General features: G+C 61.4%; 53 protein-coding genes (1 of these 53 running past the window's edge). 27 read left to right on the forward strand and 26 right to left on the reverse strand.

All coding sequences use genetic code 11. From position 1 onward, the window contains the following. Nucleotides 1-338: 338 nt before the first annotated feature. Nucleotides 339-656 (reverse strand): YXWGXW repeat-containing protein, encoded by a 318-nt coding sequence (locus G3N97_RS04265; protein ID WP_205992060.1) that lies wholly within the window; start codon nt 654-656, stop codon nt 339-341. Between the two features lie 207 nt (nt 657-863). Then, nucleotides 864-1,805, reverse strand: a complete 942-nt coding sequence (locus tag G3N97_RS04270; RefSeq protein WP_205992062.1) for a LysR family transcriptional regulator — start codon at nt 1,803-1,805, stop codon at nt 864-866. Nucleotides 1,806-1,883: 78 nt separating this feature from the next. Here G3N97_RS04270 and G3N97_RS04275 point away from each other — a divergent pair, with 78 nt between their 5' ends. The 4 genes from G3N97_RS04275 (at nt 1,884) to G3N97_RS04290 (ending at nt 6,928) form a co-directional block, all read left to right on the forward strand. Further along, entirely contained in the window at nt 1,884-2,825 is a 942-nt protein-coding gene (locus G3N97_RS04275) for a carbon-nitrogen hydrolase family protein (RefSeq protein ID WP_205992063.1), read from the forward strand. A gap of 195 nt (nt 2,826-3,020) precedes the next feature. After that, nucleotides 3,021-4,574, forward strand: a complete 1,554-nt coding sequence (locus G3N97_RS04280; RefSeq protein WP_205992065.1) for a DHA2 family efflux MFS transporter permease subunit — start codon at nt 3,021-3,023, stop codon at nt 4,572-4,574. Between the two features lie 539 nt (nt 4,575-5,113). Continuing rightward, the gene (locus tag G3N97_RS04285; RefSeq protein WP_205992067.1) at nt 5,114-6,277 is read left to right on the forward strand and encodes a porin; all 1,164 of its coding nucleotides are present in this window, start codon (nt 5,114-5,116) and stop codon (nt 6,275-6,277) included. 255 nt (nt 6,278-6,532) lie between these two features. After that, a complete protein-coding gene (locus G3N97_RS04290) occupies nt 6,533-6,928 on the forward strand; it encodes a PPC domain-containing DNA-binding protein (protein ID WP_205992068.1) in 396 nt (131 codons plus the stop codon). Between the two features lie 114 nt (nt 6,929-7,042). Here the strand turns inward: G3N97_RS04290 and G3N97_RS04295 are convergent, their stop codons facing one another. The 3 genes from G3N97_RS04295 to G3N97_RS04305 all read right to left on the reverse strand — a co-directional run bounded on the left by G3N97_RS04295 (nt 7,043) and on the right by G3N97_RS04305 (nt 9,791). Continuing rightward, the gene (locus G3N97_RS04295; protein ID WP_205992069.1) at nt 7,043-8,215 is read right to left on the reverse strand and encodes a porin; all 1,173 of its coding nucleotides are present in this window, start codon (nt 8,213-8,215) and stop codon (nt 7,043-7,045) included. A gap of 362 nt (nt 8,216-8,577) precedes the next feature. Then, nucleotides 8,578-8,754: a DUF1328 domain-containing protein gene (locus G3N97_RS04300; protein WP_074982537.1), complete on the reverse strand. Its 177-nt coding sequence runs from the start codon at nt 8,752-8,754 to the stop codon at nt 8,578-8,580. Between the two features lie 125 nt (nt 8,755-8,879). Then, nucleotides 8,880-9,791, reverse strand: coding sequence for a LysR family transcriptional regulator (locus tag G3N97_RS04305; protein ID WP_205992071.1), 912 nt, complete (start codon nt 9,789-9,791; stop codon nt 8,880-8,882). A 140-nt stretch (nt 9,792-9,931) separates the two neighbouring features. On the opposite strand from G3N97_RS04305, the gene G3N97_RS04310 reads away from it, so the two are divergent. From G3N97_RS04310 to G3N97_RS04320, 3 genes are all read left to right on the forward strand, one after another. Next, nucleotides 9,932-11,191, forward strand: a complete 1,260-nt coding sequence (locus tag G3N97_RS04310; protein WP_205992073.1) for a CoA transferase — start codon at nt 9,932-9,934, stop codon at nt 11,189-11,191. Then, nucleotides 11,184-12,323 carry an acyl-CoA dehydrogenase family protein gene (locus tag G3N97_RS04315; protein ID WP_205992075.1) on the forward strand — a complete coding sequence of 380 codons (1,140 nt, stop codon included), beginning with the start codon at nt 11,184-11,186 and terminating at the stop codon, nt 12,321-12,323. Before G3N97_RS04310 ends, G3N97_RS04315 begins: the two co-directional genes overlap by 8 nt. Nucleotides 12,324-12,463: 140 nt before the next feature. Further along, complete coding sequence (locus G3N97_RS04320; RefSeq protein ID WP_205992077.1) at nt 12,464-13,900, forward strand: cytosine permease; 1,437 nt, start codon at nt 12,464-12,466, stop codon at nt 13,898-13,900. 101 nt (nt 13,901-14,001) lie between these two features. Here the strand turns inward: G3N97_RS04320 and G3N97_RS04325 are convergent, their stop codons facing one another. From G3N97_RS04325 to G3N97_RS04355, 7 genes are all read right to left on the reverse strand, one after another. Next, a complete protein-coding gene (locus G3N97_RS04325) occupies nt 14,002-14,298 on the reverse strand; it encodes a YciI family protein (protein ID WP_205992079.1) in 297 nt (98 codons plus the stop codon). 16 nt (nt 14,299-14,314) lie between these two features. After that, nucleotides 14,315-14,599, reverse strand: coding sequence for a muconolactone Delta-isomerase (gene catC / locus G3N97_RS04330; RefSeq protein WP_065057970.1), 285 nt, complete (start codon nt 14,597-14,599; stop codon nt 14,315-14,317). A gap of 55 nt (nt 14,600-14,654) precedes the next feature. Further along, nucleotides 14,655-15,983, reverse strand: a complete 1,329-nt coding sequence (locus G3N97_RS04335; RefSeq protein WP_205992081.1) for a TIGR00366 family protein — start codon at nt 15,981-15,983, stop codon at nt 14,655-14,657. 68 nt (nt 15,984-16,051) lie between these two features. After that, nucleotides 16,052-17,062: a 3-hydroxyacyl-CoA dehydrogenase gene (locus G3N97_RS04340; RefSeq protein ID WP_205992083.1), complete on the reverse strand. Its 1,011-nt coding sequence runs from the start codon at nt 17,060-17,062 to the stop codon at nt 16,052-16,054. Nucleotides 17,063-17,064: 2 nt separating this feature from the next. Continuing rightward, on the reverse strand, nt 17,065-17,766 hold the full coding sequence (locus tag G3N97_RS04345) for an SDR family oxidoreductase (RefSeq protein ID WP_205992085.1): 702 nt from the start codon (nt 17,764-17,766) through the stop codon (nt 17,065-17,067). 58 nt (nt 17,767-17,824) lie between these two features. Then, nucleotides 17,825-18,877: a cyclase family protein gene (locus G3N97_RS04350; protein ID WP_205992086.1), complete on the reverse strand. Its 1,053-nt coding sequence runs from the start codon at nt 18,875-18,877 to the stop codon at nt 17,825-17,827. A gap of 58 nt (nt 18,878-18,935) precedes the next feature. Then, the gene (locus G3N97_RS04355; RefSeq protein ID WP_065057973.1) at nt 18,936-19,679 is read right to left on the reverse strand and encodes a helix-turn-helix domain-containing protein; all 744 of its coding nucleotides are present in this window, start codon (nt 19,677-19,679) and stop codon (nt 18,936-18,938) included. Nucleotides 19,680-19,924: 245 nt separating this feature from the next. Here G3N97_RS04355 and G3N97_RS04360 point away from each other — a divergent pair, with 245 nt between their 5' ends. The 8 genes from G3N97_RS04360 to G3N97_RS04395 all read left to right on the forward strand — a co-directional run bounded on the left by G3N97_RS04360 (nt 19,925) and on the right by G3N97_RS04395 (nt 28,699). Further along, nucleotides 19,925-20,437, forward strand: coding sequence for a sigma-70 family RNA polymerase sigma factor (locus G3N97_RS04360; protein ID WP_346778015.1), 513 nt, complete (start codon nt 19,925-19,927; stop codon nt 20,435-20,437). A gap of 6 nt (nt 20,438-20,443) precedes the next feature. Beyond that, the gene (locus G3N97_RS04365) at nt 20,444-21,463 is read left to right on the forward strand and encodes a FecR domain-containing protein (RefSeq protein ID WP_205992088.1); all 1,020 of its coding nucleotides are present in this window, start codon (nt 20,444-20,446) and stop codon (nt 21,461-21,463) included. Nucleotides 21,464-21,597: 134 nt separating this feature from the next. Further along, complete coding sequence (locus G3N97_RS04370; RefSeq protein ID WP_205992090.1) at nt 21,598-24,255, forward strand: TonB-dependent siderophore receptor; 2,658 nt, start codon at nt 21,598-21,600, stop codon at nt 24,253-24,255. Between the two features lie 57 nt (nt 24,256-24,312). Beyond that, complete coding sequence (locus tag G3N97_RS04375) at nt 24,313-24,993, forward strand: Fe2+-dependent dioxygenase (RefSeq protein ID WP_205992092.1); 681 nt, start codon at nt 24,313-24,315, stop codon at nt 24,991-24,993. A gap of 137 nt (nt 24,994-25,130) precedes the next feature. Continuing rightward, entirely contained in the window at nt 25,131-25,406 is a 276-nt protein-coding gene (locus G3N97_RS04380) for a sulfurtransferase TusA family protein (protein ID WP_241030375.1), read from the forward strand. Between the two features lie 66 nt (nt 25,407-25,472). Continuing rightward, nucleotides 25,473-25,835, forward strand: coding sequence for a DsrE family protein (locus G3N97_RS04385; protein ID WP_205992094.1), 363 nt, complete (start codon nt 25,473-25,475; stop codon nt 25,833-25,835). A gap of 143 nt (nt 25,836-25,978) precedes the next feature. Beyond that, nucleotides 25,979-27,034: a transglutaminase domain-containing protein gene (locus tag G3N97_RS04390; protein WP_205992096.1), complete on the forward strand. Its 1,056-nt coding sequence runs from the start codon at nt 25,979-25,981 to the stop codon at nt 27,032-27,034. Nucleotides 27,035-27,049: 15 nt separating this feature from the next. Beyond that, nucleotides 27,050-28,699: a 5-methyltetrahydropteroyltriglutamate--homocysteine methyltransferase gene (locus tag G3N97_RS04395; RefSeq protein WP_241030376.1), complete on the forward strand. Its 1,650-nt coding sequence runs from the start codon at nt 27,050-27,052 to the stop codon at nt 28,697-28,699. A gap of 23 nt (nt 28,700-28,722) precedes the next feature. Here G3N97_RS04395 and G3N97_RS04400 read toward each other — a convergent pair whose 3' ends face one another. The 3 genes from G3N97_RS04400 to hutW form a co-directional block, all read right to left on the reverse strand. Further along, complete coding sequence (locus G3N97_RS04400; RefSeq protein ID WP_205992097.1) at nt 28,723-28,908, reverse strand: hypothetical protein; 186 nt, start codon at nt 28,906-28,908, stop codon at nt 28,723-28,725. Nucleotides 28,909-29,041: 133 nt separating this feature from the next. Continuing rightward, a complete protein-coding gene (gene hutX / locus G3N97_RS04405; protein WP_205992098.1) occupies nt 29,042-29,545 on the reverse strand; it encodes a heme utilization cystosolic carrier protein HutX in 504 nt (167 codons plus the stop codon). Next, nucleotides 29,538-30,860, reverse strand: coding sequence for a heme anaerobic degradation radical SAM methyltransferase ChuW/HutW (gene hutW, locus G3N97_RS04410; RefSeq protein ID WP_205992099.1), 1,323 nt, complete (start codon nt 30,858-30,860; stop codon nt 29,538-29,540). Before hutW ends, hutX begins: the two co-directional genes overlap by 8 nt. A gap of 278 nt (nt 30,861-31,138) precedes the next feature. Here hutW and G3N97_RS04415 point away from each other — a divergent pair, with 278 nt between their 5' ends. Then, complete coding sequence (locus G3N97_RS04415; protein ID WP_241030377.1) at nt 31,139-32,137, forward strand: hypothetical protein; 999 nt, start codon at nt 31,139-31,141, stop codon at nt 32,135-32,137. A gap of 146 nt (nt 32,138-32,283) precedes the next feature. Here the strand turns inward: G3N97_RS04415 and G3N97_RS04420 are convergent, their stop codons facing one another. Next, entirely contained in the window at nt 32,284-33,213 is a 930-nt protein-coding gene (locus tag G3N97_RS04420; protein WP_241030378.1) for a LysR substrate-binding domain-containing protein, read from the reverse strand. 95 nt (nt 33,214-33,308) lie between these two features. On the opposite strand from G3N97_RS04420, the gene G3N97_RS04425 reads away from it, so the two are divergent. Then, a complete protein-coding gene (locus G3N97_RS04425; RefSeq protein ID WP_205992101.1) occupies nt 33,309-33,944 on the forward strand; it encodes a LysE family translocator in 636 nt (211 codons plus the stop codon). Nucleotides 33,945-34,109: 165 nt separating this feature from the next. Here the strand turns inward: G3N97_RS04425 and G3N97_RS04430 are convergent, their stop codons facing one another. From G3N97_RS04430 to G3N97_RS04465, 8 genes are all read right to left on the reverse strand, one after another. Beyond that, nucleotides 34,110-34,679: a GNAT family protein gene (locus tag G3N97_RS04430; RefSeq protein ID WP_205992102.1), complete on the reverse strand. Its 570-nt coding sequence runs from the start codon at nt 34,677-34,679 to the stop codon at nt 34,110-34,112. A 376-nt stretch (nt 34,680-35,055) separates the two neighbouring features. Then, nucleotides 35,056-36,894: a type II CAAX endopeptidase family protein gene (locus G3N97_RS04435; RefSeq protein ID WP_205992103.1), complete on the reverse strand. Its 1,839-nt coding sequence runs from the start codon at nt 36,892-36,894 to the stop codon at nt 35,056-35,058. Between the two features lie 95 nt (nt 36,895-36,989). Then, nucleotides 36,990-37,895 (reverse strand): hypothetical protein, encoded by a 906-nt coding sequence (locus tag G3N97_RS04440; protein ID WP_205992105.1) that lies wholly within the window; start codon nt 37,893-37,895, stop codon nt 36,990-36,992. Nucleotides 37,896-38,386: 491 nt separating this feature from the next. Next, nucleotides 38,387-38,770: a nuclear transport factor 2 family protein gene (locus G3N97_RS04445; RefSeq protein WP_205992107.1), complete on the reverse strand. Its 384-nt coding sequence runs from the start codon at nt 38,768-38,770 to the stop codon at nt 38,387-38,389. Nucleotides 38,771-39,022: 252 nt separating this feature from the next. After that, on the reverse strand, nt 39,023-41,512 hold the full coding sequence (locus G3N97_RS04450) for a TonB-dependent receptor (protein ID WP_241030379.1): 2,490 nt from the start codon (nt 41,510-41,512) through the stop codon (nt 39,023-39,025). A gap of 182 nt (nt 41,513-41,694) precedes the next feature. Continuing rightward, nucleotides 41,695-42,720, reverse strand: coding sequence for a FecR domain-containing protein (locus G3N97_RS04455; protein WP_205992109.1), 1,026 nt, complete (start codon nt 42,718-42,720; stop codon nt 41,695-41,697). 31 nt (nt 42,721-42,751) lie between these two features. Next, entirely contained in the window at nt 42,752-43,261 is a 510-nt protein-coding gene (locus tag G3N97_RS04460) for a sigma-70 family RNA polymerase sigma factor (protein WP_205992111.1), read from the reverse strand. 293 nt (nt 43,262-43,554) lie between these two features. Continuing rightward, nucleotides 43,555-45,522 (reverse strand): TonB-dependent siderophore receptor, encoded by a 1,968-nt coding sequence (locus G3N97_RS04465; protein ID WP_346778016.1) that lies wholly within the window; start codon nt 45,520-45,522, stop codon nt 43,555-43,557. 7 nt (nt 45,523-45,529) lie between these two features. Between G3N97_RS04465 and G3N97_RS40105 the strand changes: the two genes are divergently transcribed. Then, on the forward strand, nt 45,530-45,865 hold the full coding sequence (locus tag G3N97_RS40105; RefSeq protein ID WP_346778017.1) for a hypothetical protein: 336 nt from the start codon (nt 45,530-45,532) through the stop codon (nt 45,863-45,865). Between the two features lie 321 nt (nt 45,866-46,186). Here G3N97_RS40105 and G3N97_RS04470 read toward each other — a convergent pair whose 3' ends face one another. Further along, nucleotides 46,187-47,152 carry a LysR family transcriptional regulator gene (locus G3N97_RS04470; RefSeq protein WP_205992114.1) on the reverse strand — a complete coding sequence of 322 codons (966 nt, stop codon included), beginning with the start codon at nt 47,150-47,152 and terminating at the stop codon, nt 46,187-46,189. Nucleotides 47,153-47,323: 171 nt separating this feature from the next. On the opposite strand from G3N97_RS04470, the gene G3N97_RS04475 reads away from it, so the two are divergent. The 6 genes from G3N97_RS04475 (at nt 47,324) to G3N97_RS04500 (ending at nt 54,994) form a co-directional block, all read left to right on the forward strand. Beyond that, nucleotides 47,324-49,609 carry an NADP-dependent malic enzyme gene (locus G3N97_RS04475; RefSeq protein WP_205992115.1) on the forward strand — a complete coding sequence of 762 codons (2,286 nt, stop codon included), beginning with the start codon at nt 47,324-47,326 and terminating at the stop codon, nt 49,607-49,609. A gap of 255 nt (nt 49,610-49,864) precedes the next feature. Continuing rightward, nucleotides 49,865-50,737: a fumarylacetoacetate hydrolase family protein gene (locus G3N97_RS04480; protein WP_205992117.1), complete on the forward strand. Its 873-nt coding sequence runs from the start codon at nt 49,865-49,867 to the stop codon at nt 50,735-50,737. A 12-nt stretch (nt 50,738-50,749) separates the two neighbouring features. After that, nucleotides 50,750-51,502 (forward strand): SDR family NAD(P)-dependent oxidoreductase, encoded by a 753-nt coding sequence (locus tag G3N97_RS04485; RefSeq protein ID WP_065065453.1) that lies wholly within the window; start codon nt 50,750-50,752, stop codon nt 51,500-51,502. Between the two features lie 71 nt (nt 51,503-51,573). Next, nucleotides 51,574-52,929, forward strand: a complete 1,356-nt coding sequence (locus tag G3N97_RS04490) for an MFS transporter (RefSeq protein WP_205992119.1) — start codon at nt 51,574-51,576, stop codon at nt 52,927-52,929. Nucleotides 52,930-52,963: 34 nt separating this feature from the next. Continuing rightward, the gene (gene rhmD, locus G3N97_RS04495) at nt 52,964-54,142 is read left to right on the forward strand and encodes an L-rhamnonate dehydratase (RefSeq protein ID WP_065065452.1); all 1,179 of its coding nucleotides are present in this window, start codon (nt 52,964-52,966) and stop codon (nt 54,140-54,142) included. Between the two features lie 69 nt (nt 54,143-54,211). After that, entirely contained in the window at nt 54,212-54,994 is a 783-nt protein-coding gene (locus G3N97_RS04500; protein ID WP_065065451.1) for an SDR family NAD(P)-dependent oxidoreductase, read from the forward strand. 10 nt (nt 54,995-55,004) lie between these two features. Here G3N97_RS04500 and G3N97_RS04505 read toward each other — a convergent pair whose 3' ends face one another. Next, nucleotides 55,005-56,024, reverse strand: a complete 1,020-nt coding sequence (locus tag G3N97_RS04505) for a LysR family transcriptional regulator (protein WP_205992121.1) — start codon at nt 56,022-56,024, stop codon at nt 55,005-55,007. 188 nt (nt 56,025-56,212) lie between these two features. Between G3N97_RS04505 and rhaM the strand changes: the two genes are divergently transcribed. The 3 genes from rhaM to G3N97_RS04520 form a co-directional block, all read left to right on the forward strand. Further along, nucleotides 56,213-56,527, forward strand: coding sequence for an L-rhamnose mutarotase (gene rhaM, locus G3N97_RS04510; RefSeq protein WP_205992123.1), 315 nt, complete (start codon nt 56,213-56,215; stop codon nt 56,525-56,527). A 90-nt stretch (nt 56,528-56,617) separates the two neighbouring features. Beyond that, nucleotides 56,618-57,517, forward strand: a complete 900-nt coding sequence (locus tag G3N97_RS04515) for an amidohydrolase family protein (protein ID WP_205992124.1) — start codon at nt 56,618-56,620, stop codon at nt 57,515-57,517. A gap of 69 nt (nt 57,518-57,586) precedes the next feature. After that, on the forward strand, nt 57,587-57,671 hold the 5' end (the start) of the coding sequence (locus tag G3N97_RS04520; protein ID WP_205992146.1) for a sugar ABC transporter ATP-binding protein. The gene runs 1,445 nt beyond the window's last position; the window shows 85 of its 1,530 coding nt (coding positions 1-85); its start codon is at nt 57,587-57,589; its stop codon lies beyond the right edge, outside the window.

Consider the following 57,671-nt stretch of genomic DNA (forward strand, 5'->3'; position numbering starts at 1 on the left):
CAAGGCACGGATCCGAGGCGCGGCGGATGCGGGGGGCGCGGATGTGGCCGCTGCCGGTGCCGCAACCGCCGCTGCAGCATCGGGCGCAGTGCCGCCTGCCTGCGCCGCACGAGTCTCATCGTTGTCCCCTCCCAGGGCGTGGGCCGGTGCGCGGTGCGCCGCCGTAGCGGCGTCGGCCGGTTCGCGAACGTTCAATATACGACGACCGCGGGCCGGTAGTAGGCCGGACGGGCCGGTACCACGACGCAGCCGGTCAGGATGGCCGCCGCGAGCGTGAGCAGGATGAGGATTTTCATGATCGTGCGCCGGTTCGGTCGGAGTCATTCACCTGGACGGGCTCAGGCCCAGTGGCCCGGCACCCAGCGCCAGTTCGGACCGTGCGCGATCCAGTGGCCCGGCACCCAGTGGTAGCCCGCGCGCACCGGCTGCCAGTGGCCGGGACGCCAGACGTAATCGCCGTGCGCCCAGTGCCAGTGGCCCGGATCCCAGACGAAGCCGGGCCGCGGCGGCGGCACGGTTTCGACGCGCACCGGCGGCGGCGCGTGCGGCGCGATGATGACGGTCTGCGCGAACGCGGCGACCGGCACGGCAAACGAAGCGCTGGCGAGCGCCAGAACGGCGGCGCTGACGAGCGTGCGAAGCGATGGGTTCGACATGGAAACTCTCCCTCTTTCGTGACGGGCGCGGTGCTGGCTTGGCCCTTGTGCGAATTGAACGTAGCGAGGCGGGGAAATCCGTCGCGGGAGAGGTGAAAATTTTTTCGATGCGGCGCGCGGGCCGGTTTTCGGTGCGTCCTGGCGGCTTCCTTACTGCTTGCTCGTTGCTTCGAGCGCGATCCTTGCGTTCGGTTTACGGTGCAAGAATTACGGCGCGAGCAACGCCGGGGCACACGCCGCTACGGCGTCGCGCACGCGCACGATGGCTGCGTCGCGCATCGCGCTGGCGCGCCAGCCCAGTTCGATCGGATAGCCCGGCAGCGTGAGCGGGCACGCCACCATGCGCAGGCCAGTGAGCGCCGCGATGGCGCGCGCGGCGTGGCGCGGAATCGTGGCCACGGCCTGGGTGCCCGCGAGCAGATGCGGCAGCGCCGCGAAATGCGTGGTCGATGCGATCACGTTGCGCTTCAGGCCGTGCGCCGCGAGCGCTTCGTCGACGATGCCGACCACGCCGCCCGACGACACGAGAATATGGCCGCGCGCGACGAAGGCATCGAGCGTCAGGCCGTCGCTCTCACGCGTGTTCCTGTCACCGGGCGGGCACGACGCGGCGTCCAGCAGGCACGCGTAATCGCCCTGACCGAGCGCCTGATGACTGAGCCCGCGCGCGGAAAAACCGCCCGCCGCGATCGCCAGATCGATCTCCTGATTGGCGAGGCTGTCGCTCACGATCTGGCTGTAGGTCTGGCGAAAGATCACACGCAGGCCCGGCGCGTGCCGCGCGAGGTGCATCATGATCGGCTGGCCGAGCGCGAGTTCGAAGTCGTCGGAGAGGCCGATGGCGACGGCGCGGCCGTGAAAGTGCGTCGCGTGCGGCGAGGCGATCGCGAGCGACTGGCGGCATTTGTCGAGCGCTTCGCTGATCAGCGGCTTCAGTTCGCGGGCGCGCGCGGTCGGCGCGAGGCCGCGTCCGGTCGGCGTGAAGAGGCGGTCGGCGTAGAGTTCCCGCAGACGCTTGAGCGCCGCGCTGACCGCGGGCTGCGTCATGTCGAGGCGGATCGCCGCACGGCTCGCGCCGCCTTCCTCGAAGAGCGCTTCGAAGATCTTCAGCAGATTCAGGTCGACGTCGGAGATATCACTCGCAGGCATAGCTGAAATGGAGTGCGCCCGTGGGCGCGCGGTGGCGATCCCGCCATGATACGGACACGCACACATACGGAGAACATCATGTCGAAATCGAAGGTGGCCGCATTGCAGATCGGCTCGTCGGCGCAAGGCAAGGCCGCGACGCTCGAGCACATCCTGTCGTTCGAGGCGGCGATCCGCGACTCGGGCGCGCAGCTCGTGGTCATGCCCGAGGCGCTGCTCGGCGGCTATCCGAAGGGCGAGATCTTCGGCACGCGGCTGGGCTACCGTCTGCCCGAGGGGCGCGAGGCGTTCGCGGCGTACTACGAAAATGCCATCGACGTGCCGGGCGCCGAAACGGCCGCGCTAGCCGAACTGTCCGCGCGCTGCGGGGCGTCGATCGTGATCGGCGTGATCGAACGCGCGGGCAGCACGCTGTATTGCACGGCGCTCTTTTTCGATCCGCAGGCGGGACTGGTCGCGAAGCACCGCAAGCTCATGCCGACCGGCACCGAACGGCTGATCTGGGGGCAGGGCGACGGATCGACGCTGCCCGTGGTGAATACGGCGGCGGGCGTGGCGGGCGCGGCGATCTGCTGGGAGAATCACATGCCGCTGCTGCGCATGGCGATGTACGCGAAGGGCGTGCAGATCTGGTGCGCGCCGACCGTCGATGAACGCGAGATCTGGCAATGCTCGATGCGGCATATCGCCCACGAAGGGCGTTGCTTCGTGATCAGCGCGTGCCAGCTGCAGCCGTCGCCGTCGGCGCTCGGTATCGAGGTGCCGGGCTGGGATCCGGCGCGTCCGCTGATCAACGGCGGGAGCGTGATCGTCGGGCCGCTCGGCGAGATTCTCGCGGGACCGCTGCACGGCGAGACCGGCCTCGTGGTCGCGCAGATCGACACCGACGAGCTGATCCGCGCGCGCTACGACTTCGACGTGGTGGGCCATTACGCCCGTCCGGACGTGTTCGCGCTGAACGTGGACGAGCGCGCGAAGCGCAGCGTGCAGTTCACGGGCGGCGAGTCGGGCGGGCTGTGAATCGCCTGCGTCAATTTGATTCGTATCGCTAAGTAATCGATTGATGTAATGTGCGCCGCGCGAAGCGATTCGCGCGGCGCATTGTTGCCGCCCGCGTCATGCATTGATGCGCGCGGCGACATTGATCGGCGTGAGAGGGGCCGTTAGGCTCCCGGGTGGCCCGCGAGGCGCGGCCCCTCACTACACGCACGCTCCATGTCTGCACCGCAATCCACCGCGCCGCTCAGCGGCGGCAAGCTCGCGCTCGGCACCGTCGCCGTGTCGCTGGCGATGTTCATGAACGTGCTCGATTCGTCGATCGCGAACGTCGCCATTCCGACCATTTCCGGCGACCTCGGCGTGTCCGTCGACGAAGGCACGTGGGTCATCACGATCTTCGCGGCCGCCAACGCCGTTTCCATTCCGCTTACCGGCTGGCTCACGCAGCGCTTCGGCCAGGTGAAGCTGTTCATCACCTCGATCCTCTTGTTCGTGCTGGCCTCGTGGCTGTGCGGCATGGCGCCGAACCTGCCCACGCTGCTCGCCGCGCGTATTCTGCAGGGCGTGGTGGCCGGACCGCTCGCGCCGCTTTCGCAGGCGCTGCTGCTCGGCTCGTGGCCCAAACAGAAGTCGTCGACGGCGCTCGCGCTCTGGTCGATGACGGCGCTGATCGGGCCGATCGCGGGGCCGTCGCTCGGCGGCTGGATCACCTACGACTACAACTGGTCGTGGATCTTCTATATCAACGTGCCGGTGGGCCTGTTCGCCGCCGCCGTCACGTGGTTCATCTATCGCGACCGCGAGTCGGCCACGCGGCGCATGCCGATCGACGGCGTGGGGCTGATGCTGCTCGTCGTGTGGGTGGCCTCGCTGCAGATCATGCTCGACAAGGGCAAGGATCTCGCGTGGTTCGATTCGCCGCTGATCGTGACGCTCGCGATCGCGGCGCTGGTGGGCTTCGCGTTCTTCGTGGTGTGGGAGTTGACCGAACAGAATCCGGTGGTCGACATCCGCCTGTTTTCGCAGCGCAATTTCGCGGGCGGCACGATCTCGATCTCGGTGGCCTACGGCATGTTCTTCGGCACGCTCGTGCTGCTGCCGCAATGGATGCAGGGCTATCTCGGCTACCGCGCCGTGGATTCGGGCCTCACCACCGCGCCGCTCGGCATCTTCGCCGTGGTGCTCACGCCGATCATCGGGCGCATTCTGCCGCGTAGCGACCCGCGCTACATCGCCACGCTCGCGTTCATCGGCTTCGCCGCGGTGTTCTTCATGCGCACGCAGTTCTACACCGACGTCTCGCACTGGGACCTCGTGCTGCCCACGCTGCTACAGGGCATTCCGATGGCGATGTTCTTCGTGCCGCTCACCTCGATCATTCTTTCGGGGCTGCCGCCCGAGAAGATTCCGGCCGCGGCCGGGCTCTCGAACTTCGCGCGCACATTCTGCGGCGCGGTGGGCACCTCGCTGATCGGCAACGCCTGGAACGACCGCACGATCCTGCATCACGTGCGGCTCACGGAGCAGGCCAGCGCGACCAATCCGGCCTTCATGCAGAGCGTGGAGTCGGCGCGCCAGTCGCTGCACGTGGGCACCGACGCGGCCTATGGGTTGTTCAACTTTTCGGTGGATGCGCAGGCGGCGGTAATGGGGCTGAACGACATTTTCTATATCTCGGCGTTCATATTTATTGCCATCATTCCACTCATCTGGATTACGCGTCCTTCAAAAAGTTCCGCAGATTCTTCAAATACTGCCGGCGCACACTGATTAGGGGAACTTTTCGCGTTTAATTGAATACGGCCCGATATTCGGGCCGTTATCTTTTAATCGGGGATTGAAACGCGCGCGAAAGGCGGGCGTAATTAATAGTGCGCGACGGCGGTGAAATCGCGACGATTCGCCGCATGGTCCGCCAATAAAAATGGGGCGGCCCGCAGCAACGGACCACCCCACCTGTCCGTTGCAACTGTTCCGGAGTTTCTTCAGACCCGGAAATATTAGCACGGTCGCAAGCCTTGAATTAACACACTTTTGACAATAATCAAGTTCGCGATCTTGACAGTGGCGTCGCGTGATTGCCACAGCTCTGTGACAGACAGATGACGCACGCGATGCGATTTTTCCCTTTGCGTACAAGGTTTTAAGCGCCGATTTTTGGATATTTCCATATTTCGCAAATATCTGTTCCAGCACTTGCGTACTGCGATTTGCGCACTTTGGCACTTAAACTTCGCTGCGAGATTGCCGGGATGGCTCCAATACCCGGATCCATTCAGGTCAGTCTGAATGTCAATTTAAGGAAAGTCATGAAGAACACTCTGATTATCGCGGGCGTCCTGAGCGCCTTCGCAGTTTCGGCTCACGCACAAAGCAGCGTCACGCTGTACGGTTCGCTGGATGCGGGTATCGTCTACGCGAACAACGTCGGTGGCCACCAGCAGTGGAACCAGGGCAGCGGCTCGCTGTCGGACACGTACTTCGGCCTGAAGGGCAGCGAAGACCTCGGTGGCGGTCTGCATGCGATCTTCACGTTGGAAAACGGCTTCAACCTGGGCAACGGCAAGAACACGGAAAGCAACACCATGTTCAACCGTCAGGCTTACGTGGGTCTGCAAAGCGACCGCTTCGGTACGCTGACGCTGGGCCGCCAGTACGACTCGATGGTTGACTACCTGTCGCCGCTGTCGGAAGCAGGCGCTGGCTACGGCAACAACATGGCCGGCCACCCGTTCGACAACGACAACCTCGACCACTCGTTCTCGATCAAGAACGCAGTGAAGTACACGAGCGCGAACTACGCTGGCTTCAAGTTCGGCGGCCTGTATGGCTTCAGCAACGACGCTGGCCAATTCTCGAACAACCGCGCATGGAGCGTTGGTGCTTCGTACAGCAACGGCCCGTTGAACGCTGCAGCTTCGTACCTGCAGATGAACAACTCGCTGACCAGCACGAACACGAGCGGTGCAAACTCGGCTGGTGCAGGCAACAACTACAACCTGTCGGCTGAAACGCAACGCACGTTCGGTGCAGGCGCGAACTACACGTACGGCCCGGCAACGGTCGGCTTCGTGTGGACGCACACGCAGTACCAGAACCTGATCGCTGGCGCGCAGAACGGCACGACCTCGACGTTCACGATCCCGACGGGCACGGACCTGCGTCTCGACAACTTCGAACTGAACGGCCGCTACGCGCTGACCCCGGCTCTGAGCCTGGACGCTGCATACACGTTCACGGACGGCCGCATCAAGAACGCAACGGGTTCGGGCGATCCGAAGTGGCAGACGGTTTCGCTGCAAGCTGACTACTCGCTCTCGAAGCGCACCGACGTGTACGTCGAAGGCGTGTACCAGCACGCATCGGGTTCGCTGGGCAACGGCGTCTCGAACTTCGCAATGATCAACACGCTGTCGGCATCGAGCACGTCGAACCAGGTCGCTGCTACGGTTGGTCTGCGTCACCGCTTCTAATCGAAGCTTGATGTAAGCCTTCATCGTCAGACGAAGGGCGCGAGGAGCGGATCGGCCGGTCCGGTCCCGCGCTGCTCGATTGACGATCGAACTGGCCCGTCATGCGGATCGCGCTCACAAGGCGCGTTTCGCTGGCGGGCCAGTTTGTTTTTGTGCGGCGTGTTTTGGACCGCCGCGATAGCGTGCCGCGAGATATTGCGGCATGCGCGGAACCGTTTTACCCTGTGAGTCGCCATCTCACACGGGAGTCCGCCGATGCAAGCGTTGCCCTTACGTTTGTCCCCCGGAGACGATCTGCGCGAAACACTCGCCGCCGCGCTCGCGAGGCACGGCGTGCAGGCAGCGTTTGTCGTGCAGGGCATCGGCAGCCTGAGCGCGGTGGAGCTGCGCTACGCGGGCGTCGATACACCGGCGTCGCTGCGAGGCGATTTCGAAATTCTCACGCTGGCCGGTTCGCTGTCGCGCGATGGCGCGCATCTGCATGCGAGCGTGTCCGACGCACAAGGCCGCGTATTGGGCGGCCACGTCGCGCACGGCTGCATCGTACGCACGACCGCCGAAGTGCTGCTCATGCTCTTGCCCGATTACGTGTTCACGCGCGAGCACGATGCACAAACCGGCTTCATGGAGCTCGTCGCGCGAAAGTCGTAGCGTGTAACGCGTCATGCGAAAAACGCGGACGTGAAAAAACGGCGGCCGGTCGATGACCGTGCCGCCGTTTTCTTTTCCACCAGGTCGCTATGTTGCGATACCGCTGTGCGCGACTTAGAACTTCAGACGCATACCTGCGGCCACCACGGCTTGCGTGTTGCTCGACGAAGCCGCGAGGTTGTAGATCGACGCATTGCCCAGCACGGCGATGCCGTTCGCGCCCGAAACGCGCTGATACGTGCCTTCAAGATACAGATCGGTGCGCTTCGAAAGCGCGTAGTCGGCCTGCAGCATGAACTGGTTCCAGTGCGGCGACGCGTTGCCCGCCGCGCGGCTCAGCGAACCGTCGGTGTAGGTGTACGAACCGCCGAGGCTGAATTGCGGCGTGAGCTGGTAGCGGCCGTTCACTTCGTAGTTGTTGAACGTGAGGTAGTCGGCGTCGAAGGTGTTGAGCGAGCCGCCCTGCGCGATTTCCGTCGGCGAGGCGATCATCGTGCGCGTGAACACCACGCCAACCTTGGCCGCGCCGATCGTGTAGCTGCCGCCCGCGCCGAGCGTGCGCGTACGTGCGCTGACGAACATCGGATCGTTGTCGGTGCTGGTGCCCGCGGAGAGCGCGCCGCCCGTGGTCGAGCCCGGGTTGTTGCCCTGGAAGTACGCGACCGCGAGGTTGATCGGACCGCCGTTCCACGACGCGCCGAAGGTGTACGCGTTGTTCATCGAGAAGCCGCCGCCCTGGTTGCTGAACGCGTAGGCGCCTTCGACCTGGAAGCCCGAGTAGATCGGGCTGCGGTACTTGACGGCGTTGTTCATGCGCACGTCGTTATTCAGGTTGTCGTTGTCGAACGGGTGATCGGCGATATTGCCGCCGAAGCCCGAGCCCGTTGCCGACATCGGCGCGATCATGTCGACGAGCGCGTCGTACTGGCGGCCCAGCGTGAGCGAGCCGTATTGATCGCTGGAGAGGCCAACCCAGGCTTGCCGGCCGAACAGATAGCCGCCGTTCGAGCCCTTGCCGTTGACGACCGAGAAGCCGTTTTCGAGCTGGAAGATCGCCTTGAGGCCACCACCGAGATCCTCGGAGCCGCGCAGACCCCAGCGGCTCGTGCTCACGTTGCCCGACTGCACGGCCCAGGCCGAGCCGTGACCCGCCGACGACTTCTGGTTGCTGATGTAGTCGATCCCTGCGTCGACGGTACCGTACAGCGTGACGCTGCTTTGTGCGTGCGCCATCGACGACGCTGCCACGGTGGCGAGAGCGAGAGTATTCAACAACGCTTTTTTCATGTCGATTCCGTAGAAGAAAAGAATTTCGCCGCGCGGACAGGTGAGCGTGTGATTAGTAGTCCGATGGGGATCTATGAGCCCGTGCGGCGGGAACCGAGAATTTAAGGAAATGCAATTACAGGTCCGTGTCGAAAACGGCCTGCTAAATGAAACTTGGTTTAAGTTTTTGATGCGAAAAATTTAGAATCGCGCGCGGCGGGCCGGAATACCGCGCGGAACAGGGGCTGGGAGGCGAGCAGGGAATCCCGCCGAAAGGTCTTGAAAGCGGATGAACAGGGCGGCGAACCGCGCCACGTTGCAGCATGTGTGGCGCGGGAACGACGCTAATTGACGCGCCGATTGACGCGCTAATTGAAGAACGGCTAATCGACGATCTTTTTAGCCACGAACACGCCGAGCACCAGGAACGCGATGCACAGCACGAGGAAAATGAAAAACAGAATCTTGGCGATCGCGGCGGCGCCGGCGGCGACGCCCGTAAAGCCAAACAAGGCCGCAACAACGGCCACAATAGCAAAGAACAATGCCATCTTGAGCATTCGTTTTCTCCTGACGAGCGTGGGCGAGCCGGAAATCGCCTGAATGTTTCAGGCGCCCGGCCAAGGCCAGTTTGACCTTGCGGACAAAGAGCAAACGGTGTTCCCGGGGCGGCTTCGCCGGCCCTTCAACGCCCGGTGCGCTCGCGCATGGCTTGCGCCACAGCCTCGCGCACGCAGGCTGAAAGCAGATCGGACGCATGCGTGTGCGCCGCGCGAGCAGGGCGCGCGATAACGAGCGGCTGCACGATGGTCGATTCGCGGATCGGGCGTTCGGCGATGAGCGGCGTCTGCGCCACGCCGGGGCTTTGCGTGATGAGCAGCGAGACGCCCAGCCCGCTCGCCACCATCGAGCGGACGAGTTCGATCGAGGTCGCGCGATAACGCACGTTGGGCGACAGCCCGCATTGCCAGAACGGCGCCATCAGGAAGTCGCGGCTTTGCGGCAGGTCGATCTGGATAAATGGCTCTTTCGCGAGATCGTGCAGCGATACGGCGCGCTTGCGCTTCGCGAGCGCGGACGCAGCGGGCACCAGCGCATACGGCTTCAGTTCGGCGAGACACTCGCGTTCGATGTCGTCGGGCAGGCCCACGTCGTACATCAGCGCGAAGTCGATCTGGCGCTTGTGCAGCCAGGTGTCGAGCTGGGCGAGATCGCCTTCCACGAACCGGATCGACAGGCGCGGGAAGCGCGCCTGCGCGATCTTGAGCACGCGCGGCAGATAGACCGGCGCAATTGTGCGGAACACGCCCACCTGTACATGGCCGCCGTCTTCGTCGCCGGTGTCGTCGGTTTCGAATGCCGAGGCCGAGGCGAGCAGCCCACGCGCTTCCGCGAGTTTGCGCTCGCCGAACTGCGTGAGCGTCATGCCCGTGCCCGCGCCGCGCGAAAACAGCGGCGCGCTGAAATGCGCTTCGAGTTCGCGGATGGCCACCGAGATCGACGGCTGCGAAACGTTCAGATGTTTGGCGGCGGCGGTCGTGCTGCCGGTTTCGGCGGCGGTGACGAAGTAACGCAGCAGTCGCAGTGAAAGGCTCATTCGGCTTGCTCGGATAGGCGCGCGCGGGGCTATATAAAAAACGTATAGGCGTTAATTTATTCCAGTATTTTATCTTATGCCCGACGCGGCGCAGAATCGGCTCACCGGTCGACTCGACCGGATGTTCAGGAGACTCCGCCGTGACTGATTCCGTGTTGCCGCTGCAAGGTGTTCGTGTGATCGATTTTTCCCGCGTGCTGGCAGGGCCGCTGTGCTCGGCGCTGCTCGGCGATCTGGGCGCGGAGGTCATCAAGATCGAGCCGCCGGGCGGCGACGACTATCGCGCGATCGGCCCCTTCGCGGCAGGCGAAAGCGGTCTGTTCAGCGCGATGAACCGCAACAAGCAGAGCGTCGTGATCGACCTGAAGACGGACGCGGGACGCGCGCTCGCGCAGTCGCTTTGCGCGCAGGCCGATGTGGTGGTCGAGAACTTTCGCCCCGGCGTGGCGACGCGGCTCGGCATTGGCTACGAGACGCTGGCGGTGCGCAATCCGGCGCTCGTTTATGCGAGTGTGTCGGGCTTCGGGCAGAGCGGGCCGGAGTCGCATCGACCGGCTTACGACATCATTCTGCAAGCGATGTGCGGGCTCATGGATGCGACCGGCGCACCCGATGGCGAGCCGACGGTCATCGGCGAGTCGGTGTCCGATGTGGTGAGCGGGATCTTCGCTTCGTGGGGCGTGCTCGCCGCGCTGCTGGCCCGCGAGCGCACAGGAAAAGGCACGCACGTCGACGTTGCGATGTTCGACGCCACGCTGAGCCTGACCGCCACGCTCGTGTCGCGCTACGCCACGACCGGGGCGTCGCAGCGGCGCGTGGGCAACCGTCATCCGTCCTCGGCGCCGTTCGGCGCATTCCACGCACGCGATGGCCACTTTGTGGTGGCCGTGCTGAACAACCGGCTGTTCACGCGGCTGGCGCAGGCGATCGGCGCGCCGGATCTGCCTGACGACCCGCGATTCGCGAGCGATAGTTTGCGTTGCGAACACGAAGCGGCGCTGCGCGAGCGTATCGAAGCATGGTCGAGCGAGTTGACCGTGGCGCAGGTGAATGCGGCATTGAGCGATGCCGGTATTCCTGTGGCGCCGATTCAAAGCGTGCGCGCGGCGCTCGAAAGCGACCAGGCGCGCGAACGTGGCTTGTTGACCGACGCTCCTTCGGGCGACGGCAAGACCGTTCGTCTGCCGCGCCAGCCCGTGAAATTTTCCGCGTATCCGAACACGCGTTCGACGCGCGCGCCGCGCCTCGGCGAGCATACGCTGGCCGTGCTGTCGCAAAAGCTTGGACTCGACGACGAACAGATCGCCGCATTGTGCGACGCCGGTGCAATCACCGCGCTACATCATCACGCGAACAAAGATTCGTATAACGAAATAAACGAGGAGAAGACGCATGCTTAAGCGACTGGGCGTGAGCGACGCCGATCTGGAAATTGCCGATGCGATTCGCCGTTACGCGCAAACCGAACTCGCGCCGCGCGCGGCGCAGGTCGATCACGAGGAAATCGCGACGACGCGCTACGTGAGCGCACTCGCCGAACTCGGCGTGATGGGCATGAATCTGCCGGAGCGATGGGGCGGCATTGGCGCGACGCCTGCCGCGATCATCCTCGCGCTTTCGGAGATCGCGGCCGCGTGTGCGGCCACGTCGTCGATGATCGGCGCGCATTATCTCGCCACCGACTCGCTGCTGATCGGCGCCGACGACGCGTTGCGCGAGCGCTATCTGCCCGACGCAGCGGCGGGCGTCAAACTCGGCGCCTTCGCGTTGACGGAGCCGCAGGCCGGCTCGAATCCCGCGGGCATGAAAACCGTCGCGCAGCGCGAAAGTAACGGCTACCGGCTGCGTGGCACCAAGCATTTCATTTCGAATGCGGGCGCAGCGCAATTTATCGTGGTGTATGCGAAGACGTCGCCCGATCAGGGCACGCGCGGCATCAGCGCATTCGTGGTCGATACGGATACGCCGGGCGTGACCATTTCCGGCGCGGAAAAGTTGATGGGCATACGCGGCGCACCGGCGCACGAAATCGCGCTCGATTGTTTCGTGCCGGAAGTGAATCGTCTGGGCGAAGAGGGTACGGGCTTTCGCACGGCGATGAAAGTGCTCGACAACAGCCGCCTCGATGTGGCGGCGACGAGTCTCGGTATCGCGGAAGCGGCGCTCTCCGACGCGGTCGAATGGGCGAAGCAACGCGAAGTGGGCGGCGAAGCGCTCGCGCGCAAGCAAGGTTTGCAGTGGGTATTCGCCGATATGAAGACGCGGCTCGAAGCCGCCTGGCTGCTCACCTTGCAGGCGGCCGCGCGGCGAGGCGCGGGCGAGCCGTTCACGGACGCCGCGTCGATGGCGAAACTCTACGCCTCGGAAATGGTGGGATTCGTAACCGACGCCGCCCTGCAAATGCATGGCGGATACGGCTTCACGCGCGAGCTGCGTGTGGAGCGACTCGTGCGCGACGCGCGGATTCTGCGCATCTACGAAGGATCTTCGGAGATTCAACGCACGGTGATCGCGCGCGCCGTGCTCGCCTGAGTTTGCGGACGCCAGACGCACACCGGGTTTATCACGTCTGGTACACGCGTTTTTTGTTCATATAAATTAATCGAGCAGCCTTTTAAGCCGTTTTATTCGCACCCTCATCCTCCAGCAGTTCTGCTCACAAGGAGCGAAGCATGGCTCGCACCGCAACACGTACTGCAAAACCTTCGTTGGTCGAGCGGCGCTCGATCGACTATATTCCCGACGCCGAACGCCACGGCAGCCTGCGCAGTCAGTTCACGCTGTGGTTCGGCGCGAACCTGCAGATCACCGCCGTGGTGGTCGGCGCGCTCGCGGTGGTATTGGGCGGCGACGTTTTCTGGTCGGTGATCGGTTTGCTCATCGGGCAATTGCTGGGCGGCGTCGTGATGGCGCTGCACGGCGCGCAGGGTCCGCAACTCGGCTTGCCGCAGATGATTTCAAGCCGCGTGCAATTCGGCGTGTACGGCGCGATTATTCCGCTCGTGCTCGTTTGCGTGATGTATGTGGGATTTTCGGCGGGCGGCACCGTGCTGGCCGGGCAGGCGATTTCCGAATTGCTCAACGTGGGCAATACCTCGGCCATCCTGATCTTCGCGGCCATCGTGATCCTGCTGGCGGGTCTCGGTTATCGCACGATACATGCGATGGGGCGCGTGGCGAGCGTGGTCGGCACGCTGGCGTTTCTATATCTGTTTGCGAGTTTGTTGCACGGTCACGCGTGGGCGACGCTGGCGGCCAACCGGCATTTCACGCCCGCTTCGTTTCTGCTGGCGGTGTCGCTTTCCGCGTCGTGGCAAATCGCTTATGGTCCTTACGTGGCCGATTATTCGCGCTATCTGCCGAAATCGACTTCGCCGCTGAAGACTTTCTTCGCCGTGTTCAGCGGCACGGTGGTCGGCGCGCAAGTGGCGATGACCTTCGGCGTGTTTGCTGCCGCGCTGGCGGGCGACCGCTTCGCGGGCCACGAGGTGGCCTTCGTGGTCGGGCTCGGCGCAACGGGTGCGATCGCGGGCATTCTCTATCTGACGATCGCGCTGGGCAAGCTCACGATCACCACGCTCAATGCCTACGGCAGCGTGATGTCGGTGGCGGCGATCATTACCGGAATCGGCCAGCGTCGCGAGATTTCAGGCCGTACGCGGATTGCATTCGTGATTCTCACGGTGAGCGTGTCGAGCGCGATCGCGCTCGCGGGTCAGCATGCGTTTCTGAAAGCGTTCTCGTCGTTTCTGCTGTTTCTGCTGATCTTCTTCACGCCGTGGAGCGCGATCAATCTGGTCGACTACTACTGCGTGACGCGCGAACGCTACGACGTCCCGGCGCTGTTCGACGCGAATGGCCGATATGGACGCTGGAACAGCGTGGGTATCACGATCTACGTGCTGGGCGTGCTGGTGCAGATGCCGTTTGTCGCCACGGGCTTTTATACGGGGCCGTGGGTCGATCGGCTGGGCGGCGTGGATATTTCGTGGATCGTCGGCATCGTGGTGCCGGGCGCGCTGTATTACTTCGCGACGCGCTTTGCCCGTTCGAACGCGCCCGAGCAGATGATCCTGCCGGAAGCGGCGGGCGGTATCGAAGCGCGTTAAAAAACGGCCCAGACGTGCAGGAGGGGCGCACGCCGGGCCAAACAGCGGCGCCGTACAGGCACGGCGCCGTCCGAGGGCTGATGCTTGATCGAGCGTCGTGCTCAGAGGTAGCCGATGCCGTCCACGTAGGCCTTGCGCCAGCGCACGATGCTCACGCGCTCGAACAGGTCCACTTTCCAGAACGGATCTTGCGCGATGAACTGCTCGGCCGCTTCGCGCGTTTCAACGTCGACGATATAAATGCCGCCGCCTGCGCTGCTGCCGTCGTCGTTGAGCTTCGCGCCGCAGGCGAGCAGCAGCGTCTTGTTGGCTTCGAGAAACGCGAGATGCACATCGCGCTCGCTGGCGCGTACATGTGCGTGACCGGGCTTGTCGAAAGTTTCGATCAGAAAGGGCATGGCAATCGCACTCCGCTTAATTGGGCGCGATGGCCGAAGGATGCTGCGCGAGCGGCGTGACGCTGATCTTCATGAACGGGAACAGCGGCAGCGCGGAAAGCATCGTGTGCAGCTCGTCGTTCGATTCCACGTCGAATACGCTGTAATTCGCGTACTCGCCCACCACGCGCCACAGATGACGCCATTTGCCTTCCTGCTGGAGCTTCTGCGAAAACGCCTTTTCCTCGGCCTTCAGCGCGTCGGCGAAAGCCTTGTCGGTGTCGGCCGGAATCTGGACTTGCATATGAACGAGAAACAGCATCGTGAACTCCTGTTGATTCGAATGAGGCGAGCGAAGAAAAATCCTGGTTTGAGCGTTAGCCCCAGATGAGAATCGCCGCCGAATACACGATGCCGATCCAGATCATCATGATGACCGTGTAGCCCATGATGTCCTTGAGCTTGAGTTTCGACAGCGCGAGCGCCGGCAGAATCCAGAACGGCTGCACCAGATCGTTCCACGCGTTGCCGAGCATCACCGCCGTGGACGTATGACCGACCGACGCGCCGAGCGTCTTGGCCGCCTCGATCATAAACGGTCCTTGAATGACCCAGTGGCCGCCGCCCGACGGCGCGAAGAAGTTAATCACGAACGAGCTGATCAAGCCCCAGAACGGCAGCGTGGCCGGCGTGGCGACTTTCACGAACGCTTCGGAAAACGTGTTGACGAGCCCCGACGACGCCATGATCGCCATAATGCCCGCATAAAACGGATATTGCAGAATGATGCCGCTGATCGTGCGAATGCCTTCGTTCAGTTTCTCCACATAGCGGATCGGCGTGCCGAGCAGCAGGATGCCGAGGAACAGAATGAAGAAGTTGATGAGATTCAGGTCGATGCTGCCGCCCTGCACGAAATGCAGCGCCACATAACCCATGCCGATCAGGCCGATCACATAGCTCAGCACGCGGCTGTTGTTCAGGCGGTTGGCGAGCGTATTGCCATCGTCCACGTCGATCGCGGGTGCTTCCGCCTTCGCCTGCGCTTCGCGCGCACGGTCGATTTCCTTCACGGGCTGGCCGGCCTTCGGATGCAGCCACGCATTCAGCAGCGGCAGCGTGATGATGGTCACGAGGCTCGTGATCAGCATCGTCGGTGAGAAAATGGTTTCGGATAACGGAATAACGCCCATCTGCGCTTCGAGCGGATGACCCTTCGTCGAGATCAGCACGGGAATGCTGGCCGACAGCCCGAGGCCGTAGAGCGTAAAGCCGCTATACGCGGAAGCGATGATGAGCGGGTAATGGACGCCGTTCACGCGCATCGCGAGCTTGCGCGCGACGATGCCGCCCACGACGAGACCGAAGCCCCAGTTCAGATAACTGCCGATGCCGCCCACCAGCGTCGCGACGATGATCGCCATACGCGGCGAATTCACGTGTGAGACGAGACGATCGAGAAAGCGGTCCGTGAGCGGCGCGGTTGCGAGCACGTAACCCATGGCGAGAATCACGGCCATTTGCGTGGTGAACGCGAGCAGCGCCCAGAAGCCCTTGCCCCAGCTCGTGGTGAGCGCGGTGACGGCCTGGCCCTGGACGATCACGGCGAGCGCCATCGTGAGCAAGGTCAGTCCGATGGCGAAGACAAAAGGATCGGGCAGATACCGGCGCATCAGCTCGGTGAAGAAGGCGGTGACTCTTTGCATGGCTGTGTCTCTTTCAATTCGTAGTAGTTCTTGGGTCTCTCTCGCGGTCCATGCCGCGAGCGTGTGGTTCAATCGTCGCGGCTGTTGGGCGTGTCGGCGTCCTTGTTCGAAGCGGTTTTGCGCTGACGCGCGAGTTGCATCAGTTGACGATCGCGCCAGGCCACACGCGCGTCCCATTGATCGAGCGGCAGAGCGGCGCGGCGCGCGGCTTCCACCTGAGCGACCAGCTCGGGCGTCCACGGATCGTGCTGGCCGCGCTCGGCGCCCATGCGTTCGTACGACGGCCCCATCTTTTGCGCGTGCGAAGCAATGCCGCCGCGCGTATTCAGATCGACCGTTTCGAACGGACCGATCACCGACCAGCGCGGCGCGAGTCCTTCGCGCATCACGGTGTCGATGTCGTCCACGGAAGCCACGCCGTCGCGCACGAGGCAATACGCTTCGCGCAGCACCGCGCCTTGCAGGCGGTTGAAGATGAAGCCGGCGACTTCCTGCTTCACGCGCACAGGCATGAGGCCCGCTTCGCCATAGAGCGCGATCGCGCGCGTGGTGGCCGCCGCCGACGTGAAGGGCGCGGGCACGATCTCGACCACCGGCACGAGATAAGGCGGATTGCCCGGATGCGCGACGAGGCAGCGCGCGTGGCCCGGCAAGCTTTCGTCGACGAATTTCGACGCCGCGAGAAACGACGAAGCGCTCGCGATGATCGTCTGCGCGGGCGCGGCGCGATCGAGCTGTGCGAACAGCTCGCGCTTGAGTTCCGCGCGCTCGGGCGCGCATTCCTGCACGAGATCGGCGTCGGCGGCCGCGGCTTCGAGCGTATCGACGATCTCCACGCGCGCGGCGATCTGCGCAGCGCTTTCGTCGATCAGCGCGAAACGCGTGAGGTCGTCGAGACGCAGCGCGATTTCGGCGGGCGCGGCGGCGCGGCGTTGCGCGTCGGGATCGAACAGACGCACGCGCCAGCCCGCCCGCGCGAACACGACGGCGAAGGCCACGCCGATGCTGCCTGCGCCGATGATGCCCGCGCGGCGCGAATCTTCCGGGGAAGCGATAGCGTTCGACGAAGTCGGTGACATCGTCAGACTCCCGCGACGCCGACGGTCATCCCGCCGCACACGTAGAGCACCTGGCCGGTCACGAAACCGCTGCGCGCGTCGAGCAGATACGAGACCGCGTGCGCGACGTCGTCGGGCGTGCCCACGCGCTTGACGGGCACGGCGTCGATGATCGCCTGCGTGCGCGGCGCGCCGGGCGGATTGGCGCGGTCGAAGAGTTCGGTGCGGATCGGGCCGGGACCGATGGCGTTCGCGGTCACGCCGAACGCGCCCAGTTCGAGCGCCCACACACGCGTCATGCCGATCAGCGCGGCCTTGGTCGCCGAGTACGCGGTGCGCAATTCCTTGCCGAGCGCCGCGCGCGACGACATATTGACAATGCGCCCGAAGCCCGCCGCCTTCATGCCCGGCAGCAGCGCCTGCATGCACTGCTGCGCGCAGCGCACGTTGAGCGCCCACGCGCGTTCGAGTTCGTCGAGCGTCTGATGTTCGGCGTCGGCGGGCAGCACCACGCCGACGTTGTTGACGAGGCGCGTGATGGGGCCGCCTTGCAGCGCGCGCTCGAGTGCGGCCGCTGTCGCCTGCGTATCCGAAAGATCGGCGATGATGCCGTCGCCCATGCGATCGATCACGACCGCTTCGTAGCCGTCGGCTTCGCAGCGCGCGGCGCATGCCGCGCCGATGCCGGCAGCGCCGCCGGTGATCAGAACTCGTTCTTTAGCCATGTCGGTCAATCGAAAATAGCAGGAATGCTAACTAAAAGGAATCGAATCGGAATTCGGATCACACCGTGGCGACCGGCGTGACGGGCGAGCCCATCGCGCCCGGCAGACGCAGCGGCGGCGCGGTGAGCATGAAGCGCGTGCGCCCATGTTTGCGCAGCCACAGCGCGAGATCGCGCAAGTACCAAAGCTCGCCGAGCGGCAAGCCCAGCTTGAACAGGCAGTGATGATGCAGCGGCATCAACGGATGTTCGCCCGGCGTGGCCGGTGCGCGCGCGGGATAACGCTCGACCGCGTAGTTGTCGGCGGCCAGCGCGGCGATGCCCGAATCGGTGATCCATTGCAGCAGTTTTTCGTCGCGGCCATCGAGCGCGCTGCAATGGCTCGCGAGCACGGCCTCGTCGGGCTGACGATTCATTTCGAGCACCATTTCGGCGAAGCCCGTGCGCAGCACCAGCATGTCGCCGCGTTCGACTTCGACGTGGTCTGCTTCGATCACGCGCATCAGGTCGTCATAGCCGACCGTGCGGAATTCGCGCCCGAAATGCGCGGCGAAATCGATCAGAACGCCGCGGCCCTGCATGCCTTTGACGGCGAGATTCTCGATGCCGAGCACGTCCGCGTGGCTGTGCTCGCCGCCGCAGGCGTGCGGCGCGAAGTTGTTTTCCGCGCGATAGTCCATCGGGCCGACGATGTGATCGTTCGCGCGATAGCCGTTGTAATAGACGCTTTCGGCCACGTCGTCGCCATTGGCGTCGAAGCGTGCGCCCACGTGGGCGAGCGCGTCCCATTGCGTCGAATATTGCAGCGAGAGCAGCACCTGGTCGTCGCTGACGACGTCGGTCGCGCCCGCTTCGTTGCGCGCGAACGGGAAGTTCACATACGGCAGGCCGTCGCGGAACGTGGGGCGCAGCACCGGCGGATGGCGGCGCACGTTGAGCTTGCTCTCGCCCGGAAAGTCGAGCGGCAGCGAGAGCGTGAAGCTCAGGCCCGCACGCACCTCGCGCGCGCCCTTGAGCACCTGTTCCGTGCCGATGAGGTTGGGGCGTCCCAATTGATCGTCGGGACCGAAGTCGCCCCAGTTCGAGCCGTCCGGCCGATTCTTCCAACGCATGCTGTCTTCCTCCATTCCCGCCTTCGCGAGCGGCGCACGATACGACGCGGCGGCGCGCTCAGATCGCGAGCAGCGACGGCGGGATTTGTGCGTACACCTCGAGCAGCGCCTGCACGGCATGCTGCTCGTTCTTCAAAAGCCGCGCCTTGGGCGCGCCGATGACGAGCGCGAACGCTTCGCCATGAATCAGGAAACCGCGCGCGAGGCCGGCCACGTCTTCCACGCTTTCGCCGGTCGAGCGATGCCAGCCGTCGATCACGCCCTGATCGACTTCGCGCTCGAACACCGCACGGTCGATCTCGCGGCCATCGGTCGTGAGCAGCGGCGGCGAGCAACTGTCGAGCAGTTTGCGGCGAGCGGCGGGCGCGAGCGCGCCGAGCAGCGCCTTGCCCGCGGCGCTCGCGATCGACATGAAGCCGCCGGGCTCGTCGCTGTAGCGGATCTTCTGGCGCGACTCCATCACGTCGAGATAGACGACGCGATTGCCCGCGAGCGTGGCGAGCGCGGCGGTTTCGCCGGTCGCATCGCGCAGCGCCGAAAGCAGCGGCTGGAACATCAGCGTCAACGGGTCCTCGCTGCAGATGTCGCGCGCGACGTGCAGCAGGCGTTGCGTGGGGTAATAGCCCGCCTTCACGCCCGGCGCGTAGAGGTAGCCCTTGGCCACCATCGTCTGCAGGAGGGCGTGACAGCTCGAAAGCGGGATCTCGGTTCGACGCGCAATTTCGCTGTAGATCATCGGTTGCCGGACTTCGGCAAAGAGGTTGATCACGTCGAAGACGCGGACTGCAGTTTTCACATCCATGAGAGCATTATCGGCATATCGATAGCGGTCTGACAATATGCTTTCGGGTAAACACCTAAGTTGTGTATTGGCGGTGGATTGAAACACCTGCGCCTGAGTGGATGTCGTTGATCAGAACCCAATAAATAGATTCTGTTAGTCGGTCGAAGGGCAATTGCAATGTTTCTGAACGATACTTACAATGCGAACAGTTCTCATTACGGAAAATGACCTGACTTCGATCACTCGCGGTCGGGACGATCATTGTGCTAACAACCGACTACGCAGCTGAGACGGGCATAGCGCGCCTTTACGCCGACCATCACGGCTGGCTGCTGGGATGGCTGCGCCGTCGGCTGGGCGACACGTTTCTCGCGGCGGATCTGACGCAGGACACGTTTGTGAGCGTGATGACGTCCGATCCCAAGGACGACATCCGCGAGCCGCGCGCGTTTCTCGCGACCATCGCGCGGCGCGTCATGGCTCACTACCATCGCCGGCGCGCGCTCGAGGAAAGCTATCTGCAGGCGCTGGCCGAAATGCCCGAGGCATTCGCGCCCGCGCCCGAAACGCGCCTGATCGTGCTGGAAGCGTTGCTGCTGATCGAGCAGGCGCTCGACGGATTGCCGCCCAAGGTCAAAGAGGCGTTCCTGCTCGCGCATCTCGCCGAGATGACCTACGCGGAAATTGCCGAGCGTTTGCAGGTGACGACGCATTCGGTCAAAAAATATCTGACGCGGGCGAGCAGTCAGTGCCTGTTCGCGCTCGCGGTGAATTGAGCGCACATGACGGCCCTGAAGTTATTGCCCGGCAAACAGCCGCTTGCGAAAGGCGAGCCGATTAGCGCCGCGACCGCGGAAGCCGCCGCCGCCTGGTTGACCGTTTTCATGAGCGGCGAGGCGACCGACGCCGATCGCGCGCAGTGGAGCGCGTGGCGCGCCGCGAATCGCCAGAACAATCTCGCCTGGGAACATATCGAGTCGATTGTCGGGCAACTGGATGTCGTCAAATCGAAGGCCGCGTATCAGGCGGTGACGTCGTATCGGCGCGGCAAGGCGGTCGATGCGTCGACGCGCAGAAAGGTCATGCAGGCGCTGGCGCTTAGCGGGTTTGTCGTCGGCGGCGCATGGTTGATGGCGCGACGCGACGACGGCCAGGACGCCGCGACGCGCTATGCGAGCGGCACCGGCCAGCGCACGATCCGGCTCGACGATGGTTCGGTGGTGACGCTCGACGCCGATACGGCGATCGCTGTCGATTTCGACGCAAACCGGCGCATCGTGCGGCTGCAAAAAGGCGCGATCTATGTGGTCACCTCGCACGGTTCGCCACAACACGCGGACGTGCGCCCCTTCGCGGTCGTGAGCGAATCCGGCCGGGTTCGCGCGCTGGGCACGCGTTTCGCCGTACGCGTGAATGCGCATCGAACCCTGGTCGCGGTCGAGCAGAGCGCGGTTGCGATCACGCCGCTGCGCAATCCGCAGCACGAGCAGGTGATTCACGCTGGCGAGGAAGTCGATTTCACCGATCGCGATATCGGCGTGGTGAAACCGGCGGACTTTAAAACCTTTTCGTGGACGCGCGGCCAGATCGCCGCCGACGATATGCGGCTCGACGCCTTTGTCGGTGAATTGAATCGCTATCGTCCGGGTTTCGTGCGTTGCATGCCGAACGTTGCGTCGCTGCTGATATCGGGGGACTTTCCTGTGTCGGATACCGACCGGATTCTGGATTCCCTGCCGCATGTATTGCCGGTGAAGATCCTGCGATTGACGCGTTACTGGACTGTCGTCGCCTCGCGTTGAGCGCGTTTGCGTCGCGTCGGCTCGCCGGAATATCGATGTGACGAAATTTTTTTCGTATTTGCAGTACCCGACTTGTGTTCTCGCGGCACCTAACAAGTGTAGTCGAAATTGCAAACATCACTTGTGAGGAAAGCATGTCGCGCAGCAGTGAGCCGTATCGTCATTCCAGCAATCCTTTGAGCGCCGCCTGGGCGTTCGATTATGTTCAGTCGCCGCGTCGCGCACCGATGGTTTGGGCCGCCGCGCTGTGCTTTGCCGCTGCGTCGTCGGTCGCGGCTTCGTCTGCGTTCGCCGGGCAGGAGAGCGTGTCGAATGCGCAGGCCGGGACACAGACCGGCACGCAGACCTACCATATTCCCGCAGGCGATCTCGGTCCCGCGCTGCACCGGTGGGCGAGTACGTCGAATGCATTGTTGAGCTTCACGTCGCAGCAAACCGCAGGTAAGAGCACAGCGGGCATCGACGGGACATTCGCGCCGGAACGCGCGCTGAAGAAATTGCTCGAAGGCACCGGACTCGAACCGGTCAAATGGGACAGCGGCGGATTCGGCCTGAAAGAAGCGACTGAACAGATGGCCGGCGCAGCAACGGTTGCGTCCGCAACGGAACCGATTCTGCCCAGCGTGCCCGTGACTTCGACGCGCTCGGGCAACGTATTGCAGTCGAACCTGCATCTCGCGCGCATGGCGTCGACGGTTCAGGATATTCCGCAAGTCGTCAACGTCGTGCCGCGTGACGTGCTCGAACAGCAGCAGGTCACCACGCTCGAACAGGCGCTGCGCAATGTGCCGGGCATTACCGTCGCAATCGGCGAAGCGAATGGCGGTGCGAACGGCGACCAGTTCCGCATTCGTGGATCGACGGCGAAAAACGATTCGTATCTCGACGGCCTGCGCGACTTTGGCGTGTATGCGCGCGATACCTTCAACACCGAAAAAGTCGATGTCATCAAGGGACCGTCGTCGGAAAATTTCGGCATGGGTTCGAATGGCGGCGCGATCAATAGCGAAAGCAAACTCGCGCATCTGGGTAATGCCGCGAGTATCGAAGGCATGATCGGAAATGGTCCGATGAATCGCGAAACGGCCGACGTCAATCGTCAGTTTGGCGACAGCACGGCATTTCGTGTGAATCTGATGCGCCAGGATCAGGACGAAGTAGATCGCAACGGTGTGAAGTCGAATCGCTGGGGCGCTGCGCTTTCTTTCGCCGCCGGGCTGGGAACGCCGACGACGTGGTACATGAATTACATGCACCAGAGCAACGACCGCACGCCGGACTATGGCCAGCCGCTGATCGGACGCACTTCCACGTCCGTGCGGCAACCGGTGGCTTCCGCTTTTGGCGTCGATCGCGCGAACTATTACGGTAAGGACACCGACCGCGACGTATCGAGCGCGGATATCTTCACGTCGCTTTTCAAGCACAAGATCGACGAGAAAACGTCGATCAGCAACGACACGCGCTTCGGCTATTACGAGCGCATGTTCAGTTCGACCTCGCCGTCGTGCGATCAGACTTGCGCGAATTCCTATTTCAACACCGGTGACGGGACCATCGTGCTCGGCTCGGGCGGCGGCCCGCGTTACAGTCAGCGCGATTTCGGCGTCGAGAATATGACGACGCTCGCCACGGCGTTCGATACCGGGCGGCTCAAGCACGATGTGCGTCTCGGTCTCGACATCACCTACGAAACGGATCATCGGCAGCAATACGCGTATTTGAAGCCGGATATGTCCGGCACGACGACCAAGATTCCCGGCACGCTGCTGCATCCGAATACGAGTTCGAGCAATTACATCGTCGGCATCGATCCGAAAGGCACGAACGACGTGCGTGATTCGTCGCTGACCAATGTGGGGATCTTTGCCAGCGATCGCGTGTATTTCACGCCGCATTGGTCCGTGCTCGGTTCGGTGCGTTGGGACTATTACGAGCAGTCGGCGCAACTCTCGACGCTGTCGACCGGTGTGACGTCGACGAATGTCAGCACCACGTCGAACTTCTTTAGCCCGAAGTTTAGTCTGATCTGGGAGCCGACCGAGTATCAAACCTATTACCTGTCGTATGGCTGGGCTTCGACGACGCCGTGGGCCGGGTCTATTTCCGCCGACGCGAATCCGTTGGGCGTGAACAGTACGACTGCCGCGAGCAATGCGCTGCGCAATCTCGATCCGGAGAAAACGAAAACGCTCGAACTCGGTGGCAAGATCGGTTTGCTCGGCGATCGACTCGGTCTGACCGGTGCGCTGGTTCGTACCGAAAAGAACAACACCTATTATGACGACGGGAGTGGCAATTTCGCCGCGACTGGCAACAAGGAACGCTATTACGGCGCCGAACTCGGTTTGACCGGCCAGATTACCCAGGACTGGACGACGTATCTCGGCTATATGTACCTGCACAGCGAGATTACCGATGCGACCACGAAAACCAATATCGGCAATCCGGTTCAGGGCGTGCCGACCAATTCGGCGACACTCTGGACCACGTACGATTTCACGCGACTGTTGCACGGCAGCGTGCCGGGTCATTTCATGATTGGCGGCGGCGTGACGTATCGCGACAGCATGTATATTCGCGACGATATGATGGCCAAGGTGCCGTACAGTTTCTCGCTCGACGCCATGATTGCGTACCAGTACAAGAACGTGCGTGTGGCGCTGAACGGGTACAACCTGACCAACCGCATCAATTACGACGAGTATTTCGCGGGCGAAAACGCGAACACGGCACGCGCGACGCCGTCCGCCGGACGCGCCGTTATTCTGAGCGTGAAGCTTTCCATGTAACCGACCGTGCGGGCGTGATCGTGTTTCAGGGCGATCACGCCGTACAGCGAGAATCGAATGATCGTGAAAATACCGAAACTGCTGAGTCAGGAGGAAGTCCGGTACTGCAGAAACGTGCTTGAGGCTTCTGAATGGATCGACGGCAAGGCGAGCGCGGGCGAACAGGCGCGCGATGTGAAGGACAATCTCCAGCTTGAAATCGGCTCCGAGCCGTTCGTGGAGTTGGGGGAGCGCGTGCTGCGCGCGCTCGGCCGCAATCCGTTGTTCAATTCGCTGACGATTCCGCTGCGTGTGCGCTCGCCCATGTTCAATCGCTACGACGTTGGCATGCATTATGGTCCGCACGTGGACGGCGCGATTCACAGCGTGCCAGGTGCGCCGCGTATGCGCGCGGATTTATCGTCGACGTTGTTTCTTTCCGATCCGGACGAATACGACGGCGGTGAACTGGTGATGCATCGTTTGCACAGCACCGAAGTCTACAAACTGAATGCGGGCGATCTGCTGGTCTATCCGACCGATGTCATTCACAGCGTCAGTCCCGTGACGCGCGGCACGCGCTGGGCGGCATTTTTCTGGACGCAATCGCTCGTGAAGTCGCAGGAGCAGCGCACTATTCTGCACGAACTGGATATGGCGATCGTGGAGATCAGAAAGCTGTTGCCGGACGCGCACCCCGCCGTCCTCGCGCTGACGAGCAGCTACCACAATCAATTGCGGCTGGCCTCGGAGTTGTGACGCGAGCTGGCCGATTTCCGGAATCGGTTGACAGCGCCAGGCGCCGACCGTTGCCTTTCATTTCCATTGGAGCGGACGTCTGAGCGCGTGCGCGGCGCGATGTGCCGTATTATGTCGCTGGGAAACGTTCTCAGTCCTTGCCGCTCACCGCCATGACAGAAACCGTGCATTTGCCGACCGGAGATTCCAGCGCGCCATTCGATGTGGAGTGGGACGCGGGCGATCTCGGTTGCGGCGAACTGCTGCTTAAGCTCCGTGTGAGACTGAGAACCATGCCGGGCAAAATCATCAGACTGATCGCACGGGATCGCGGCGCGATCGAGGATATCCCTTCATACTGCCGGATTACCGGGCATCAACTGCTGCTTGCTGAACCAGATAAAGGAATTTTTTTCATCAAGGCGAAAGGTTGATACTGTCTGTCATGGAAAAGCATTAGCCTTCGTTTATCCACTGTGCAAGAGAACCGGGAGAATATCGTGTCTGGAAAATTCGTGGTCAGTCTGACTCGAGCCAAAGACGACACCGACAGGGCGACGGTTGCCTTTGTCGTGGCGAACGCGGCCGTTGCCAGCGAGAAAGACGTTGTCGTTTTTCTGAATATCGAAGGCACGCGTCTCTCGCAATCCGGTTATGCGGACGATATTCACGAGTCCGGCTTTGCGCCGCTCAAGGAATTGATGACGAGCTTCGTCGACGCAGGCGGCAAGATCTACGTCTGTTCGCCGTGCTTCAAGAAGCGCTCGCTCGACGAAGACAAGCTGATTCCGGGCGCGAAGATCGTGGGTGGCGCCATGCTTGTCGAATTCATGAGCGAAGGTTGCCCCAGTCTCAGCTACTGAGGGCGGCCATGACATCTCTCCACACGTTCGCCGGGGCCGCCGGCGCTGGATTGTCACGTCCATTCTATTCGGATTCCATATTATCTTTCGAGACACGAGGCCGTCGCTCACGCCGAACCTGGTTACAGGTCTGTGCATCGCTGGTGCTGCTCGCACCCCTCGCCGCGCGCGCGGCGGATTCCGCACCTGCCCAGCAGGCTTCGTTTCGCACGGAGAACCAGTTGGTCGTCAAGGTGCCGCCTGGTGCGAAGCAGGTCCGCATCTGGTTTCCCGTCCCTCAGCAGACGCCGTGGAACGAGGTGAAATCGTTTAGCGTGGACTCGGCTTACCCCGTCGAGTATCGGCAGGATTCGTGGGGCAATCGGGTCGGTTATATCGACGTTGCGCAACCGAACACAGCGACGATCGACATCACGGAGCATTTCGACCAGACGCTCACCGAGCGCAAGACACATCTCGATCCGTCGAAGACACGTCCACTCACCGATGCGGAGCGCACTGCGCTACAGCGTTATTTGTTGCCGACGAGTTATGTCATCGTCAACGATGAGATCAAGGGCCTCGCGAAACAGATTGTCGGCGACGAGCAGAATCCAATACTCGCTGCACGTAAGCTCTACGATTGGACGCTCGATCACGTGACTTACTGGGTGGAATATCCGGATCGAATGAAGCCTTCGGATTTCGGCAGCACGGACTTCTGCCTGCAGACGAAGAGTGGAAATTGCACGGACTTTCACTCGCTGTTTTCGTCGCTCGCGATGGCGGACGGCATTCCGACGCGGATGGTGTATGGCTCGCTGCTCAAACCGACACTCGACGGCGTGAAAGTCGATGCGAGCTATCACTGCTGGATCGAGTTTTACGCGCCGAATTACGGCTGGATTCCACTCGACGTGTCGCTCGCGAATGTCTACGGCAAGGAATTTCCGCTCACGGATCAGAACCGAACGCTGGTCGAGCGGACCACGGCGACCGGCTATCACGGGCTCGACAAGAGCAAGATCGACTACTACTTCGGCAATCTCGACGACCGCCGCTTTTCGTGGTCGACCGGACGCGACCTGATGATGCAGCCGCCGCAGCAGGATGGGCCGGTCAATTCGCTGGCCACGCTTTATGTCGAAGTGGACGGCAAGCGTTACACCGGCTGGACGCGCAAACTGACTTATACGCAGACGTCCGGCAAGAGCGAATGACGCTGGCCGGTGCGCATGCGCGCCGCGCGAGTACCGGTCGATAACGGCGGGACACGCTCGCCTGCGCCGAAATTGGTGCAGGTGAGCGACTTCGAAGAAAAGCGGGGCATCAGCATGATGGAATCGTCTTCACAACACGCGTATGAACCGGCCGTCAGTTTCGATGGCGGCGATCTCGATTGCGGAACCGGCCTGCTGCTGTTGATTCGCAAACATATCGACCCGCTTGAGCGCGGCCAGTTGCTGGAAATCCAGTCGACGGAGACTTCGGTCGAATCGGATCTGCCGGCCTGGTGCCGTATGACGGGCAACGAACTCGTGTCGTGGACGAAAGACGGCAAGCGCCGGAGTTTTCTGGTGAGCAAGGGCGCGTTCGCGAGCGGTGCGATGCAGGCAGGGCGAATCGACGAGGCGCAACAGCGCGAAACGCGTCAGCATGCGTCGATTCAGGTCGTGCCCGTTGCGATTCCGGATTCCTTGCCCGCGCCGTCACCGGCGCCGTCGATCCGTCCTTTGTCGGTGATGGGAATCGGGAGCTGGCCGCGACCGCGATGGATGCTTCAGGCGCTGCACGATCATATCGAGGGCCGACTCGACGACGCGGCTTTTCAGGCCAGCGCCGACGACGCCGTGCAGCTCGCGATCGCCGCGCAGTTGCGTGCGGGCGTCGATGTGGTCACCGACGGCGAACAGCGGCGCGACAGTTACGCGAGTTTTGTCGGCGGACTGCTCGACAACTGCCAGCTGATTCCGCTGACCGATCTGTTGCCCTATGTGGATGATCCACAGGCGTTTGAGCAGGAGTTGCGAGCGCTCGATGTACCGGCGTCCGATGTGCGGCATCCGGCTGTGTTCGGGCCGCTTGGGCGCAGCAAGCCGCTCGCGGTGCACGAGATGACCTACGCGCGCAGTTTGACCGCGTTGCCGGTGAAAGTCGCGCTGCCCGGTCCGTATCTGCTGACGCGGACGATGTGGATGGAGTGCGTTTCCGACCGCGCCTACGCAAGCCGCGAAGCGCTCGCCGCGGACGTCGTGCGGATACTGCGGGAAGAACTCGCCGCGCTGCTCGCGCAAGGTGCCGCGCTCGTGCAATTCGACGAGCCGGTTTTGTCGGAGGTGGTGTTTTCCGGCACGACGAGTCAGCGCAGTTTCATGTGTGGCGCGCTTTCGGAAAAGAGCGATCCGCAATCCGAGCTGGCGTTTGCACGAAGCCTGCTGAATGCCGTGGTGGATGGCTTCCCGATCGATCGCGTTGCCGTACACATGTGCCGGGGTAATTGGACGACTGACGAAAGCAAGGCGATGACGGGGGATTATCGTCCGCTCGTCGATACGCTGGCGGCGTTGAATGTCGGCACGCTTTTTCTCGAACTCTGCACGCCGCGCGCCGGCGAGATGGCACTTCTCAAAGGCTTGCCTGACTGGCAGCGTATCGGCGTGGGACTCTGCAATCAAAAGCACGCGCATGTCGAATCGCTCGACGCGGTGTTGCTCAAGGCAGAGGAGGCGATCGGCCTGTTCGGCAAAGAGCGAGTGCTGTTCAATCCGGACTGTGGCTTCGCGACGTTCGCCGACGCGCCGGTGAGTGGCGCCCAGATTGCGGAAGCCAAGTTGCGCACGCTGGCAGAGGCCGCCGCAATTCTGCGGGAACGGTATGGCGTTTGATGTCGAGGTTTGGCGCGCTAGTGTTATCGATCGAGGCGCTCGTTCGGTCGCTCGTCGGCAGGTTGGGTCGATTGCGTTTCAACAGGTTCGATGAAGGCAGAAAGACCCGTCTCCGATTCTTGTTGACGTGAGAGCAGGGCCAGCAATTCAGGGCGCAGTCCATCGCCGCGCTCGGCTGCCAGCGCATGAAGCGAGAGTAGATGCAGCATGGTTCAGCTCCTTTGACTTGACGGCTTCGATCAACGCACAAGCACATCGGCAGGTTAGGACGGAGAGCGGTCATCGGCTCTCCGTTTTTTGCTTTCTATTTCTGGTGGCTAATCACGGCTGCGAATCCGGGTCTTAGGGGCGATTGCGGGTAGCGAGTTCGACAGGCAACGCGCGCAAAGCAAGAAGTTGGGCTTTGTGCAGTTGTCTGTCGCTGTCGCGCCCGACGAATATCTTCAGCATGGCGTGTCCATCGGCATTGATGAACCAGATGGACGCGGTGTCGACGCCCATGAAGCGACGTTCGACAAATGCGATGTGTTTGCAGCGGTCCGAGCGAATGTGCCCCTTCAAACCTTGGTCACCCTGAAGATTGAAGAAGCCGCGTGCATGTTGGCCGCGAGGTAAGGCGCCTTGATATTCGAGAATCAAATCGTCGTTATGGATAAGCGTGGTCACATCACCCCAATTGCAAACGTTCGACCAGACCGCGTCAAATAATCCGCCGTCCAGAATGTGAGTTTGAGGAAGAAGTCGAATCACCTGCAACGGCGTGACCGAATAGGTACGTGCAATGTCTTCGACAGTGCCGTCTGGGCCGGTCGCCAGGAAATCGATCAGTGCTTGGGTGTTATGCATTTGCGAAATCGCTATGGAGCGTTGTCAGTTGAGGAACCAGGGTCTGTAGCGCCTGCAGCAGATTGTTGCCCCAGAAGCGGCCTTCAGGCGTCAAGGTAAAGCGCGGGCCTTCGCGATTCATGAGGTCGCATTGTTGCCATTGGTCCAGGAGGGGAGCGAGCGCCGCGGGATTTTCGACAATACGGCTCAGGTCGTAGCGTCCCGCTTCAATGCCGCCCTGGAGATCGAGACGCCAGCGTTGTTCGCCGTTTGCGTGGGTCATGGACATGATGGGCTTTCGTCCTTCGTCCAGTTGCGCAAAGTAAGTGTTGATGTCTGGCGCAATCATGTACGAATAGCCATCGAGATTGCCGCCCGCGCCGCTACCGAACGCAAGGCAATCCGCGCCCTGCTTGATCAACAGGTTGTAGGTGTTGCGCTCACGCGTGGTTCGCGCCCAATGGCTATTGCTGAGTTGATGCCACCCGTTTGTGGCGAGCAGCCGTTCGCCCTCGATGTAGAAGTCGCGACGCGCAGCGAGATCCGGAAGCGTGATGCGCTGGCTGTCGACGGCTTTGGCCAGCGGAGTCGAAGGCAGCAGGTTCAGCGAATAGAGATCCACGCCATCGAGCCCAAGATCGCGAACCAACGTCAGATCTTCGATCCACGATTCGTGAGTTTGTCCTGGCAACCCAAAGATCAGATCGCAGACAACGGCGGCGCTGTCTCGTCTGATCAGTTTGCGAAGAAAAGCGAGCGCTTCTTCGCTGGTTGCTCGACGTCCCAAACGTCGTCGGATCAGGGTGTCGAAAGTTTGAATGCCGATTGAAAACCGGTTTGCGCCCGCGTCGATGCAGGCGTCGACACGATCGTCGTCGAAATTGAGGACGCGGCCTTCAACGGTGATCTCGCAGTCCGGCGCCAGCGGCAAGCAGCGCCGCACGGCGCTGATCAGGCGGTGTAACTGTTCCGCGCGCAGCGCAGAGGGCGTTCCGCCGCCAAAGTACACGGCGTGAACCGGCGCGCTCTGATGAAGCGCGCACGCTGCTTCCCGTTCAATTTCGCGGATCAGGTAATCGCAGTACTTTTCCATTACGTCATCTTCGAGACGATTCTGGTAAAAGCCGCAAAACCTGCAGCGTGTCGCACAAAATGGAATGTGCAGATAGACGAGTCGCTTGTTTGCGGGCAGGCGACGGTCGCAGAGCGTTTGCCACTGCGCTGAAATGTCCCGCGCTGGTATCTTGTTCTGAGCGCGCCAGGGCATGATGGCCGGGCGGTTCCCGAACGGCATGCCGTGATCCGCAGCGTAAAATTTTTCGATGTCTGGCGTCATGCGAGTTCTGCTTTTTCGAAGAAGTCGATGAGTCACAATAATTGAGAACGTTTCTCATTGATTGTGTGCCTCCCGCCTGTTCTGAGCTATGTCAATTTTGTGCTGTGGATTAGTGGCGGTGGTGCGGGGGCTTTTCTGCGCATCATCTGACTACGGAAGATCTGCGGTGAAATTTTCCGTAATTATGTTTATCTTTTTAATATGTGGAATGCTAAATATTTTTCATCGAGTGCGTATGTCGCAAGCGACATAATGCTGCTGACAATCGCGGTGCAAACATGATGACAATACCTGCAACTCCGAAAGATCCGATCGTTGGCGTTCTCGATGTGTTCAATTCCAATGATCTTGTTGCACTTTGCGACGGCGGACATGGTTGTGAACAGGCCTATTCTTTCAGGATTTCGTTGCTCCGAGACAGCCGGTTTTCCACCATGGTCAACGACATCGTTGTGGAAAGCGGGAACGCGCTCTACCAAAGCATGATGGACCGATTCGTTTCAGGAGAAGATATACCGCATCGAGAATTGCGCAAAGTTTGGCAAAATACGACGCAACCTCATGATGTGTGGGATCGACCGATCTTTGAGGGCTTATTTCGCGAAGTGCGCGATTTGAATATGGCGTTGCCCAGAGATCGCCAGATTCGCATTCTGCTGGGCGATCCACCGATAGATTGGTCGAAGATCGATAACGCTGCCGAGTTCCATCAGGCGTGGAACGCATTGGAAGACCGCGACATGTTCGCGGCAAAGATGATTGAACGGGAAGTGCTGGTAAAGCAGCGCCGCGCTTTGATCATCTACGGCGGTATGCACCTGCTAAGGGAGAGACTCTTCTGGCAGTCGAAAGATGAACGTATTGCCGAATCACAGTCCGTTCCGTTTGAAGATTCAATCGTGTCTTTGCTGGAAAGAAAGGGCGCGGATATTTATTCCATCTGGACGCCGGTGTTCGTCGATATCACGACTTTTCAGCCGGACATCTGTTCGTGGCAGATCCCGAGTCTTGTTGACATTCAAGGTACGCCTCTCGGTGAGGCAAGCTTCCGGTCGTATTACCCACACGCCATGTTCACCAGGCTAGACGGCAAGATGGTGGAGATTTACGTCGATACCGAACGATCTCCTGTCATGGAGGAGCAATTCAACGCGATCCTTTACCTGGGGCCACCATCGAATTTGACGTGGAGTCAAACTTCTCCTGCACTGGCCGCTGATCCGGAATACATCAAGATGCGATCAGAGAGACTGGCGTGGTTCGGTCAGCCGCTTTGATATATCCGATTGTCGTTGATGTTCGCGACAGTGCGGAATGTCGTTTGTGGGCCGACGATCGCTAACCGATTTTGGTTTGGCATCACGTAGATCCGAGGGAACCGAAGTTAGGTATGGCTAATTAGCAACGCAGCCGGATATCGGCGCTATGAGCTCCTGGCTGAGCGCTTGCGCTGTACCGGCTGGTCGTTTCCATCGATGCTTTCTTTCAGGCGCCGAATTAGCTCAAGTACCTCCGGCCTTCGCTCCTGCTTACTAGTGACGATGTAATTGGCGAGCGGATTCGTGACAGTACGCCGATCTAATCGAACGAGTTTGCTTCCTTGTAGCCGGGTCGCTGCAATGGGCAGTCGCGCCAAGGCGATCCCCAAACCTGACTCCGCTGCAGAGAGGACGAGTGCGTAATCTTCGAATCGCCGGTCGTGCTGCCGCCCCTTGAGCGAGACGTCATGGCCGTCGAACCACGCACGCCACCCCGTCAAATCCGAATCGTGCAGCAGTGGGTGAGCGAGTATTCCATCGGGATCATTCGCCTTTATTTTGGCGGCGATATCGGGATGCGCGACGGGGGAAAGCGTTTCGGGAAATAGCAATTCAGCGTGGAGCCCAGGCCAGTTTCCGCGACCATAGCGAATCGCCAGATCAGCCTCGCCGCCCACAATATCGACATTGCGTGAGCCGACATCGAGTTGTATTTTGAGTGGATTCGGGCCGGCCTCAAGTTTGGCGAGTCGGTCGAAGAGCCAAAGCTGGGCGAACGACGATACAACGCTCACTCGCACCAGTCTTGCGACGGCGCGCGTACGCCATTGGTCGGCCGCGACATCGATGATATCGAAAGCCTGGAGCACTTGTCCGACAAAGCGTTGCCCATCTGGTGTGAGCACGACGCCGCGCCCGTGTCGCTCGAAAAGCCGCACGCCGAGCCAATTTTCGACAGCTGCAACCCTTCGGCTAATAGCCCCATGCGTGATGCCACTGGCGGTTGCTGCCGCACTGAACGATCCCGCGTGAGCAACCAGGCAGACAGTCTCGAGATTGGCAAGCGGTGGACGAGCTTTTGGGATGTGCTTCAAATTCACACCTCGTTGTCGAACTGTGCGCTAGCTTATCAGAGAGTCTAGCCCACACAATATGGGCTTCCGATCCTTTTTCGGCTTACGGAGGCTCCATGAATGTCTCGTCGGCGCTCGTCGCCATACTCACGGCACTTCTGCTCGGCGCGATAAGCCCGGGACCAAGCTTTATCCTCGTTGTCAGAAGTTCGCTGGGATTGTCACGGCGTGACGGACTTGCCACCGCAATCGGTATGGGCCTTGGGGGAGTCTGCTTCAGTGGTGTCGCGCTGGCGGGCCTCTATACACTTTTGAACAGCGTGGAATGGCTATATAGCGGACTGAAGATGGCCGGGGGCGCTTATCTGTTGTATCTCGCCCTGAAGATCTGGCGCGGTTCATCGGAGGCTATTGTGATTGACCGTAGTGGAGATGCTGCTGGGCCAAGTCTGGGTCGATCATTCTGGACTGGATTGACCACTCAGCTGACCAACCCCAAAACCGCCATTGTTTACGGAAGTATTTTCGCGGCCTTATTGCCGCAGCATCCGCCGTCGTGGTGCTACGTTGCGCTGCCTCCGCTCGTCTTTGCTGTAGAGGCTGGGTGGTACGCTACAGTGGCAGTCTGTTTTTCCGGTCAGGGACTTCGAAACCGCTACCTGAATTCAAAGGTCTGGATCGACCGTTGCGCATCGACTGCAATCGCTGCGCTCGGATTGCGTTTGATACTCAGTGTATATAGACGCGCTTAGAGCGTGTTGGGTCGGCTCGTCCACTTCGCAGCCATCAACAGGGCACCTGTCACGCTCTAGACAGCACGCGATCGCGGTATTGGTGAGAACCACAATTCCAGCAGCCATCAGGCAACCGGAACCAAAGGCCAGTGGCCGCGTTCGGCCCGCTCCCGCAGATCCAGACTATTGTCGAATCTGTGAATAAACCCGCGTATTACGTAGCGTCCCGTCAGGTTCCACTCGCGAATTGCGTAGAACGCCTTCAAGCGTCATGCCGATTCGCTCACACAATCGCCATGCATTCGGGTTCAGATCGTCGGTGAAAGCTTCCACGCGATGGGCCGCGAACGCGGTGAAGGCGAGATCGGCGATTGCGCTAACGGCTTCGCTGATTAAGCCTTGTTTAGTCCAGGCGGTTCGCCCCCACCAGCCGGCCTCGAACGTGCCGGCTCTCCAGCGTGGGTTATGAAGTCCACCACATCCGACCAATTCACCGGAATCGCGCAGCAGGAAGAGAAAAGGAAAATCGCGACGCGCGATGAAGTTCGACGCGCCAATCCGGCAAAAGGTTTCCGAGGCTTCAACGGAGGGATCCTCCATCGCCCACGGCAAAGACGCTGGAAACGCGCGTAACGCTTCCAGTGATTCAACAGTCGCCTCGAAGACTTGCTGGCCGTCACCCTGTCGAGGAGCGCGAATGACGAGTCGCTCGGTGTAAATCGTATCAGGTAGATCTAACAGGACAGGCTGCATGGAGACGGTTCCAGTAGAAACAGAACGATGGCTGTTCAGCGATGATTGTCGACGATCTGGAAAGCGATGTCGAATGATCGAAATTGGTCGGCAACCGACTGATGCGTTTCAAATGAGCCGATGCGGTATCGAAGTAACGCGTTCGGCCGAGTTGAAACTAAAGGGGACGGTCGCGCTACATCGCAGAGGTCGTTCCGCTCGGTGAGCATTTCAGCTTGGCACGATCGTTACGCGCGGCCAACGCTGTTGATATTGCTTTTGGTGAATTCTCTCCAGGCCGTTTTCGGCCCGCTTGCGTCAGCACGTCGCTCGGCCTCCGCGTGACGCAAGCGATCGCCTCGACGATTAACTCACGAACTGCACCATCGGACCAGCGCTAACCACGAGCTTGCAGAACCATCCAGACAAAAATCATGTTGACTGCCGCATGCATCAGAATGGAGATCAGCAGACCTCGGGTTTGCTTTGCCAATGTCCCGGCGATGATGGCTAGTACGAAGAGATACCAGAACGTCTTCGCGTTATAGTGCATCGCGGCGAAAACGGCTGCCTGGATGATATTCGCCCATCCGAAGCTGATGTGGCGTGACAGACCGCCTAACAGGCAGCCGCGAAACACGAATTCCTCGATTACCGGGACCGCAACGCAGACAACCAGTAACGTCAGGGGTAGTCCGCCGATAGCATGGGCGCCGTGGACAAGTCCGACCTGCCAGTCCTGACCTAACCAGCCGGTAGCGTGCCTGTGCACTCGCCACAGTGTGCCCACGACGTCGACGGCGACGAACAGGACAGGGGCGATAAACCAGCGTTTATTCCACGTGCCATATCCAGTCCATTCCCGGGCACTTTGTCGCCTGGCTATCCACGCAAGCCCAATGGTTGCGAACAGCAAGCTCCACATATGAGTTACCGCTACGCGAGTTTCCCAGTCGACGTGGGAAACGCCCGGAACGTTGGGCGTCAGCGTGACGGTCCCGGAACGTAGCGCGCCACCAAAATAGAGCGAAAGTATAAACACGGCGAGCGCAAGCCATGCATGTCTCATTCCCAGCGTGGAGAAGATCGGCGTTGACGGCTTTCCTATGCGTTGCCTGACGACTCCACGATAATGCGCGGGAAAGAGAATTAAACCGGGCAAGCAGATCGTGAATAATGCCGACATGAGGATAGCGGCTGTGAGCGGAAACAGGTCGCCACGAAACAGGTATGAAGGTTTGAGGCTGAGTAGATGGAGTTGAGCCGAGATGAGTGCCGCCGCATGGCCGCTCGTCTTGTATTGATCAAGCAGGATTTCGGCGACTTGCGCTGCATTATGGTTGTCGTACGCTACATCGAGTCTTAGCTGCGTGTATTGCGGCGTTTTGATCGAAGCGACGGAAGCTTTGTCGAGGACAGCTTGTGCGCCGGCGGAGTCTCCAGAATGCTCCAGTACGCGTGCAACCGTGTACGCAGCTATTTGCAGTCCAGCGGCTTGTGCACGATGCAATTCGTTAAGCGCGGCCTTTCCCGGAAGCAGGTCAGTGGCCAGGTTAATTCGGCCGATCTCTTGCCACTCGCTTTTCGGAACCGGCGAGCTCGTCAGGAGCGAGATGGCTGCATCCGTGTGGCCCGAACTGGCCAGATACCGTATCGCTTCCGTTACCTGCATGTTGGTGGGATCCAGCTTTGCGGCAGTGACCGCTTCCTCGCCGGCTTGTTTGATTTTCTTTTGCGTTGTATAGGCACGCGAGAGGCTTGCATGCAGACGTGCCTGCTGCACGGCTGACCAGGCAGCGGATTTCGCGAGATAGGGCGTGCCATATTTAATTACCTTGTCGCCATAGCTGTGCTCGAGAATGAAAAGCGTCGCCTCCGGTTGTGAGGGGAATTGTTTCTCGAGCATTGAAAGGCATGCATCGTAATCAGTGGAAGCGGCTTCGGCCCATGGCAGGTCGTCGTTAGAACTGAATTGCAGGATGAAGGTGCACTGCGCGACGGCGAGTTCCGTGTCCTTCGGGTGCGCAACGAGCGCATTTCGGTAGGCCGTGAGTGTGTGCTCATACGATGCTTGCGCATTCTTTTGCACCAGATCCGCTGCCTTGGTGGGAGAGTGGAGCGTGTCGATCGGAATTGAGGTGGGAGCGACTGCCTGAGCGTGTGCGGCGATGCCGTTTGAGAGCCATCCCACGACGAAGATCAGCGAGAACAATAGATAGCGGACGGTGTAATTCATGTTTTGATTTTTCTGGGCGGCAGAATCGTAGCGACCGCTATGGCAATTTTCAGGGCAGGGCGGTCGCGCCTCGTTTCGGCACTCGTCTGGCAGCGTCAGGACGTTTTCTTTCGGTGCAACGCAAGAAACGCGTCGAGCAAGGTTGTTGCGAGACTTTGTTTTAACGACGTCGGGCTGAAGGAGGATTGATCGGTGCCGCCGTTTATTCGCCTGATCGCCGCGGTGACAGTGGATGCATGGTTATCCGTGCTGGTTTTCGGAATGACGAGCGTGACTTCCGATGCGGTGGTTACGACAAAATTGTTCTGGCCGTTCGGTGTGTAGGCCGAGAACGTTGAAGCGAGAGGCGCACTGTCACTCGATCCAGCATTTGAGAAATGCTCGACCATGCGCTGAAGGAATGAAAAATTGGCCGTGTGATTAAAGGAGAACCCGGGGTCAAGCTCGAAGTTCAGGAACCCCTTGTCGAATTGCGTGCTGCGAATCGACTGGCCGCTCAGTATATTGCTGGCCGATGCGGAGTCATCCGGCGTAAAGCTATACGTTAGTGCTTGCCCTTCTTCGTTGAAACTTGCGCCAGGGGAGTTGGAGCTGATTTGCGCGCTGCCGAACTTCCGATACATGCCCATATCGGTTGCGAGGTCATCGACATATCGCAAGTCGACACCTTGCGACTGGGCGTATGAATAGACGCTCGAGAGGAAATCCCGGTCGTCTTGCGTCAGGAAGTCGACTGGATCGGCCGCCATCGTCGACTTGGACAACTCGGTTAGATAGGGCGTCGCGCTTGAACTGGACGTCATAAACAGACGCGACAGCATGATTGCCTGACCGCTGATAGAAACCGCGCTGTCCTGGGCGGACGTTGAAGCGGAAGCGTTTGTCGCGGGCACGGATGAATTCGCGCTGCCGGGCACCGAAGCCTCTGGCGAGGTCGTTTGATAGGACGAGTTGGACGTCAAACTGGAGACGTCTTTGGCACCCGTGAGATTTGAAATCACGCTTTCTCCTGAAGCATCTAGCTCCGCCAGTCGACCGTTGGGTTTGCAGAAGAAGTACGACCTCTTCGACTCGCTCGCTCAAGGTTTCGACGTCTCAGCCGGCAATGTAAGAGACGATGCGCTCTCCGAAGTCTTACCTATTTGTATTATTAATATCGGCATAGCTTTCAGAATATTTAGAATTCAATCGGCATAACTTGTTCGATCAATACCTAAGTATTTGATTGATTGAGTTTTTTGTTTGTGACTTTCGTGAGCGGGCTTGCTTTCAACAATGCCGCGAGCAGCAACAGCTAGTCGACCGCTAATGGCAGCGGGAGATTAATGCAATTCGCATTAATTCAGGCGGTGTTGAACTAGGCCGACTGGCGGAGTGCAACACGGTGCGGTCATGAATGGTTTTTGACGATTGAACCCGTCTAGCCACGAGCGATTGAACGAAACGCGCACGCTTCTTCATTCACGAATTCAACGCTGGCGCCGCGTCCCTATCACGACATTTTCTGCACCCATTGACTGCGCCAGGCCGGCGCATCGAACGGCTCGGAAAAATACTGGGTTTCGTGCACGACCTTGCCGTTGCGGAATTCCATGATGCTGACGGTCAAGGCGTCGCGATCGTTGTACGTAATCGTGTACTCGGTAATCCACAGGTCGCCGTTGCCTTGCATTCGTCTCACATCGAAGCCCGATGGCCGGGCGGGATGTGCATCGCGTAGTGCCTGCAGATTCACCCGGCCGATGATGCGCTCGCCGGATTGCGGGTAGTCGCAGATTGCGTCGTCGGTGTAGATCTGGTGCTCCGCTTCCAGGTCGCCGTCCGCCGACGCCTGCCAGTGTGCATTCAGTGCGTCGACGATGGCTTGATCGTTCATGGTTTGCCTCCGAACGGAAGTTCATAAACGTCCCGCTAATGGGCGAGCGAGGTTTGGCCTAAGCGATTGTTGCCGATCATAAACGCGATATCGAACGACCGCTGCCGGCCAGGCATCCCCCTCGCCGAACAATCGCGAGCGGGATGCACTGCTTATCTGCGCCAAGGCTTCACATCGTCAAACGCGGCGATAGGAAAAAGCGCAGACAACCAACCACGACGCAAGCCCGAGCGTTTCCACTACAACTCCGCGTCAGAAGTCAGCTGTCACAGAAAGCCATGCCATCAACGGCGCTGCGCCGATCACATATCCCGAGGGATTGGCTTCCCAATAACGATGATTGAGCGCATTCGTCACCGTGCCGCGAAAGACGAGCGGAATATTGCCGGCTTTCGTCGCGTATCGGGCGCCGAGATCCAGCCTCGTCCACGAGGGAACCGACTGTTGATTCGCTGCGTCGACAAACGTACTGCCGGTATAGATAACCCGGGACGTCAAAGTCAGGCCATTGATATAAGGCACATCCCACTCGGTACCCAGCGTCACCTGGGTTTTCGGCACGCCGATCGCGAACTTTCCATCGGTCGCTCCACCGGCCGTATGAGTCTGGCGAGCATCGAAGAACGTGATGCCACCCAGCAGTCGAACGCGTCGCGTGATTTCGCCATAAGTGGTCAATTCAAGACCACGATTGCGCTGCTCGCCGTTCAAACTGTAGATGTGTGTGGTCGGATCGGTGATGCCGTTCGGCACCTCGATCTGAAACGCGCTAACGCCGAAGCCGACACGTCCAAAATCGAATTTGGTCCCAATTTCGTACTGTTTCGATTTGAACGGCGCGAACACATCGCCGGAGTTCACCGCGGTCGAAGGCGGCGTCGGACCGGGCGTCAGTCCTTCAACATAATTCGCGTAGAAAGAAAATTGCTGGACCGGCCTGATCACCAGCGCAATAGCGGGCGTGAAAACGCCGTCATTGTATTGGCGCGTGACTTGCCCTGTGGTACTCGAGTAGCTCTTTGAATCGACATGCTGCTCGCGTCCGCCGAGCGTGAGTTGAACGAGGTCATCGTGCCACGACAGCGTATCCGCGAGCGCGATGCTGCTCATCGTCAGATCGGTGGCTTTCGATTCCGGGTACGACGAGGTAACTGCGGTCGAGACGCGAACCGGCGAGTAGATATTGCTGACGTAATCCGCGTAAGAGGTTTGCCCAAGTTTGTAGACCTGGTTTAACGCGTTCGCACTCAGCGTCACTTCGTGATCGATCGGGCCGGTCGAAAAGCGGCCGCGCACGCCGACCTCACCCGTCACCGTGTCATATTGGCCTTTCTGGAAGGCATTAGAAGTGATTTTGACGTCGCCCGCATCGTTCAGAATCGTGCCGCCGTTTGTTTCGCGCTTGTCGAAGTGAAACGTATTGGCGCCAATTGCCGCGAATACCGTGACGTTATGGGTCAGGTCATATTCGCCACGCACCATGCCCGTTGTGCTTTGCGAGTTGGAAAAATCGTATGACTGACTGAGATTCGTACGTGGATCCGGTGCAGCCGGAACGGCAATGCCGGGCGTGATTGCGTAGCCACGTTCCTGTGCATGGGTATGGTCGTTTTGATAGATGAAATCGCCGGACAGACGGAAGCGGTCGCCTCGATAATCGAGGCCGAGCGACACGTCGCCGCTGCGCGTCGATTCACCATCATATGGCGTCGAGCCGCCGTCGAGCGACGCGTTGAAACGCACACCGAATTGTTTGCGATCGCCATACCGTCTGCCGATATCGACGTGCCCGCCAAATACCGCATCGGACGAATAATCGGTCGTCAATTCTGTGAGCGGATCATCGCCTGCACGCTTCGTCACGATATTCACGTTGCCGCCGACTCCGCCACCTGGCGCCATGCCGTAGAGAAATGCGCCGGGGCCTTTAAGAATATCGATGCGCTCCACCGAGTCGATGCCCACACGCCAGTTGGGAACGAGCCCATAGAGTCCATTTAACGCGACATCACTGTTCGCGACGCGCAGTCCGCGAATCGTGAATGCGTCATAACGGTTACTCGCTCCAATCGATGCACGTACCGAAGGATCGTTGGCGAACAGGACATCGGCAATACTGCGGGCCTGTTCGTCGGCAATTTTCTTTTGGGTATAACCGGTGGTGCTGAAGGGCGTATCCATCAGGTCTTTTTGACCGAGCATGCCGACCTGTCCGCCGCTTGCCACCTGGCCTCCTGCATAAGCGGGCAGCGGTGCATCGGGGTTATATGCCTGGCCTTTGACCGACATTGTGGGGAGTGTGCCGCCGTTCGCTGCGCTATCCGACGTTTGCGTTGGCGAGGGCTGCAGAACCCACGCGCCGTTTGCGAGTTGAACGGCTGCGAGTCCCGTGCCCGAAAGCAGGGCCGCAAACGCGGCGTGCTGCGTATAACGGCCGTGGATGCCGTTCGACGTTTTGCCGCTGGTTTGCTCCGGCGTAAATGTCAGCAGCAGATTCGCGGAGCTGGCGAAATTTCGAAGCGTGGTGGCCAGCGGACCGGCCGGGATATCGTAGGTTTGCTCGTTCGGGGACGCCGTCTGCGTTGCGGTCGGTTCAGCGGCCTCGGCGGCGGTCACACCGGTGAGCGCGATGGCGCAGATGGCGACGGCAACAGCATGCGTGAGCGGCCGCAAAGCCGGCGTCCTCAATTCGCCTCCCGATTGATCCCTGCAAGTAAATAGCTGGCGCCCGTCGCTCGACATGATTTCCCCATGATCTGGAAGTTAAAAATAAAGTCCTCATGGGATAGGTGCCGCGAGAAACGAAATCGGGCAGAAAATTTTCGAATTTTTTTGAAGGCGTGCTGAAATCGGCGCTGAATACGGGCGAGTGGGATGGCGTCGTCGTCAATGAATATCGGCTGACGACGCGCCAAAAGCCGAGATCAGGACGCGGCTTCCACCGTGACCCAATAGCGGGTCAGTCGGCCGACTCGAACCGGCAGCACGGTGGGAAGCGTATCCAGAATGCGATCGGTGTTCTCGAGCGGGAACACGCCGGAGAAGCGGAGATTGGCCACGCGGGGATCGCAACGCACGACGCCGGATCGATAACGGGCCAGTTCCTTCAGGAAGTCCTGGAGGCGCATCGCATCGGCAATGATCTGTCCGCGTGCCCACGCCGAATCCTGTTCGAGTAGCGGCGAGGCGCCGCCGATATCGTTTCGCGTGAACGTTGCGCGTTCACCGGCGTGAACGATCCGTCGATTGGCAGGCGCCGCAAAGGGCTGCACTTCGACCGCGCTTTGCAGCACGGCAACCTCCGTCTGATCGTCGCCCTGCCGCACGGTGAAGCGCGTACCCAAAGCGCGAATCTGTCCTTCTCCCGTTTCGACGACGAAGGGGCGCGCATCGGCGACGCCGTTCACCAGCGCATGGCCCGTGACGATCATCATTTCGCCCGCGATCAGGCGCACGACGCGGCGTTGCGAATCGAAGCGCACATCGATGGCGCTGTTCGTATTCAACAGAATCCGCGAGCCGTCGTTGAGCGCGATCGTGCGCTGCTCGCCGGTCGCCGTGCGATAGTCGGCCATCTTGCTCTGCCAGGTCGTCGTGCGCGTGACCAGCGCGCCGCTCACGCCGCCCACGCCGATTACGCCGCCCCAGACCAGCACGTTGACGACGCGCCGACGGCCCGGCGTCTTGACGCCCGAATAGGGCGAAAGCGATTGATACGCTGCCGGCGTGTCCAGCACCTTCAGGCGGCCGCTGACCGCTTCAATATGCTTCCACGCGCGCTCGTGATCCGGTTGCGCCGCGCGCCACGCCTGCAGGCGCGCGAGGTCCTCCGGCGTCGCTTCGCCGGACATCAGCAAGGTGATCCATTTCGCCGCTTCATCGGCAACGGCTTCGCTGATCGGCAGACCGCCTGCCAGCGGGACCGTAGGTGAGTGAGCGATGCGAGGCATACGAGTCACTTTAAAGAGCGGCTTTAAATAATCACGCTGCCAATGCGAAAAGACATTGGCGGTTGGCGCGAGTCAGATATTGCTTGACCGAACTGGTGGACACCTTCAATCGCGCGGCGATCTCCGCGTAGCTCAGTTCTTCCAGGTGGGCCAGCAGGAAGGCCTCTCGCACCTTCGGCGGCAGACCGGCCAGCGCATCGTCGATCTGCTTGAGCGCTTCGAGCGCCAGCGCCAGCACTTCCGGCGAAGGCGCAAGTTCCTCGGGCATCGCCGCAAGCATTTCCAGGTAGCTGGTTTCGAGCAGTTGATGCCGATGACGATGGGCCATCAGCCGTCGAGCGATGGTGATGAGAAAGGGCCGAGGCTGGATAATTTCCGACGCGGTGCCCGCCGTGATCACACTGACAAAGGTGTCCTGAGCGATATCGGCGGCGTCCCAACGATTTTCGGCGCGCTTGCGCAGCCACCCGAACAGCCAGCCATGATGCTCGCTGTAGAGTGCCTGGACGTCTTCATGCAAGGGCATTTCGTTGGAAGCCATGCGGAACCGGCCTCCCATCGAAGGCGCTATACTGTCATGTTAATGAGAATTATTCGCAATAATAAACTGCCAGGGCGAAAGGGCGCAAGCGTTTTGAAAAACTCGGTGAATAGCAAAATCAAGTCGCCAGATAGTCGATCACCCGGCGGAATATGAAGCGATTCAAAGCAATTCAGGCAAAGCGACCGCCAGTAACGCAAAGACCTCCTCCTGCGCGAAACAGAACGCAAACGTTCCGCGCAGGAGGAGGTCCCGGGTCGAGTGACGCGTGCCGGACGTCGGCACGCTGACGATCAGAATTCGACGGTGGCGTTGGCGATGAATGTCCGCACGGCGCCCGGCAGCACGTAGTAGCCGTAACCGGTCGTCCAGTAACGCTTGTCGAACAGATTGCTGACGCCCGCGCGGAACACCACGCTCTTGCCTGCGATTTCCGTGTCGTATTTCGCGCCGATATCGACCGTCGTATAGGACGGCACGATGAACTGATTCGCGGCGTTGAGCGCCATATTGCCGGTGTACTTCACGCCCGCGTCGAGCGTCAGGCCGTGCACGAAGTGCGGCGAGTATTCGACGCGCGCCGTGGCCTGGAAGCGCGGCGTGCCGTAAATGCGCTTGCCGTTCACGCTCGCGTCGTCGATGCCCACGCCCTTGGCGTTCAGCGCGAGCACGCCCGCCATCAGGCGCCAGTCGCGAACCGGCGAGACCCAGGCGCTGGCGTCGATGCCCATGTAACGCTCGGTGCCGTCCTGCACGTACACGTTGGCCGTGTTCGTGTAGTCGTAGCCACGGTCGATACGGAACAGCGCGACGTTGCCGCCCCAGCGCTGGTGATCCGTCTTGAAGCCGACTTCATACTGCTTGCTGCGCAGCGGACCGTAGACCTGAGGATAGTTCGTGTTGAACGTCGAAGCCGCGCCGCCTTGTTCGAGCGATTCGACATAGCTCACATAAGCCGTCGAATACGCATCGGTCTTGAACATGATCGCGCCAGTCGGCGTAACCGGGTTCTGGCTGTACTGCGAGGCGTAGCTCTGATCGACGTTGTACACGTCCTGACGATAGCGCGTGTACCGCACGCCCACGAGCGCCGACAAACGGTCGGTGAACTGCATCGTGTCGCTGGCGAACAGCGCGGCCTGCGTCGTGGTGTTCTCGCGATACATCTGCTCGTTGAACGACACGTCCGGATTCGTCAGCGTGATCGGCGTGTAGATATTGCCGCTGCCGAGCGAATAACCGCCGGACAGGCCGCCGGGCTCGTTGTCGTATTCGGCGGTTTGCGACGCATATTCCGCGCCGAGCGCCACATTGTGCTTGATGAAGCCGGTCGAGAATTTGCCTTGCACCATCGCGGTTACGTCCGAATAGAAGTAACGCGTGAGCGCGGTGTAAAGCGTATTCGAATAATCGCCCTGGGCGTCGTTGACCCACAGCAGGCTGTCGTTGTTATAACGATTGAGCTTCGAAAAGCGGTAATTGACGCTCGCTTTCCAGTCGTCCGAAATGCGGTATTGCAGACCGGTGCCCACCGACGTCGATTCCGTTTCGTACCAGTTTTGCGGCTGGCTGAGGCTGCGCGTCACGCGGCTCGCATCGGGAATCGCGGAATCGGCACCGTAAATCATGATGTCGAACAGCGTGCCGTTCTGCTTGGTCTTCTGATAGAGCGCGTCCGCGGTCAACGTGAGATCCGGCGTGATGCGGAAGTCGAGCGCGAGCGACGCCATCTGGCGACGGATGTGACCATTCGATTCGGCCGTGTTGCCGTCTTCGTTGGCCGCATTCAGTCGATAACCGAAGCGGTTGTCGTTGCCGAAACGTCCGCCCAGATCGACGCTTTCGGTGAATACGCCCGCCGACTGATAGCCGAACGTGAAGGCGTGATACGGATCGTCGGTCGGACGCTTGAGCACGTAGTTGACGATGCCGCCCGGCGCGCTGAAACCGTACATGAAACCGCTGAGGCCCTTCAGCAACTGGACCTGCTCGAACGCTTCGAGCGGCAGGTTCATGTCCCAGCCCGCGAAGCTCTGGCCGTCGATCTTGTTGCCGTTCAACTGGTCGAGCTGGATGCCGCGAATGCTGAACGTCGAGTTCTCGCCGGTCTTGCTGTCGCCGACGATGGAAACCGCCGGGTCGTACTTGAACACGTCGTTGATGCTGGTCGCGCGCAGATCCTTGATGTCTTCGCTCGACTTCACGTCGGTCGAGAACGGTGTGTCGACCTGCTTGGCCGTGCCGAGCGCGCCGGCGCTCACGCGGTCCGTGCGCAGCGCGTCGTCCGCGGCCGATGCCGAGACCTTGACGGTCGGCAGCGTCTGGGTGGACGCATTGCTCGATGCGCCGGTCGCCGACGCGCTGGCGCCGGTCGTCGCATCGGTTGCGGAAGCGGAAACCGCTGCGGCAGCCGGAGCCGTCTGGGCGACGCTAACTTGCGGCAGGACCGCGAACGCGGTGCTGACGAGGCTCAGCGCGGCCAGCGAAATCGGCGAGCGGCAAAGGAAAAGCGCGGACGGACGAAGCGAAGACGATGTGACCCCGGAAGACGATGCCGTATTTTTTTTCATTCTGCGTAAGGGTGGCGCGTTGGTGGCGCGGTGATGACGCGTGCTCGAGCTCCATTACGTTTGATAACGAGCCGTGCACTCAATGAGAACGGGTCGCATTATCAATTAGCCATTGTGCATTGACAAACGGTGTTGTGCGGCCGCAACTATTTGATTTCTTTCATTATTATTACGTTCCGTCCCCGGCGAAGAAGACCACGCGCATGCAGCGCGAACGCACGCCGACGCGAGCCGCACCTCGCGACGTTGCGAACCGGATCGCGGTTGAAGAAGAAAATTAGACGCAGAAACAGAAAGGGCGCGGTTCGCACCGCGCCCTGTCCGCAACCGGCGAGCGAAATTCAGCGAGCGAATTTCAGCGCCGCGCCCGCTCCACTTCGAGATAACGCTCGTGCAGCGCTTGCCCGAACACGGTATCGACCTCGCGCGGCACGCCCACGCGCGTGAACAGCGCGATCGGCGGCAGCGTCCAGTCGAAGGTGTAGGGCACGATCGCCACGCCCGCGATATGCACGAGCTCCTCGGCGATATCGGCGGGCACGATCGACACGGCGTCGTCGTTGGCCACGATCATTTCGCCGATCAGGCGCGACGTATAGCTCTCGACGATCGGCACCGGCGGCGAGACGCCCGCGTGCAGGAACAGGTCGTCGATCTGCTCGCGGATGGGCGTGTTGGGCGCGCCCAGAATCCAGTCGAGTTCCGCGAGCTTCTGCCAGTTCGCCTTGCTGCGCGCGAGCCGCGCGGCCAGACGGCGGCTCGCGATCAGACGCGGCGTCTGCTGATGCAGCACTTCGAAGCGCAATTGCGCGACGTCGACGGTCGCCGACGCGCGGCCAATCACGATATCGAGCGTGTGATCGCGCAGTTGCGGCAGCAGCGCGTCGCTGGTGCCTTCGTGGATCGTCATGGTCACGCGCTGCGGCAGGCGCGACTGCGCGAGCCGGATCGCCGAAGAAAGCGTGCGCCCCGAAATGAACGGGATCACGCCCACGTGCAGACGCGCGGCGTGGCCGGAATGCACGGCCTCGATGTCGCGCGCGAGGTGGTCGAGATCGTGCAGCATGGCCTGGGCGCGCGCCAGCACGACGTTGCCGAGCGGCGTGGGCGTCATGCCGCGCGGGGAACGGTCGAACAGCGGCGCGCCGAACATGCTCTCCATTTCGGCCAGCGCATTGGTGACGGCGGGCTGGCTCGTGGCCATGTGCTCGGCCACGCGGGTCAGCGATCCGTGCTGGCGGATCTGCAGCAGCAGCACGAGGTGACGCATTTTCAGGCGCGTATTGAGGCGCCGGGTAACTTCTTCGATGCTGAAAGACACGTTCCGCTTGTCCACGGGGCTACCGGAGGGGTATCCGGGGAGGTATCAGGAAAAAATAATGGCCCCATACTAAATCAAAATGGGGAGCTGATGACGGCTCACTAGAATCGCCTCATTCGAACATGACCGCCGCGCCGTCCGCGCGCCCGGCACACTATCAGAGTGAGGAACATGAACAAGACCGATCGTCAGGCCGCCCTCGAATATCACGAATTCCCCACGCCGGGCAAGATTTCCGTGACGGCCAGCAAGCCGCTCGTCACGCAGCGCGACCTCGCACTGGCCTACACGCCGGGCGTCGCCGTGGCCTGCGAGGAGATCGTCACCGATCCGCAGAACTCGTTCCGCTACACCGCGCGCGGCAACCTCGTGGGCGTGATCACGAACGGCACGGCCGTGCTCGGTCTGGGCAATATCGGCGCGCTGGCGTCGAAGCCGGTCATGGAAGGCAAGGCGGTGCTGTTCAAGAAGTTCGCCGGCATCGACGTGTTCGACATCGAAGTCACGGAAAGCGATCCGGACAAGCTCGTCGACATCATCGCGAGCCTCGAAGCCACTTTCGGCGGCATCAATCTGGAAGACATCAAGGCGCCGGACTGCTTCACGGTCGAGCGCAAGCTGCGCGAGCGCATGAAGATTCCGGTCTTCCACGACGATCAGCACGGCACGGCGATTACCGTTTCGGCGGCGTTCCTCAACGGTCTGAAGGTGGTCGGCAAGGACATTTCGAAGGTCAAGGTCGTGACCTCGGGCGCGGGCGCGGCGGCGCTGGCCTGTCTGGACCTGATGGTCGATCTGGGCCTGCCGCTCAAGAACATCTGGGTGACGGACATCGACGGCGTGGTCTATCAAGGCCGCACGACGCTGATGGATCCGGACAAGGAGCGCTTCGCGCAGGACACCTCCGCGCGTTCGCTGAGCGAAGTGATCGACGGCGCGGACGTGTTCCTCGGTCTCTCGGCGGGCGGCGTGCTCAAGGCCGAGATGGTCAAGAAGATGGCCGACAAGCCGCTGATTCTCGCGCTGGCCAACCCCACGCCGGAAATCTTCCCCGAGATCGCGCTCGAAGCGCGACCGGACGCGGTGCTGGCCACGGGCCGTTCGGACTTCCCGAACCAGGTCAACAACGTGCTGTGCTTCCCGTACATCTTCCGCGGCGCGCTCGACGTGGGCGCGACCACCATCACGCGCAAGATGGAAATCGCGGCGGTGCACGCCATCGCCCAGCTCGCCGAAGAAGAACTGAACGACTCGGTCGCGGCCGCCTACGGCGCGTATGACCTGCGCTTCGGCCCGAAGTACCTGATTCCGAAGCCGTTCGATTCGCGCCTGATCGTGCGTATCGCGCCGGCTGTGGCGAAGGCCGCGATGGAAGACGGCGTGGCCACGCGTCCGATCGACGACTTCGCCGCCTATACGAACGAGCTGCAACAGTTCGTGTACCACTCGGGCGCGTTCATGAAGCCGATCTTCGCGGCCGCCAAGCAGTTCGTCCGTGACGGCGCGAAGTCGCGCATCGTGTTCGCGGAAGGCGAGGAAGAGCGCGTGCTGCGCGCGGTGCAGGTGATCGTCGACGAGAAACTCGCGCGTCCGATCCTGATCGGCCGCCCCGAAGTGCTGCTGGCGCGCATCGAGAAGTTCGGCCTGCGCCTGAAGCTCGGCGAAGACGTCGAAGTCACGAATCCGGAATACGACGAGCGCTTCCATCAATACTGGACCACGTATTGGGAACTGCGTTGCCGCGACGGCATTTCGAAGGAAATGGCGCGCGTGGAAATGCGCCGCCGTCTCACGCTGATCGGCGCGATGATGGTGCGCCTCGGCGACGCCGACGGCATGGTGTGCGGCACGGTGGGCGCATATCACGACCACCTGCGTTTCGTCGACGAAGCGATCGGCATGCGTCGCAACGCGAAGACGTATGCGGCGATGAATATCCTGCTGCTCGACAAGCGCACGGTTGCGATCGTCGATACGCACATCAACGACAATCCGAACGCGGAACAGATCGCCGAATTCACGCTGGCCGCCGCGCGCCAGATGGAATGGCTCAATCTGCAACCGAAGGTCGCGCTGCTGTCGCGCTCGAATTTCGGCTCGGGCAGCTCGGCGTCGGGCACGAAGATGCGCGAAGTGCTCAAGCTCGTCACGGAGCAGAATCCGGATCTGGAAATCGACGGTGAAATGCACGGCGATTGCGCGCTGGACGAAGCGCTGCGCGAGCGTATCCTGCCGCATTCGAAGCTCAAGGGCGCGGCCAATCTGCTGGTGTGCCCGAACGTGGATTCGGGGAATATCGCCTATAACCTGCTGAAAACGGGTGCGGGCAGCAACGTGGCCGTGGGTCCGTTCCTGCTCGGCGTGAATGCGCCGGTGAACATTCTCACGTCCAGCTCGACGGTGCGACGCATCATCAACATGACGGCCTTGACGGTGCTGCAAGCGAATCGCGACTGATCTTTTAGATTGGCGGTTTCTAAAGACGGCGTGCCTGGTGAATAACCGGGCGCGCCGTTTTTTATTCGACTTCGTTTGCACTTTTTTGCGGCGATGCAGCAACGCGCTGTATGCGCCCGATTCGCGCTGATTATCCAACTCGCATCGGCGCGATACGCTTTTGTTATTGCCCCATGCTTCATCCGGATTGTTCCGCTATCGCGGACTGCCTATATTGCTTGAGCAATGCTCAAGTCCAATATCAGGAGACACCGCATGAAGCTGGTCCGCTGGGGAAGTAAGGGTAGTGAAAAGCCGGGCGCGCTCGATCGCGATGGGCGCGTGCGCGATCTCTCCAGCGTGCTGCCCGATCTCGCGGGCGCCGCGCTCTCGTCCGCTTCCCTCGCCGGACTCGGTTCACTCGATCTGCACAGTCTGCCGCTCGCGCCCGCCGATGCGCGCCTCGGTCCCTGCGTGGGCCAGGTCGGCAAGATCATTTGCGTCGGCCTCAATTATTCCGATCACGCCGCCGAATCCAATATGCCGGTGCCGAGCGAGCCCGTGCTGTTCTTCAAGGCGACGAGTTCGATTGTCGGTCCGAATGACGACGTCGTGATTCCGCCCGGCGCGCAAAAAGTCGATTGGGAAGTCGAACTCGGCGTGGTGATCGGCGAAGAAGCGCGCTACGTCTCGCGCGAGCGGGCGCTCGATTATGTGGCCGGTTATTGCGTCGTGAACGACGTCTCGGAGCGCGCGTGGCAGATCGAACGCGGCGGTCAATGGGACAAGGGCAAAAGCGCGGATACCTTCGCGCCGCTCGGCCCGTGGCTCGTCACGCGCGATGAGATTCCCGATCCGCAGGCGCTCGACATGTGGCTCGACGTCGACGGCAAGCGTTATCAGCAAGGCAATACGCGCACGATGATTTTCGACGTGGCCACCGTCGTGTCCTATATCAGCCACTTCATGAGCCTGCAGCCCGGCGATGTGATTTCCACCGGAACGCCGCCCGGCGTCGGCATGGGCCAGAAACCCGCGCCGGTTTATCTGCGCGCGGGTCAGGTCATGCGCCTCGGCGTGGCGGGACTCGGCGAGCAGCAGCAGCGCACCGTGGCAAGCACGGCGCAGGCATCGGCATTCACACGATAAAGGGCGGGCGTCATGAATCAACTCGATCTGAAGAACCGCGTCATGGTGATTACCGGCGGCGCGCGCGGCATTGGTTATGCGGTGGCGCAGCGCGCTTTGCGCTCGGGCGCGGCCGTCGCGCTCTGGGATATCGACGCCGAGCGGCTCGAACGTTCGCGCAAGGAATTGTCGGAACTGGGCAGCGTCTCCGCGGTGAAAGTCGAACTCACGGACGAGCATTCCGTGGAAGCCGCCGCGCAGCAGACCGTGAAGGATCATGGCGGGATTCACGCGCTCGTGAATAGCGCGGGCATTACGGGCGGCAATGGCCTGATGTGGGAATTGCCGGTCGAAGTCTGGCGGCGCGTGATCGACGTGAATCTGATCGGCAGCTATCTGACCTGCCGCGCCGTGGTGCCGCGCATGCTCGAACAGGGTTATGGGCGCATCGTCAATATCGCTTCGGTGGCGGGCAAGGAAGGCAATCCGAATGCCTCGCACTACAGCGCATCGAAAGCGGGCTTGATCGGTTTGACGAAATCGCTCGGCAAGGAACTCGCCACGAAGAATATTCTCGTGAATGCGGTTACGCCCGCGGCGGCGAAAACCGAAATCTTCGATTCGATGAAGCAGGAGCACATCGACTATATGCTCGCGAAGATTCCGATGAACCGTTTCCTGATGCCCGATGAAGCCGCCGCGATGATCGTCTGGCTGTGCTCGGAAGATTGCGCGTTCAGCACCGGGTCGGTATTCGATTTGTCGGGCGGCCGCGCGACGTATTGAAGCGCTGAGCTCGCCAGCCGATGCGCCCGTTTTTCGGGCGCGTCACCTTACCGCCGGATCAGGAGAGTTCGATGTCGAGCGAAGCATCGCAGGCGTCATTGCATGCGCAGTCCGCGGTCGGCAAGGCCATGCGCAGGCTGTTGCCGTTCCTGCTCTTGATGTATGTGCTCGCCTTTCTCGATCGCGCGAATATCGGATTCGCGCAGAAGGCGTTGCAGCACGACACCGGTTTGTCGGATGCCGCATTCGCATTCGGCGCGGGCGTGTTTTTCGCGGGTTATGCGCTGTTCGAGGTGCCGAGCAATCTGCTGTTGCACCGCATGGGCGCGCGCATCTGGATGTGCCGCATCATGGTCACGTGGGGCCTGGTTTCGGCCGCGATGGCGTGGGTTCAATCGCCCACGTCGTTCTATGTCCTGCGCTTTTTGCTCGGTGTAGCGGAAGCGGGTTTCTTTCCCGGCATCATTTATTACCTCACGCAGTGGTTTCCGCAGTCGTCGCGCGCGCGTGCAATCGGCCTGTTTTATTTCGGCGCGCCGCTGGCGTTTATCTTCGGCGGACCATTGTCGGGATTCCTGATCGATCTGCATGGCGTCGGCGGGCTGGCGGGCTGGAAGTGGCTGTTTCTCGTCGAAGGCGCGCTGGCTTCGGCCGTGGGCGTGTGGGCGTTCTGGTATCTGACCGATCGTCCCGACGACGCGCGCTGGCTCGACATCGACGAACGGCGCGCGCTGGCGGCGGCGTTACGCGTCGATGCGGGCGAGGCGATGGCGCACGGTCCGCGCGATGCGCTCGCGGCGCTCGTCGACAAGCGCGTGCTCGCGTATGCCGCGATTTACGCGCTGATTCAGATGAGCGTCTACGGCGTGGTGTTTTTCCTGCCGCAGCAAGTGGCTTCGCTGGCGGGCGCGAAGGTCGGCCTGAAGGTCGGGCTGCTCGCGGCGGTGCCCTGGCTGTGCGCCGTGGCGCTCACGTGGATCGTGCCGCGCCGCGCCGATCGTTTCGGCAGCCATCGTGCGTGGACCGTGCGTCTGCTCGTGCTGTCCGGGCTCGGCATCGCCGTGTCGGGCGCGGCGGGCGGCGCGGGGTCCACGGCCAGCGCCATCGTGGCGATGGCGGCGCTCTGTTGCGCGGCCAGCGGCTTCATTGCCGCGCAGCCGCTGTTCTGGACGTTTCCTGCACGCGAACTCGCGGGCACGGCGTCGGCGAGCGGCATCGCGCTCATCAACTCGCTGGGCGGTCTGGGCGGCTTCATCGCGCCGCTGATGCGCGCCGCCGCGGACAACCATTTCGGCTCGCACGCGGCGGGCCTCGTATTGCTGGGATTCGCGAGCCTCGCCGCGGCGGCGCTCGTACTCATCGTCGTACCTCGCGCGGGCGCACGCACCGCGGCTGCCTTCGAGCGGGCCGCCGGGCGCGCGCGCTGAACGCACGGACATCCACTTTCAGGAGCAACGTCACATGGCCATGCCAACCATCAAGCAGGTGCGCGCGTTCACCGTCCGCGGCGGCGGCGCCGATTATCACGATCAGGCCGACGGTCACTGGATCGACGACCACATTTCCACGCCGATGGCGCGTTATCCCGAGTATCGGCAAAGCCGCCGCTCGTTCGGCATCGACGTGCTCGGCACGCTCGTGGTCGAAGTGGAAGCGAGCGACGGCACCGTGGGTTTCGCGGTGACGACGGGCGGCGAGATTGGCGCATTCATCGTCGAGAAGCATCTCGCGCGCTTTCTCGAAGGCCAGCGCGTGACCGACATCGAAAAGATGTGGGATCAGATGTATTACGCGACGCTTTATTACGGCCGCAAGGGCGTGGTGCTCAATACCATTTCGGGCGTCGATCTCGCGCTGTGGGACTTGCTCGGCAAATTGCGCCAGGAACCGGTTTATCAATTGCTGGGCGGTCCGGTGCGCGACGAACTCGTGTTCTATGCAACGGGCGCGCGCCCCGATCTCGCGAAGGAAATGGGTTTTATCGGTGGCAAACTGCCGTTGCAACACGGACCGGCGGAAGGTGAGGAAGGCCTCAGAAAGAATATCGAAACGCTTGCGACGATGCGCGAGCGCGTCGGTGACGATTTTTGGCTCATGTACGATTGCTGGATGAGTCTCGACGTGCGTTACGCCACGCGTCTTGCGCAGGCCGCGCAGGAATACAAGCTCAAGTGGCTCGAAGAATGCCTGCCGCCCGACGATTACTGGGGCTACGCCGAACTGCGCAAGAACGTGCCGCGCGGCATGCTGGTGACGACGGGCGAGCATGAAGCCACGCGCTGGGGCTTCCGCATGCTGCTCGAAATGGGCTGTTGCGACATCATTCAGCCGGACGTGAACTGGTGCGGCGGCATGACGGAACTCATCAAGATCTCCGCGCTCGCGGACGCGCATAACGTGATGGTCGTGCCGCACGGTTCTTCGGTGTACAGCTATCACTTCGTGGTGACGCGCCACAACTCGCCCTTCGCCGAATTCCTGATGATGGCGCCGAAGGCCGACGAAGTGGTGCCGATGTTCACGCCGCTGCTGCTCGACGAACCGGTGCCCGAGCGCGGTCGCCTGAAAGTGCCGGAAACGCCGGGCTTCGGCGTGCGTTTGAATCCCGATTGCAAGCTCACGCGCCCTTACTCGCACTGAACGCATTCAGGCGTCATTCAGGCGTCGTTCAAGCGCGCCTCGCTCGACACAACGAAAGGAGAATGCATCGTGCTGCTCAAGGACAAGGTGGTGATCGTCACCGGCGGTTCGCGCGGCATCGGGCGGGCCATTGCGCTCGCCAGCGCGCGCGAGGGCGCCGACGTCGCGATCAATTACTGGGGCGACAACGACGCCACATATGGCCGGCGTTCGGCGATTTCGGAAGTGCTGGACGAGATCGAGCGCCTGGGACGTCGCGCGATCGCGGTGGAAGGCAACGTGGCCGCGCCGCAAACGGGCGTCGATCTCGTGCGCCAGACGGTCGAGCAATTCGGCAAGGTCGACGTGCTCGCGAGCAATGCGGGCGTGTGCCCGTTCCATTCGTTTCTCGACTTGCCGCCCGCGGTGCTCGAACGCACCATCGGCGTGAATCTGAATGGCGCGTTCTACGTCACGCAGGCCGTGGCGCGGCAAATGAAGGAGCAGGGTACGGGCGGCGCGATTGTCGCGACGAGTTCGATCAGTGCGCTCGTGGGCGGCGGCATGCAGACGCATTACACGCCGACCAAAGCGGGCGTGCATTCGCTGATGCAATCGTGCGCAATTGCGCTCGGGCCGTACGGCATCCGCTGCAATTCGGTCATGCCCGGCACGATCGCCACGGACCTGAATGCGGAAGATCTCGCCGACGAATCGAAGCGCGCCTACTTTGAAAAGCGTATTCCGCTAGGCCGTCTCGGCGCGCCCGACGACGTGGCCGAATGCGTGGTGTTTCTGGCTTCGGATCGCGCGCGCTATGTGACCGGTGCGTCGCTATTGGTGGACGGCGGTCTGTTCGTCAATCTTCAGTAATCCGTATGAATCAAGAATTGCCCGCGAGGGTCGCAGATTTCGTTGATTTCGCCAGTTTCGTGGCGTGCGTATCGTGAACGGGATCGTCGACCTTGAACGGCTGCGAGAAACGGCGCAGCAGCCCGACGAAATGCTCGGCCGGTTCCGCGAGCGCTTCGTTCTTGCGCGTGAGCACGCCGAACCCGGGCAGGCTCTTGCCGATTTCGAGCGGCAGCACCACGAGCAGTTTGCCCCGCACATGATCGCGCACGACGGACTCGGGCAGCATGGCCACGGCGTCGAAACTTTCGAGCAGTTGCAGCGTGGCGAAGATCGAGGCCGATTCGGTGAGATTCATCGGCGTGGCGAGACCGGCGCGCGCGAGTTCGCCTTCGAACAATTCGCGCGCGGGACTCGTGATGGGCTGGGCGACCCACGGCCAGTCCATCAGTTCGGCAAGCGTGATGTGCTCGTGGCGCGCGAGCGGATGGCGCGCGCGCACGACCAGCACGAGCGTTTCGCGCGCCAGCGGCTCGAAGCTGAAATCGTTGTGCTGCAATGGCGTGGTGAGGCGGCCGAGCGCGAGATCGACGTCGCGCCGATGCAGCAGTTGCACGACCTGGTCGCTCGTTTCGCCGAGGATGCGCACGTGCAGCAGCGGGCGCTCGGTCTTGAGCATGGCAACCGCATGCGCGAGCAGATCGGGCGCGGCGCCCATGATGGCGCCCACGGTCAACTGGCCGTGACCGCCGCGCCGCTTGACGTCGAGATCTTCGGCGAAACGCGTGAGGTCGGAGAGCGCGCGGCGCGCGTAGGCGAGCGTGACGACGCCGAGCGCCGTGGGCTGCATGCCGCGTGCATTGCGTTCGAAGAGGCGAAAGCCAAAGGCCTCTTCGATGTCGCTGAGCATGCGGCTCGCGCTGGGCTGCGCCACGTTGATGACGTCGGCGGCCTGATGCACGTTGCGTGCGTCGTCGAGCGCGACGAGCAAGGCCAGATGTTTGAACTTGAGTCGGTTGACGAGCGAGACGACGGCGGTCTGATGGTTCATGGGTCCTGCGATCCGGTTTAAGTATCGCCCGATCCCAACATCGGATTGGTTGGCTATCGATGGGCGAATTATAGTCGTTCGAATCGCTGCGAAACATGGAATAAAGACGGGCCAGGGCAAACGCCAGGGCGCGCGCATAAACAGCGGAACAGCGGATCGGCGCAAGCACGCTGGACGGAGACACGATCATGGAAACAATGGCGTTTCGCATGCAGCTCAATCCCGGCAAACGGGACGAATACGAGCGGCGTCACCGCGAAATCTGGCCGGAACTCGCGCAGGCGTTGCGCGACGCGGGCGTGAGCGATTACTGGATCTTTCTCGACGACAGCACGCATGCGCTGTTTGCCGTGCTCAAGCGGCCCGCCGATCACGGCATGGACCGTTTGCCCGAAACGGCCATCATGCGCAAATGGTGGGATTACATGGCCGACATCATGCAGACGGGCGAGGGCAACGTGCCCGTGGCGCATCCGCTCGTGCCGGTGTTTCATCTGCCTTGAAACGGTGCGCGGCGGCGCGATACCTTACCGCCGCTTAGCCGCCGTGTCCGTTTTCACGCCGCCGTCATGATTCGCCTTGAGGAGCATGCCATGCAGGTCGTCGATCCGCACGTCCACTTCTGGGACCTCGACACGCATCACTATCCGTGGCTCGCAAAGCCGGCCACGTCGTTCGTGTGCGATGCGCGCGAACTCAAGCATAACTATCTGCCCGCCGATCTCGTGCGCGAGGCCGGCGATATCGACGTGCTCAAAGTGGTGCACGTCGAGGCGAATCACGATCCCGCCGATCCGGTGGAAGAGACGCGCTGGCTCGAATCGCTCGCGGATGCCGACGGCAATCCCGCACGCGGTTTGCCCAACGCCATCGTGGCCGCCTGCGATCTGAGCGCCGCCAATGCGGCGGAGATTCTCGCGCAGCATGTGGTTTTCAAACGCGTGCGCGGCATTCGCCAGATTCTCAACGTGCACGCGAATCCGCTTTATGACTACGTGGGCCGCCACTATATGCGCGAGGCCGCGTGGCGCGAGCATTTCGCGTTACTGGAGCAACACGGTTTTTCGTTCGATCTGCAACTGTATCCCGCGCAGATGGAAGAAGCCGCCGCGCTCGCACGCGCGTATCCGGGCATTGCGCTCATCGTCAATCATTGCGGCATGTTCGTCGATCGCAGTAGCGTGGCGGGCTGGCGCGCGTGGCGCGACGGTCTGCGCCTGCTCGCGGCGTGCCCGAACGTATCGGTGAAGATCAGCGGGCTCGCGATGTTCGATCACACGTGGAGCGTGGAAAGCCTGCGCCCCTACGTGCTCGAAGTTATCGACGCATTCGGCGCGCAGCGCGCGATGTTCGCGTCGAATTTCCCGGTCGATCGTCTGTTCGGCAGTTACGCCGATTTGTGGCACGCCTACGCCGCGATCGTGAACGACGCCAGCGAAAGCGAAAAAGCCGCGCTGTTTCGCGGCAACGCCGAACGCATTTATCGCATCTAGCGACGCCTTGCTCGCGCACGCAAACCGGCGCGAGCGGCGAATCAGGAGACATGCGTGGAATCGAAAATCATGGCCGCCATGGCCGCAAACGTACCGCGTCTCGAACTGCGCCGCGCGAGCAAATCCTTCGGGCGCGTGCGTGCGCTCGTCGATG

This window comes from Paraburkholderia sp. Ac-20347 (genome assembly GCF_017104805.1).
Taxonomy (GTDB): Bacteria; Pseudomonadota; Gammaproteobacteria; order Burkholderiales; family Burkholderiaceae; genus Paraburkholderia; species Paraburkholderia tropica.

What these genes read in the sequence shown, in the direction of transcription:
- G3N97_RS04265 (WP_205992060.1), bottom strand. Translation starts at nt 656, where the DNA reads ATGTCGAACCCATCGCTTCGCACGCTCGTCAGCGCCGCCGTTCTGGCG.
- G3N97_RS04270 (WP_205992062.1), bottom strand. Translation starts at nt 1,805, where the DNA reads ATGCCTGCGAGTGATATCTCCGACGTCGACCTGAATCTGCTGAAGATC.
- G3N97_RS04275 (WP_205992063.1), top strand. Translation starts at nt 1,884, where the DNA reads ATGTCGAAATCGAAGGTGGCCGCATTGCAGATCGGCTCGTCGGCGCAA.
- G3N97_RS04280 (WP_205992065.1), top strand. Translation starts at nt 3,021, where the DNA reads ATGTCTGCACCGCAATCCACCGCGCCGCTCAGCGGCGGCAAGCTCGCG.
- G3N97_RS04285 (WP_205992067.1), top strand. Translation starts at nt 5,114, where the DNA reads ATGAAGAACACTCTGATTATCGCGGGCGTCCTGAGCGCCTTCGCAGTT.
- G3N97_RS04290 (WP_205992068.1), top strand. Translation starts at nt 6,533, where the DNA reads ATGCAAGCGTTGCCCTTACGTTTGTCCCCCGGAGACGATCTGCGCGAA.
- G3N97_RS04295 (WP_205992069.1), bottom strand. Translation starts at nt 8,215, where the DNA reads ATGAAAAAAGCGTTGTTGAATACTCTCGCTCTCGCCACCGTGGCAGCG.
- G3N97_RS04300 (WP_074982537.1), bottom strand. Translation starts at nt 8,754, where the DNA reads ATGCTCAAGATGGCATTGTTCTTTGCTATTGTGGCCGTTGTTGCGGCC.
- G3N97_RS04305 (WP_205992071.1), bottom strand. Translation starts at nt 9,791, where the DNA reads ATGAGCCTTTCACTGCGACTGCTGCGTTACTTCGTCACCGCCGCCGAA.
- G3N97_RS04315 (WP_205992075.1), top strand. Translation starts at nt 11,184, where the DNA reads ATGCTTAAGCGACTGGGCGTGAGCGACGCCGATCTGGAAATTGCCGAT.
- G3N97_RS04320 (WP_205992077.1), top strand. Translation starts at nt 12,464, where the DNA reads ATGGCTCGCACCGCAACACGTACTGCAAAACCTTCGTTGGTCGAGCGG.
- G3N97_RS04325 (WP_205992079.1), bottom strand. Translation starts at nt 14,298, where the DNA reads ATGCCCTTTCTGATCGAAACTTTCGACAAGCCCGGTCACGCACATGTA.
- catC (WP_065057970.1), bottom strand. Translation starts at nt 14,599, where the DNA reads ATGCTGTTTCTCGTTCATATGCAAGTCCAGATTCCGGCCGACACCGAC.
- G3N97_RS04335 (WP_205992081.1), bottom strand. Translation starts at nt 15,983, where the DNA reads ATGCAAAGAGTCACCGCCTTCTTCACCGAGCTGATGCGCCGGTATCTG.
- G3N97_RS04340 (WP_205992083.1), bottom strand. Translation starts at nt 17,062, where the DNA reads ATGTCACCGACTTCGTCGAACGCTATCGCTTCCCCGGAAGATTCGCGC.
- G3N97_RS04345 (WP_205992085.1), bottom strand. Translation starts at nt 17,766, where the DNA reads ATGGCTAAAGAACGAGTTCTGATCACCGGCGGCGCTGCCGGCATCGGC.
- G3N97_RS04350 (WP_205992086.1), bottom strand. Translation starts at nt 18,877, where the DNA reads ATGCGTTGGAAGAATCGGCCGGACGGCTCGAACTGGGGCGACTTCGGT.
- G3N97_RS04355 (WP_065057973.1), bottom strand. Translation starts at nt 19,679, where the DNA reads ATGGATGTGAAAACTGCAGTCCGCGTCTTCGACGTGATCAACCTCTTT.
- G3N97_RS04365 (WP_205992088.1), top strand. Translation starts at nt 20,444, where the DNA reads ATGACGGCCCTGAAGTTATTGCCCGGCAAACAGCCGCTTGCGAAAGGC.
- G3N97_RS04370 (WP_205992090.1), top strand. Translation starts at nt 21,598, where the DNA reads ATGTCGCGCAGCAGTGAGCCGTATCGTCATTCCAGCAATCCTTTGAGC.
- G3N97_RS04375 (WP_205992092.1), top strand. Translation starts at nt 24,313, where the DNA reads ATGATCGTGAAAATACCGAAACTGCTGAGTCAGGAGGAAGTCCGGTAC.
- G3N97_RS04395 (WP_241030376.1), top strand. Translation starts at nt 27,050, where the DNA reads ATGCGCGCCGCGCGAGTACCGGTCGATAACGGCGGGACACGCTCGCCT.
- G3N97_RS04400 (WP_205992097.1), bottom strand. Translation starts at nt 28,908, where the DNA reads ATGCTGCATCTACTCTCGCTTCATGCGCTGGCAGCCGAGCGCGGCGAT.
- hutX (WP_205992098.1), bottom strand. Translation starts at nt 29,545, where the DNA reads ATGCATAACACCCAAGCACTGATCGATTTCCTGGCGACCGGCCCAGAC.
- hutW (WP_205992099.1), bottom strand. Translation starts at nt 30,860, where the DNA reads ATGACGCCAGACATCGAAAAATTTTACGCTGCGGATCACGGCATGCCG.
- G3N97_RS04415 (WP_241030377.1), top strand. Translation starts at nt 31,139, where the DNA reads ATGATGACAATACCTGCAACTCCGAAAGATCCGATCGTTGGCGTTCTC.
- G3N97_RS04425 (WP_205992101.1), top strand. Translation starts at nt 33,309, where the DNA reads ATGAATGTCTCGTCGGCGCTCGTCGCCATACTCACGGCACTTCTGCTC.
- G3N97_RS04430 (WP_205992102.1), bottom strand. Translation starts at nt 34,679, where the DNA reads ATGCAGCCTGTCCTGTTAGATCTACCTGATACGATTTACACCGAGCGA.
- G3N97_RS04435 (WP_205992103.1), bottom strand. Translation starts at nt 36,894, where the DNA reads ATGAATTACACCGTCCGCTATCTATTGTTCTCGCTGATCTTCGTCGTG.
- G3N97_RS04445 (WP_205992107.1), bottom strand. Translation starts at nt 38,770, where the DNA reads ATGAACGATCAAGCCATCGTCGACGCACTGAATGCACACTGGCAGGCG.
- G3N97_RS04450 (WP_241030379.1), bottom strand. Translation starts at nt 41,512, where the DNA reads ATGTCGAGCGACGGGCGCCAGCTATTTACTTGCAGGGATCAATCGGGA.
- G3N97_RS04455 (WP_205992109.1), bottom strand. Translation starts at nt 42,720, where the DNA reads ATGCCTCGCATCGCTCACTCACCTACGGTCCCGCTGGCAGGCGGTCTG.
- G3N97_RS04460 (WP_205992111.1), bottom strand. Translation starts at nt 43,261, where the DNA reads ATGGCTTCCAACGAAATGCCCTTGCATGAAGACGTCCAGGCACTCTAC.
- G3N97_RS04475 (WP_205992115.1), top strand. Translation starts at nt 47,324, where the DNA reads ATGAACAAGACCGATCGTCAGGCCGCCCTCGAATATCACGAATTCCCC.
- G3N97_RS04480 (WP_205992117.1), top strand. Translation starts at nt 49,865, where the DNA reads ATGAAGCTGGTCCGCTGGGGAAGTAAGGGTAGTGAAAAGCCGGGCGCG.
- G3N97_RS04485 (WP_065065453.1), top strand. Translation starts at nt 50,750, where the DNA reads ATGAATCAACTCGATCTGAAGAACCGCGTCATGGTGATTACCGGCGGC.
- G3N97_RS04490 (WP_205992119.1), top strand. Translation starts at nt 51,574, where the DNA reads ATGTCGAGCGAAGCATCGCAGGCGTCATTGCATGCGCAGTCCGCGGTC.
- rhmD (WP_065065452.1), top strand. Translation starts at nt 52,964, where the DNA reads ATGGCCATGCCAACCATCAAGCAGGTGCGCGCGTTCACCGTCCGCGGC.
- G3N97_RS04505 (WP_205992121.1), bottom strand. Translation starts at nt 56,024, where the DNA reads ATGAACCATCAGACCGCCGTCGTCTCGCTCGTCAACCGACTCAAGTTC.
- rhaM (WP_205992123.1), top strand. Translation starts at nt 56,213, where the DNA reads ATGGAAACAATGGCGTTTCGCATGCAGCTCAATCCCGGCAAACGGGAC.
- G3N97_RS04515 (WP_205992124.1), top strand. Translation starts at nt 56,618, where the DNA reads ATGCAGGTCGTCGATCCGCACGTCCACTTCTGGGACCTCGACACGCAT.